Annotated in this window: 51 protein-coding genes and 2 pseudogenes (1 of these 53 running past the window's edge); 15 read left to right on the top strand and 38 right to left on the bottom strand. The window is 63.3% G+C overall.

Annotated elements, in window-relative coordinates; all coding sequences use genetic code 11:
- The 4 genes from AC3WJU_RS06395 to AC3WJU_RS06380 all read left to right on the top strand — a co-directional run.
- Positions 1 to 795 carry the 3' portion of a Gfo/Idh/MocA family protein gene (locus AC3WJU_RS06395; RefSeq protein ID WP_284991686.1) on the top strand. Its footprint begins 192 nt before the window's first position, so 795 of the gene's 987 nt are visible here — the last part of the coding sequence; its start codon lies off the left edge, out of view; it ends in the stop codon at positions 793 to 795.
- 134 nt (positions 796 to 929) lie between these two features.
- Positions 930 to 1,679, top strand: a complete 750-nt coding sequence (locus AC3WJU_RS06390) for an SDR family NAD(P)-dependent oxidoreductase (RefSeq protein WP_284991687.1) — start codon at positions 930 to 932, stop codon at positions 1,677 to 1,679.
- Between the two features lie 160 nt (positions 1,680 to 1,839).
- A complete protein-coding gene (locus AC3WJU_RS06385) occupies positions 1,840 to 2,292 on the top strand; it encodes a VOC family protein (protein WP_059389046.1) in 453 nt (150 codons plus the stop codon).
- 179 nt (positions 2,293 to 2,471) lie between these two features.
- Positions 2,472 to 3,332: a DeoR/GlpR family DNA-binding transcription regulator gene (locus tag AC3WJU_RS06380; protein WP_284991688.1), complete on the top strand. Its 861-nt coding sequence runs from the start codon at positions 2,472 to 2,474 to the stop codon at positions 3,330 to 3,332.
- A 39-nt stretch (positions 3,333 to 3,371) separates the two neighbouring features.
- On the opposite strand, the gene AC3WJU_RS06375 is transcribed toward AC3WJU_RS06380, so the two are convergent.
- Positions 3,372 to 3,896: a PaaI family thioesterase gene (locus AC3WJU_RS06375; protein WP_059389045.1), complete on the bottom strand. Its 525-nt coding sequence runs from the start codon at positions 3,894 to 3,896 to the stop codon at positions 3,372 to 3,374.
- Between the two features lie 187 nt (positions 3,897 to 4,083).
- Positions 4,084 to 5,124 carry a hypothetical protein gene (locus AC3WJU_RS06370; protein ID WP_492259464.1) on the bottom strand — a complete coding sequence of 347 codons (1,041 nt, stop codon included), beginning with the start codon at positions 5,122 to 5,124 and terminating at the stop codon, positions 4,084 to 4,086.
- A gap of 64 nt (positions 5,125 to 5,188) precedes the next feature.
- Here AC3WJU_RS06370 and AC3WJU_RS06365 point away from each other — a divergent pair, with 64 nt between their 5' ends.
- Positions 5,189 to 5,626: a winged helix-turn-helix transcriptional regulator gene (locus AC3WJU_RS06365; protein ID WP_059389043.1), complete on the top strand. Its 438-nt coding sequence runs from the start codon at positions 5,189 to 5,191 to the stop codon at positions 5,624 to 5,626.
- A 342-nt stretch (positions 5,627 to 5,968) separates the two neighbouring features.
- Here the strand turns inward: AC3WJU_RS06365 and AC3WJU_RS06360 are convergent, their stop codons facing one another.
- The 7 genes from AC3WJU_RS06360 to AC3WJU_RS06330 all read right to left on the bottom strand — a co-directional run bounded on the left by AC3WJU_RS06360 (position 5,969) and on the right by AC3WJU_RS06330 (position 14,388).
- Positions 5,969 to 7,507: a glycoside hydrolase family 32 protein gene (locus AC3WJU_RS06360; RefSeq protein WP_492259463.1), complete on the bottom strand. Its 1,539-nt coding sequence runs from the start codon at positions 7,505 to 7,507 to the stop codon at positions 5,969 to 5,971.
- On the bottom strand, positions 7,500 to 8,453 hold the full coding sequence (locus AC3WJU_RS06355; RefSeq protein WP_492259462.1) for a carbohydrate kinase family protein: 954 nt from the start codon (positions 8,451 to 8,453) through the stop codon (positions 7,500 to 7,502). The genes AC3WJU_RS06360 and AC3WJU_RS06355 overlap by 8 nt, the downstream gene beginning before the upstream one ends.
- Positions 8,454 to 8,503: 50 nt before the next feature.
- Entirely contained in the window at positions 8,504 to 9,595 is a 1,092-nt protein-coding gene (locus tag AC3WJU_RS06350) for a LacI family DNA-binding transcriptional regulator (protein ID WP_059389040.1), read from the bottom strand.
- 117 nt (positions 9,596 to 9,712) lie between these two features.
- Complete coding sequence (locus AC3WJU_RS06345) at positions 9,713 to 11,083, bottom strand: NosD domain-containing protein (protein WP_492259461.1); 1,371 nt, start codon at positions 11,081 to 11,083, stop codon at positions 9,713 to 9,715.
- A gap of 27 nt (positions 11,084 to 11,110) precedes the next feature.
- Positions 11,111 to 12,034 (bottom strand): carbohydrate ABC transporter permease, encoded by a 924-nt coding sequence (locus AC3WJU_RS06340; RefSeq protein WP_370872101.1) that lies wholly within the window; start codon positions 12,032 to 12,034, stop codon positions 11,111 to 11,113.
- Between the two features lie 119 nt (positions 12,035 to 12,153).
- Positions 12,154 to 13,041 (bottom strand): carbohydrate ABC transporter permease, encoded by an 888-nt coding sequence (locus AC3WJU_RS06335; protein ID WP_284991694.1) that lies wholly within the window; start codon positions 13,039 to 13,041, stop codon positions 12,154 to 12,156.
- A gap of 66 nt (positions 13,042 to 13,107) precedes the next feature.
- Entirely contained in the window at positions 13,108 to 14,388 is a 1,281-nt protein-coding gene (locus tag AC3WJU_RS06330) for an ABC transporter substrate-binding protein (RefSeq protein WP_492259460.1), read from the bottom strand.
- A gap of 392 nt (positions 14,389 to 14,780) precedes the next feature.
- Between AC3WJU_RS06330 and AC3WJU_RS06325 the strand changes: the two genes are divergently transcribed.
- Together AC3WJU_RS06325 and AC3WJU_RS06320 are read left to right on the top strand one after the other, a co-directional pair.
- Positions 14,781 to 16,133, top strand: a complete 1,353-nt coding sequence (locus tag AC3WJU_RS06325; protein ID WP_492259459.1) for a NosD domain-containing protein — start codon at positions 14,781 to 14,783, stop codon at positions 16,131 to 16,133.
- Positions 16,134 to 16,409: 276 nt separating this feature from the next.
- Positions 16,410 to 17,447, top strand: a complete 1,038-nt coding sequence (locus AC3WJU_RS06320; protein WP_492259458.1) for an NAD-dependent epimerase/dehydratase family protein — start codon at positions 16,410 to 16,412, stop codon at positions 17,445 to 17,447.
- A gap of 108 nt (positions 17,448 to 17,555) precedes the next feature.
- Here AC3WJU_RS06320 and AC3WJU_RS06315 read toward each other — a convergent pair whose 3' ends face one another.
- The 8 genes from AC3WJU_RS06315 to AC3WJU_RS06280 form a co-directional block, all read right to left on the bottom strand.
- Entirely contained in the window at positions 17,556 to 18,158 is a 603-nt protein-coding gene (locus AC3WJU_RS06315) for a TetR/AcrR family transcriptional regulator (protein ID WP_441438048.1), read from the bottom strand.
- Positions 18,159 to 18,428: 270 nt separating this feature from the next.
- The gene (locus tag AC3WJU_RS06310) at positions 18,429 to 19,295 is read right to left on the bottom strand and encodes an alpha/beta fold hydrolase (RefSeq protein WP_492259457.1); all 867 of its coding nucleotides are present in this window, start codon (positions 19,293 to 19,295) and stop codon (positions 18,429 to 18,431) included.
- A 48-nt stretch (positions 19,296 to 19,343) separates the two neighbouring features.
- Positions 19,344 to 20,342: an NADP-dependent oxidoreductase gene (locus tag AC3WJU_RS06305; RefSeq protein WP_492259456.1), complete on the bottom strand. Its 999-nt coding sequence runs from the start codon at positions 20,340 to 20,342 to the stop codon at positions 19,344 to 19,346.
- 187 nt (positions 20,343 to 20,529) lie between these two features.
- Complete coding sequence (locus tag AC3WJU_RS06300) at positions 20,530 to 21,243, bottom strand: SDR family oxidoreductase (protein WP_492259455.1); 714 nt, start codon at positions 21,241 to 21,243, stop codon at positions 20,530 to 20,532.
- A 245-nt stretch (positions 21,244 to 21,488) separates the two neighbouring features.
- A complete protein-coding gene (locus AC3WJU_RS06295; RefSeq protein ID WP_492259454.1) occupies positions 21,489 to 21,869 on the bottom strand; it encodes an oxidoreductase in 381 nt (126 codons plus the stop codon).
- A 600-nt stretch (positions 21,870 to 22,469) separates the two neighbouring features.
- Positions 22,470 to 22,664: a hypothetical protein gene (locus AC3WJU_RS06290; RefSeq protein WP_492259453.1), complete on the bottom strand. Its 195-nt coding sequence runs from the start codon at positions 22,662 to 22,664 to the stop codon at positions 22,470 to 22,472.
- Between the two features lie 205 nt (positions 22,665 to 22,869).
- A complete protein-coding gene (locus AC3WJU_RS06285) occupies positions 22,870 to 23,208 on the bottom strand; it encodes a LapA family protein (RefSeq protein WP_307053365.1) in 339 nt (112 codons plus the stop codon).
- Between the two features lie 31 nt (positions 23,209 to 23,239).
- Entirely contained in the window at positions 23,240 to 23,503 is a 264-nt protein-coding gene (locus AC3WJU_RS06280) for a hypothetical protein (protein ID WP_307053366.1), read from the bottom strand.
- 270 nt (positions 23,504 to 23,773) lie between these two features.
- On the opposite strand from AC3WJU_RS06280, the gene AC3WJU_RS06275 reads away from it, so the two are divergent.
- The gene (locus AC3WJU_RS06275) at positions 23,774 to 26,029 is read left to right on the top strand and encodes a beta-glucosidase family protein (RefSeq protein WP_492259452.1); all 2,256 of its coding nucleotides are present in this window, start codon (positions 23,774 to 23,776) and stop codon (positions 26,027 to 26,029) included.
- Positions 26,030 to 26,055: 26 nt separating this feature from the next.
- Here the strand turns inward: AC3WJU_RS06275 and AC3WJU_RS06270 are convergent, their stop codons facing one another.
- The 4 genes from AC3WJU_RS06270 to AC3WJU_RS06255 form a co-directional block, all read right to left on the bottom strand.
- Positions 26,056 to 27,519 carry an MGDG synthase family glycosyltransferase gene (locus AC3WJU_RS06270; protein WP_492259451.1) on the bottom strand — a complete coding sequence of 488 codons (1,464 nt, stop codon included), beginning with the start codon at positions 27,517 to 27,519 and terminating at the stop codon, positions 26,056 to 26,058.
- Positions 27,520 to 28,205: 686 nt separating this feature from the next.
- Entirely contained in the window at positions 28,206 to 29,264 is a 1,059-nt protein-coding gene (locus tag AC3WJU_RS06265; RefSeq protein WP_284991705.1) for an LLM class flavin-dependent oxidoreductase, read from the bottom strand.
- 516 nt (positions 29,265 to 29,780) lie between these two features.
- Positions 29,781 to 30,236 (bottom strand): hypothetical protein, encoded by a 456-nt coding sequence (locus AC3WJU_RS06260; protein ID WP_284991706.1) that lies wholly within the window; start codon positions 30,234 to 30,236, stop codon positions 29,781 to 29,783.
- A gap of 81 nt (positions 30,237 to 30,317) precedes the next feature.
- Positions 30,318 to 30,929, bottom strand: coding sequence for a helix-turn-helix transcriptional regulator (locus AC3WJU_RS06255; protein ID WP_492259450.1), 612 nt, complete (start codon positions 30,927 to 30,929; stop codon positions 30,318 to 30,320).
- Between the two features lie 367 nt (positions 30,930 to 31,296).
- Between AC3WJU_RS06255 and AC3WJU_RS06250 the strand changes: the two genes are divergently transcribed.
- Entirely contained in the window at positions 31,297 to 31,437 is a 141-nt protein-coding gene (locus tag AC3WJU_RS06250) for a hypothetical protein (protein ID WP_284991708.1), read from the top strand.
- A gap of 901 nt (positions 31,438 to 32,338) precedes the next feature.
- Positions 32,339 to 34,138 (top strand): hypothetical protein, encoded by a 1,800-nt coding sequence (locus AC3WJU_RS06245; protein ID WP_492259449.1) that lies wholly within the window; start codon positions 32,339 to 32,341, stop codon positions 34,136 to 34,138.
- Between the two features lie 18 nt (positions 34,139 to 34,156).
- Here AC3WJU_RS06245 and AC3WJU_RS06240 read toward each other — a convergent pair.
- The 9 genes and pseudogenes from AC3WJU_RS06240 to AC3WJU_RS06200 all read right to left on the bottom strand — a co-directional run.
- Positions 34,157 to 34,575 (bottom strand): annotated as a pseudogene (locus AC3WJU_RS06240) (alpha/beta fold hydrolase); the annotation flags it as partial.
- 143 nt (positions 34,576 to 34,718) lie between these two features.
- Positions 34,719 to 36,212, bottom strand: a complete 1,494-nt coding sequence (locus tag AC3WJU_RS06235; protein WP_492259448.1) for a glycoside hydrolase family 32 protein — start codon at positions 36,210 to 36,212, stop codon at positions 34,719 to 34,721.
- 232 nt (positions 36,213 to 36,444) lie between these two features.
- Complete coding sequence (locus AC3WJU_RS06230) at positions 36,445 to 38,004, bottom strand: glycoside hydrolase family 32 protein (RefSeq protein WP_492259447.1); 1,560 nt, start codon at positions 38,002 to 38,004, stop codon at positions 36,445 to 36,447.
- The gene (locus tag AC3WJU_RS06225) at positions 38,001 to 39,071 is read right to left on the bottom strand and encodes an ATP-binding cassette domain-containing protein (protein WP_492259446.1); all 1,071 of its coding nucleotides are present in this window, start codon (positions 39,069 to 39,071) and stop codon (positions 38,001 to 38,003) included. Before AC3WJU_RS06225 ends, AC3WJU_RS06230 begins: the two co-directional genes overlap by 4 nt.
- Positions 39,068 to 40,021 carry an ABC transporter ATP-binding protein gene (locus tag AC3WJU_RS06220; protein ID WP_059389030.1) on the bottom strand — a complete coding sequence of 318 codons (954 nt, stop codon included), beginning with the start codon at positions 40,019 to 40,021 and terminating at the stop codon, positions 39,068 to 39,070. Before AC3WJU_RS06220 ends, AC3WJU_RS06225 begins: the two co-directional genes overlap by 4 nt.
- Positions 40,018 to 40,944, bottom strand: coding sequence for an ABC transporter permease (locus tag AC3WJU_RS06215; RefSeq protein WP_492259445.1), 927 nt, complete (start codon positions 40,942 to 40,944; stop codon positions 40,018 to 40,020). The genes AC3WJU_RS06220 and AC3WJU_RS06215 overlap by 4 nt, the downstream gene beginning before the upstream one ends.
- 10 nt (positions 40,945 to 40,954) lie before the next feature.
- Positions 40,955 to 41,932, bottom strand: coding sequence for an ABC transporter permease (locus AC3WJU_RS06210; protein ID WP_284991714.1), 978 nt, complete (start codon positions 41,930 to 41,932; stop codon positions 40,955 to 40,957).
- A gap of 127 nt (positions 41,933 to 42,059) precedes the next feature.
- A complete protein-coding gene (locus tag AC3WJU_RS06205) occupies positions 42,060 to 43,736 on the bottom strand; it encodes an ABC transporter substrate-binding protein (RefSeq protein WP_492259444.1) in 1,677 nt (558 codons plus the stop codon).
- 79 nt (positions 43,737 to 43,815) lie between these two features.
- Complete coding sequence (locus tag AC3WJU_RS06200) at positions 43,816 to 44,886, bottom strand: LacI family DNA-binding transcriptional regulator (protein ID WP_059389026.1); 1,071 nt, start codon at positions 44,884 to 44,886, stop codon at positions 43,816 to 43,818.
- Between the two features lie 376 nt (positions 44,887 to 45,262).
- On the opposite strand from AC3WJU_RS06200, the gene AC3WJU_RS06195 reads away from it, so the two are divergent.
- Positions 45,263 to 47,869, top strand: a complete 2,607-nt coding sequence (locus AC3WJU_RS06195) for a GH32 C-terminal domain-containing protein (protein WP_492259443.1) — start codon at positions 45,263 to 45,265, stop codon at positions 47,867 to 47,869.
- A gap of 196 nt (positions 47,870 to 48,065) precedes the next feature.
- On the opposite strand, the gene AC3WJU_RS06190 is transcribed toward AC3WJU_RS06195, so the two are convergent.
- Together AC3WJU_RS06190 and AC3WJU_RS06185 are read right to left on the bottom strand one after the other, a co-directional pair.
- Entirely contained in the window at positions 48,066 to 48,359 is a 294-nt protein-coding gene (locus AC3WJU_RS06190) for a putative quinol monooxygenase (protein WP_284991718.1), read from the bottom strand.
- Positions 48,360 to 48,408: 49 nt separating this feature from the next.
- On the bottom strand, positions 48,409 to 49,407 hold the full coding sequence (locus AC3WJU_RS06185) for a LacI family DNA-binding transcriptional regulator (protein WP_307053379.1): 999 nt from the start codon (positions 49,405 to 49,407) through the stop codon (positions 48,409 to 48,411).
- Between the two features lie 166 nt (positions 49,408 to 49,573).
- Here AC3WJU_RS06185 and AC3WJU_RS06180 point away from each other — a divergent pair, with 166 nt between their 5' ends.
- The 4 genes from AC3WJU_RS06180 (at position 49,574) to AC3WJU_RS06165 (ending at position 53,708) form a co-directional block, all read left to right on the top strand.
- Positions 49,574 to 50,689, top strand: coding sequence for a substrate-binding domain-containing protein (locus tag AC3WJU_RS06180; RefSeq protein ID WP_284991720.1), 1,116 nt, complete (start codon positions 49,574 to 49,576; stop codon positions 50,687 to 50,689).
- A 96-nt stretch (positions 50,690 to 50,785) separates the two neighbouring features.
- Complete coding sequence (locus AC3WJU_RS06175; RefSeq protein WP_441438032.1) at positions 50,786 to 51,832, top strand: ABC transporter permease; 1,047 nt, start codon at positions 50,786 to 50,788, stop codon at positions 51,830 to 51,832.
- The gene (locus AC3WJU_RS06170) at positions 51,829 to 52,623 is read left to right on the top strand and encodes an ATP-binding cassette domain-containing protein (protein WP_284984946.1); all 795 of its coding nucleotides are present in this window, start codon (positions 51,829 to 51,831) and stop codon (positions 52,621 to 52,623) included. The genes AC3WJU_RS06175 and AC3WJU_RS06170 overlap by 4 nt, the downstream gene beginning before the upstream one ends.
- Before the next feature lie 122 nt (positions 52,624 to 52,745).
- Positions 52,746 to 53,708 (top strand): carbohydrate kinase family protein, encoded by a 963-nt coding sequence (locus tag AC3WJU_RS06165; protein WP_492259442.1) that lies wholly within the window; start codon positions 52,746 to 52,748, stop codon positions 53,706 to 53,708.
- A gap of 693 nt (positions 53,709 to 54,401) precedes the next feature.
- Here AC3WJU_RS06165 and AC3WJU_RS06160 read toward each other — a convergent pair.
- The 6 genes and pseudogenes from AC3WJU_RS06160 to AC3WJU_RS06135 form a co-directional block, all read right to left on the bottom strand.
- Complete coding sequence (locus AC3WJU_RS06160) at positions 54,402 to 54,755, bottom strand: TraR/DksA family transcriptional regulator (RefSeq protein ID WP_492259441.1); 354 nt, start codon at positions 54,753 to 54,755, stop codon at positions 54,402 to 54,404.
- A gap of 145 nt (positions 54,756 to 54,900) precedes the next feature.
- Positions 54,901 to 55,233: pseudogene (locus tag AC3WJU_RS06155) on the bottom strand (LLM class flavin-dependent oxidoreductase); the annotation flags it as partial.
- Positions 55,212 to 55,487, bottom strand: coding sequence for a hypothetical protein (locus AC3WJU_RS06150; RefSeq protein WP_492259440.1), 276 nt, complete (start codon positions 55,485 to 55,487; stop codon positions 55,212 to 55,214). The gene AC3WJU_RS06150 and the pseudogene AC3WJU_RS06155, both read right to left, overlap by 22 nt.
- A gap of 162 nt (positions 55,488 to 55,649) precedes the next feature.
- Positions 55,650 to 55,937, bottom strand: coding sequence for a hypothetical protein (locus AC3WJU_RS06145; RefSeq protein WP_492259439.1), 288 nt, complete (start codon positions 55,935 to 55,937; stop codon positions 55,650 to 55,652).
- Between the two features lie 17 nt (positions 55,938 to 55,954).
- Positions 55,955 to 56,329 carry a hypothetical protein gene (locus tag AC3WJU_RS06140; RefSeq protein ID WP_306961475.1) on the bottom strand — a complete coding sequence of 125 codons (375 nt, stop codon included), beginning with the start codon at positions 56,327 to 56,329 and terminating at the stop codon, positions 55,955 to 55,957.
- Positions 56,330 to 56,365: 36 nt separating this feature from the next.
- On the bottom strand, positions 56,366 to 56,765 hold a 400-nt coding region (locus tag AC3WJU_RS06135; protein WP_492259438.1), incomplete at its 5' end, for a DnaJ domain-containing protein.

Below are 56,765 nucleotides of genomic sequence, written 5' to 3'. Positions count from 1 at the left end.
GAGGACCTGGACCTAGTCGTCGTTGCCCTCCCAACCACCATGCAACCGGACGTTTGCGCAGACCTTCTCAGCAGGGGATTGCGTGTCCTGACCGAAAAACCGGTAGCCGCAGACGCAGAGGGCGCCGCCGTCCTGGCCGCTGCATCCGGCGTCAGCGAACGCCTCATGGTCGGGTACACGCTCCACCAGCACCCCGCCGCACCGGTTGTCTCTCAATGGGTCAGGGACCACGACGTGGTCGCCGTGTCCGTCCGCTCCGTGGCCCATAAACAGAAGGTCGACTCGTGGCGCGCCGACCCGAAGGAGGGCGGCGTCGCCGTCATCAACGGCATTCACGCCATCGAACTAGTCTCCTCCTGGTTCGATGGCGACCCGAGAGTACTGGCCACCAGCGCCAGCAGCAGCCTGTACGGCTCGCCGGTACCAGAACACGTCGTCGCCACCCTCGAATTTCCTGAGGGCACGGTGTTTAACCTTCAGAGCTACTGGTCTCCCTGGCAGGAGTCTCAAGGTCTCAACCAAGGGGACTGGAGCCTCACCATCGATGTCCTGGCAAGCACCGGCCGGATGCTGTGGTCCAACGATTCCCTCCACGCGTGGGAACGGGACGGCAGCCAGTACGAGAAGACCTTCGATCCCTCGGACCTCTTCCTTCGCCAGGCCGAGTCGGCTCTGAGGTTCTGCTCGGGTGAAACCCCTGCAGTCACATTCGCCCAGGCACTCCGCGCCACCGAAATCGCCGATGCCCTCCTGGCAGCTGTAGCCTCCCGAGCTAAGGACGAGCTCGCCCCGTAGCATCATCAAACCTGACCACATGGCGACCGGCCGAACCGAGCAATCTCAACTAAGGAAATGAACATGAAACGATCACCTCACACTCCAGCCGCGGGGGGACCGCGGTGCACCCACATTCATGGAAGCGATATCAAATGAGCCTCAAAGACCAGGTGGTTCTGGTAACCGGATCCAGCGGCGGAATCGGCGACGCCGCTGTCAGCGCACTCAAAGCTGCAGGCGCCATCGTCGTTGGCGCTGACCGTTCCCCCAAAGAGGACCAGCCCTTGGAGGCGTTCTACCCCCTCGACATCACCTCGGAACAGCAATGCGCAGCCGCAATCCAGGACATCGCATCCAAACACGGCCGCATTGATGTCCTGATCCACGCAGCGGGAGTGCTCGGCCCCACCCCCGGCATTATGGAGACAACAACCGAAGAGTTCGACTCCATTCTGAGGATCAACGCCTCCGCGACCTTCACGATGGTGCGGGAAACAGCCAAATCGATGCTCGAGTCCGGCACCGCCGGCGCCATCGTGGTCCTGTCCTCCGTTGCGGCCAAGGAAGCACGCCTCAACTACCTGCCGTACAACGCGAGCAAGCTAGCGGTACTTCACATCATGTGGTCATTCGCCGAGCTGCTCGGGCCCAACGGCATCTCCGTTAACGCCATCGCACCAGGCCCGGTGAACACACCCATGTGGGCACAATTCGCGAAAGACTCCGGACCGGACGCGGCTGCCAACCGGGCGAAGCGGGCCGCACAACTGCCGATGCGCCGGTTCGCCGAACCCGACGAAGTCGCCCGCGCCATCCTCTTCCTCGCCGATCCCGACAACCGCTACATCACAGGCGTTTCCCTCGATGTGGCAGGCGGAGCACACCTGGGAATCGGAACCTGAAACCAACCGGCACGGGGCTTCTCACATGCCGTCGCCCAGCGCTGCTATGCCTATGCCCCCAACCCATCCAATATCAACGCTTCAAGGCTGGTCTCATCTCCTGGAAAGTAATTCAACAATCGGAGACGAGTAGGAAGGCCTTGACCCAAGGAGACACTTAATGCGACATCATCACACTGCCCTGCACGTAACGGATATGGAGCGCAGCGCGCGATTCTACGTGGATGGCCTTGGACTGACCCGCTTGGATGCGTGGACGTCGGGACCATACATCGGCGAACTTTACGGCCGTCCCAACGTAAAGGTCAAAGCCATGCTTCTCGCTACCGGTGACGGAGCCTTCCGGCTGGAACTTGCCCATGCCGAGCCTCTACTGCCCGCAGTCGACCCATCAGAGGCGCAGCCGGGCACAGCACACCTTGCCTTCACAGATATCGACGTACGGCAGGTTTACGCCAAGATGACAGCTCTTGGTTACGAGGCGGTATCCGAACCCGTTGCCCCGGCCTCAGGCCCCATTGCAGGCGGGTGGCTGGTCTACCTCCTCGATCCAGACGGAAATCGGGTGGAGCTCATTCAGGCGCCCGACTGGCAGGGAAGCGACAAGTCTTGAGCCATCGGGACCCAGAAGAACATGCCCGGAATCCTCGGACGCCAGGTGAGGATATCGGGCCGTAGACGATACGCAAGAAAACAGGGGCTACTTGACGGTTCGGACGAAAAGCCGCCGTCACGCATCAAACCTCTAGGCGCCCGCTCATGGTGCCGGTCCAAACCTTTGAAGGGAACCTCGTGAGTCCAGCAGCCCGATCCATGATTCCCGAGCAGAGGCACCAGGAAATCCTCCGCCTCCTGCGGCAGGAGGGCATTCTGAGTGTCCGCGGCCTCACGGCCTATATGAATGTCTCTCACATGACGGTCCGTCGTGACATCACTGCCCTGGAGTCCACTGGCCAAGTGAGCTCAGTCCGTGGTGGTGTTCGGCTCACAAAGCAGCACGGCCAGAAACCTGCAGGGGAACCCAAACTTCGGGCCCGACCCGGAGCCCCGCGCGAAAAGGCGATTGCCAAGCTCGCAGCCCAATCAATAAAGGATGACATGGTTGTCTTCCTCGACGCCGGCACCGCGTGTCGATCACTCGTGCCCTTCCTCGCCGCGCGCCGGCACCTTACCGTAGTAACCAACGACTTCCACATCGTCACAAGCTTGTTCGCCTACCCGAACATAGAAACCATCCACACTGGCGGAGCAGTGGACCCGGCGAGCGCTTCCAGTCAGGGGCCCCTCGCCACCGAAGCGCTCAAATTCGTCAACATTGATTTGTCCTTCCTCAGCAGCCGGACGTGGAACATTTCCAGGGGCCTCATGGCACCTTCCATGGACGAAATCGAGGTAAAACGGGCAGCCCTCAAAGCGTCGTCCTCGAGGTTCCTACTCGCGGACAGCACCACGTTCGGCACCGTCTCCCTTTTCAACGTTGCACCTTTGCAGATGCTCGATGCTGTCGTAACCGACGATCGACTACCACTAGACGTGCAAAACAATATCCGACAACTCGGGGTTACCGTCCGCTTGGCTACTTTCGGCGAAGGAGGCCCAAGTCCACTCGCGTACGCAACCGAAAGGGGGCCCGGTGGTAACGCGCGATCCTGAGCGGCAGGCGTCACAGGGCAACGGCGGTGCCGGTATCAGTCATGTTGTCCGAGCGCCCGGTTGGCGGGGGAAGATAAGCAGCGTGCTCGTGGCGGTGGCGAGGAGTTCACCGCTGGCGGTGCTGAGGCGCCCTTCGGTGAATATCACCCGCGGGCCGGATTTTACGACTGACCCCTCCGCACGAAGTTCACCCTTGTTGAGCGTGATTGGTCGCAGGTACTTGACCGCCAGATCGATAGAGGTGTAGCCGATCCCGACTTCCAAGGTACTGTGTGCTGCGCAGCCGAGCACCGTGTCGAGGAGCGTGCAGGCCAGGCCGCCGTGCACCATTCCGAGGGGGTTGTAGTGCGCTTCTCCCGGCCAGCACTGGAACTCGACGTGTCCGTACCTCGCATCGACGAGATCGAAATTCATGAGGGAAGCGATCGGCGGCGGCGCAATGCTGCCGTCGCGGAGGCCGGAAAAGTAGTCCAGACCCGACAGCCGTGGCAGCTGTTCGAGCGCGATTGCCGGATCAATCCAGGTGAAGGTTTCCGACCGTTCCGCTGGGTTGTTGGTTGACATGAGGTTTCCTCCTAATTTTTGGTGAGCCCGTAATCGCCTCGCTCGAGCCCATGGAACAACCACCGCGCGACTTCCCAGGGGAGGCCTTGGGGCATCTCAGCCCTTAGCCCAGAACCCGACGGCGGCCGAACGGGTACGTGCGTGTACACCGGCGAGGCTCGTGAGGGCGCAAAGGCCCGCTCACCGCCTACGGATGCGTTAGATCCGCTTCTGGGATTTTCGGGTTCGGCTGTGACTCGGCAGACTTGGTGCGGTTTACGCGGGCCACCGAGCGGAGCAACACCAGGCCGAAGCCCGCTGCCGCCCAAAGCGCGAGGACGCCAAGCGATGACCATGCGGCCGTTCCGTTGAAGTAGCCGTAGTCATTGACGGCTCGGACCGCTGCGCCGGGGGGAAGAATCGCTGAGACCGCTTGCCCCCACGAGGGCAGGATGTCGTAGCCGATGGTCGCTCCGCTGACGGCGTTGCCTACGATGGTTAGCGTGATGACTGCTAGGGCGATCCCCGCAGCTCCCAGCCAGGCGCCGAGCGCCTTGGTCGTGAACGCGACCGACGCGGAGAGCAGCGCGAGAGTTGCCGCGAGCAGCGGCCACGGGGCCGTCAGGGCTCCGAGGATGGGGCCGGCGATTGTTGCCCCGACGACGCCGATCAGTACGGCGAATCCGCCCATGGCATACAGGCGGTGGCGCAGCCTGATCTTGTCAGCGGCCCCGGTGAGACCTTGCGCCAGAACAAATGACGAGAGTGTGACGCCGAATACGACGTAGAAGGCAGATAGCCCTCGGCTGTCGTACTGCGCCAGCGGCACGAGGTCTTTCTCCTGCAGGGTAAGCCCGGCATGGTCCGCTACGCCATGGACCAGAGCGCGGGCCGCTCCGCTCTCGCTGAGGCCCTTTGCGCCGGCGTAGTCGAACTGCAACGTGGTTGGCGCGGTCAGGGCCATCGCCGCAACCGCGTCGCCATTTTGAACCATCTGGGTGCCTGCGTTGAGCGAGGTGACCTCGGTCACCGTGACGGCGTCGCCCAGTCCCTTTTGAGTTGCCGTGGCGAGCGGTTCGCCCACTACAGCCAGCGGCAAGTGCAACGGTGCGGGGCTGCGCTGAATGCCGACGTAGATGGCGATGAAGGCCGTACCAATGATGAGCCCGGTAAGAACCAGGGCTATCCACGCGCTGTGCTGAGTTCCGGGAGCGGCATTCCCGGCCCGGGCTGGATGGGGAAATGACATCTTCAGGGCTTCCTCGACTAGAATGGTTTGAATATCAAACCGAGGCAATCGTACAGGAGGCGGTTTGAAAAACAAACCATCGAAAGACTCACTCGCCGTTGCTCTTGGCGCGATCGATGACCGGTGGTCGCTCCACATCGTTCGCGCGCTGGCGTTCGGCGCGTCGCGGTACACCGAAATATTGCGTGCCGTGGGAGCGCCAAGGGACATCCTTGCATCGCGTTTGAAAAAGCTCACGGAGTCCGGGATCGTCCAACAGCGGTTGTCGGAAAGCAGCGGGGGCTCCGGGTATGAACTCACCCAAAAAGGAAGGGATTTGGGCCAGGTCATCTTGGTTCTGAAGCGCTGGGGTGACGCATACCGGGACGCGGACGTTCCGGTAGTCGAGTTTGTGCATGATGCGTGCGGCGAAATGTTTGTGGCTGAGGTGCGCTGCGAAGCTTGCGGAAGGCCTGTCAAGTCAGGAGAGCTCTCTGTCCGCCACCCGGAGGAGGCCTGCTAGCCGGCCAGCGATCGGACGCGGGGTGCCCGCCCGATCGCCGCCGAACACACCACGCCACGCAGCCGGAATTCACGGCTTGTGAGCGCCGAAACAAGCGGCTGGTGAGGCGAGCTCGAAGGCCTTGATCTCACCCTCCAATTTCATCGAGAAAGACGGGACGTCGTGCAAAAATCCGTCCAGTGGGGACCTGCCGGTCTGGGGATCCCGACGATTCGCGCTCGCATGGAATGACAGCGTACGGCTGAATTGTTGACGGCTTCCTTCGCAGCGTTCGGCCTCTTATGGCCTTTGGGGCCCTCTTTCCGGCAGGACCTGGGTGGGCACTGCAGCACAGTGCCGCCATTAGGACAAGGACGTGACGCCCAGTTTCCGCACCGTTGCCGTTCCGCCTTCGACGCACACGTCGGTGCCCAGGTTCCCAGACCGGGGGAACACCAGATCGCTCAGGACAACCCTGCCGTCTTGGGCGAAAACTTCCACCGAGCACTGGTCGACGATTATGCGGAGCCTTAGCGCGCCGCCGTCGAGCTTCACTGGTGCGGACTCGGCCGACGCGAACTTTTCGTGGAAGGCGGTGTTTCCGGAGTTGCGGCGATCCAGGGTGAGCCGGCTCGTCAGGGCATCGAAGGTGAGGGCCGTTGCGGTGCTCCCGTCCGTTGCGCGGAGGAGCTTGAACGCGATGGTCCGTGCCGTGCCGGGCAGGATCTCGGCGTCGATCAGCTGGGCTGATCCGGGCATCGCGTGGGGCAGTTGCAAAAGGGAGTTGTGAAGTTCCATGTTCTGGATGGTGCGGGCCGGCTCCCCGGAGTCCAAGGTCAGCACGGGGCGCTGCACCAGGCGCGGCAAGCCGTCTACCGTCGCGAGCTCGATCTCGCGGGCAAGCGACATGCTGGAGCGCCACGGGGACGTGGGCAGGGAGTTGGCGTAGTCCCAGTTGTTCATCCAGCCGATCATGATGCGGCGGTTCTCCGGGGCGTTGCTGAAGGAGACGGCGGCGTAGTAGTCACGTCCCCAGTCGAGCCACAGACAATGTGTGAGATCTACGTTCCCGTCGGCATCCGTTGGAGCGAGCGAATCAGGGTCGGCGGTGAACTGTACCCCGTCGAAGTCGCCGACGAAGTATTGCCCTCCGGAGCCGCCGGCTACGGCTCCCGGGTTGATATTGACCACCAGGACCCATTTGACGTTGTCCGGGTCTCCGTCGACGGGGAGCGGGAAGAGGTCGGGGCATTCCCATTCGCCGTCGCTGGCGTTGGCGGGGCCGAAGGTGCTCAGGTATTCCCAGTCTTTGAGGTCGGCGGAGCGGTACAGCACGACCTGCTGGTGCTGGGCCTCCACCGCCACCATGATCCAGCAGGAACCGGCCGGTCCCTCGTAGCGGAACACCTTGGGGTCCCGGAAATGGGCCGAGCCGCGGGCAAGCACCGGGTTGCCTGCGTATTTGCTCCAGGTCATGCCGGCGTCCGTTGAGAACGCGAGAGACTGGGCTTGTGTCCCTTGGTGCGTCGAGCCTTCCTTGAAGGCGCTCGTGTAGATGGCCACCAAGGCCGGATCTTCTGCTGTGCCGAATCCCGACGTATTGCCGTGGTCCACCACGATGCTGCCGGAAAAGACGTCTTCTTCCTCGTCGCAGGCGATGGCCACCGGGTGTTCGGTCCAGTGCAGAAGGTCGGTTGAGGTGGCGTGTCCCCAGGACATGTTGCCCCAGACGTTGTCGAAGGGGTTGTTTTGGTAGAAGAGGTGGTAGACGCCTTGGTGCCACACGAGTCCGTTGGGGTCGTTCAGCCACGTGTTCTTGGCTGTGTAGTGAAGTATCGGGCGCATGGCGGGGGCGGTTTCTTCGGCGTGGCCCCCGGCAGGGTGTGTTGTTGTTTCAGTCATCGGAGTTCTTTCGGGAAGTCTGGGCCAGTTCCAGGGATCGGATTAGTTCCGCCCGCGTTGGCGGGTTCGCTCCGTGCCGTCCGACCGTTATGGCCGCGGCGAGGGAGGCGGCTGTTCCCAGGCGGGTGAGCTTGCCGTAGCCGAAATCGTCCTCGGGGTCCTCGATGAGGCCGGCGATAAGCGATGACATGTAGGAGTCGCCTGCGCCGACAGTGTCTTTGACGAGTACTGGTGGTGCCGGCACGTCGATCTCGGCGGCATTTGAGCGCAGATAGGATCCGGATGCGCCGTCGGTGATGATTGCAAGTTCTGTCCCGAGATCAAGCAGTCGCCGCGCGACGTCGTGAGGAGACGTGCGCGGGTAAAGCCACCGGGCGTCGTCCGAACTGAGCTTCACGACGGTAGCCAGGGCAACTGTGTGTTCGAAGGTCCTGAGCGCTTCAGTGTGGCTGGGGAGCAGTGTCGGGCGGATGTTGGGGTCGTACGTGACCAAGCAGCGGCGGGAGAACAGTTCCAGCAAGGACCGGACTTGGGTTGCTCCGGGCTCCGTGAAGGAGGCCAGTGACCCCGTATGCAGCACCTTCGGGAGGAAAGTGGGGCTGATGTGGGGGAGGTTCCATTCGAAGTCGAATTCGTACTCTGCGGAACCGCTGCTGTCCAGAAGCGCCCTGGCTGTGGAGGTGCGGCTGAGGTGTTCGGCTCCCGGGAACAGGTGTACTCCTGCGGTGTCCAGGTGTTGTTGGATGTTCCTGCTGCGTTCATCCCTGCCCAGTGCGGTGAGAAATGCGGTGCTGACGCCTAGCCGGCCGAGTCCGAACGCGACGTTCATCCCTGATCCGCCGGGAAACTCGACGGGCCCTGCGGCGGTGTTAATGATGTCGATTATGGCCTCGCCGACGACGACGACATCCGTTTCAGGGCATGGGGGAACTGGGGTGCTATGCATTCGGGGTCCTTGGAGGGTTGGGCGCGTCCTCTACTGGGCGCGCTCGAAGGTCAGGTGTTGGGGCGTGTAAGTGAGTCCGGTGCTGCTCTGCTCGAAGCGTCCTGATGTTTTGGGGAGGCGACGGAATCGCGGAGGACCAGGGGACAGGGGAGAAGGGTCGGGTGAGCGGCGAACAGCTGCAGGTCGGTTTTTCCCTCGATGGCGTCGATCAGGTTTTCGGTGGCCCAGGCGCCCATTTCGTAGTGCGGAAGGGCGACGGTTGTCAGGGCGGGGTAGATGTTTTCGGCAATAAGTTGTTGGTTGTCGAAACCGACGATGGAAATGTCGTCCGGAATCCTGAGGCCAAGTTCCCCGGCGGCCCGGTACGCGCCCATGGCCATGCGGTCGTTGTAGCAGAATATAGCGGTGGGCCGGTTTGGGGTTTTCAGCAGGCGCAGGGCCGCCTGGTGGCCGCCGGGCACCTCCGACGGCTCGGACTGGACGAGTTCTTCGTGATAGGGCAGCCCGGCACCTGCGAGTGTGTCCTTGAATGCCTTGAGCCGGGAGTGGGTGGCGGGGACGTCGTCGGTGTTGTTGAGCATGCCGATGCGGGTGTGTCCGGCGTCGATCAGGGTTTGTACGGCCGACCTCGCACCGGCGATTTCGTCGGGGATGACGGAGGAAACGGTGTGGCTGATGTCTTCGGAGTCCACCAGGACGGCGGGGAGTCCGATGAGGTTCTTGGGGACGGCCAGTTTGCGGTGATACATGGTGGCGTAGAGGATGCCGTCTACCTGCCGGTCCAGCAGATCCGCCACATCACTTTCCCTGGAATCCTGGGAGCTGGTGCTGGTGGAGTTGATGATCATGATGCGGTATCCGCGAGCACGTGCCGTCTCCTCGGCCCCCAAAATGATCCGGCCGGCGTGCGGGGTGGTGGCGATTTCCTCGCTGATGAACCCGATCATGCCCGAACGCTGGGTGCGCAGCGCCTGCGCCAGCCGGTTCGGGCCGTATCCGAGACGCCGGGCCGCTTCGTGGACCCGTTCCCTCGTCTCCGCCCCCACCCGGGCGTAGACAACATCATTGAGGACGTGGGAGACCGTTGTGACCGAGACGCCGGCTGCGGCTGCCACGTCCTTGATGCCAACTGACTTGTTCATTGGTCTCCCACGTCCTTATGTTGATGCTGATTCTATGTCCGGGTACTTGCTGGGTACGTTCTATTCGTCCCAGAGGCCCGATGGCGATCCCCGAGGGACTCGCCAGGCCTGAGCGGGCTACTGAACCACAAGTGGTTCGTGTGCCGCCTGGAAACCGACCGCGGGTGTGGCCCTGAAGGCGTTAACAGTCCTGTCCGCGATAACTTGGGCGTCACTTCCGGAATCAAGGATCGTATTCCGGGCTGATGCGGGATCGACCATGACGGCCGTCACGGCGAGGGCGTCCGAAGCCTGGGTCGTCAACAGCGCGTCCACCTGAGCTTCGAAAGCCGATCCGCTGGACGTGGCGTGAACGTCCATCGCCACCACGTGGTTGTTGGAAACGAAGTTGCCGACCCCCGCCATCAGCCGGATGATGACGGGCGTCGCACCTGCGGGCCGGATGCTCTGTGAGTCGATGATCTCGGAGAAGTGGTTCCCGATGACAGAGTTGTTGCTGCCGCTGACACAGAGAAGCCCGTTGAGGTCGTCCAATCCGTTGTCGACTCCCAGGAAGGGTGTCCAGGGCTCGTGGTCACGCAGGAAGTGATTCGTGGCCACGAGGTTTTCCGAACTGTTCGCTGCGAGAACCACCATGCCAGGGTAGAACGAATGCAAACGGTTGTTGGTGACGCTTGAGCGCGTGACGCCGTCCAGATGGACACTGCTCGCACCGCGGGGGAAGACGTTGTTCGCGGTTATCAGGAGCCCGCCATGGTTCTCGGCGTAGATCGAGTGACCTTTTGGCCCTGCTCCGACCAGGTTGTCGGTGATCTTCGATGCCTGTCCCCACCCGCGCAGGTCGATGCAGCTTCCGCATTCGGCGATGAAGTTGTCGTGAACGGAAAGCGCGTCCGCGTTGTAGATGGTGAGGGCGTTCTCAAGGTAGACGAACCCCATGCCGGTTACGCGGAATGAGTCATTGGCGTTCGCGACATAGATGCCGGTCTTGCCGTTGACGTAGGTGTTCTCGGGGTGCATTCCCGAGCCGTCCGGGGCGAAGTGCAACCCGTCGATGCAGAAGTTGGAGAACTCGACCGAGCTGATCCGTGGGCTTCCGCTTCGTTCAACGTAGAAGGCGGCTCCCTTGGATTCCTCTCCGTCTCCGCCGGAGGGAAGGTCGACGAGAATGCGGCTCCCCCCAGGCCATAGCTCATGCAGGTCGGGCCATTCGTCTTCGGGGACGTTGAACCGGATGCTCGATGACGTAAAGCCGTGTCCGGAGCCGTGGATCCTGAGGAAGCTGACGTCGATCAGCACCTGCGTACGCAGGCGGTAGTCTCCGGGCGGAATGTAGATCACCGCGCCTGGCTTTCCTCCATTGTTCGCATCGGTGGCGGTCTGCCGGTCCTTGATATCGGCGATGATGCTGTTGATTACTTCACCGACGTCCTCGGACGGATTGCCGACGGGCCACGTCGTCACGTCGTAATGGTTGTTGCTTGACATTGGTTCTTCCCTTTGTGCTGTGGCTTCTCAGCCCTTGACGGCGCCGAGGGTCATGCCTGCGACGATCTTGCGCTGCAAGAGAAGGGTGAGAAGGATGACGGGGATCGAGTAGACGGCGGCGAGGGCTGTCATGGATCCCCAGTCCAGTCCGAACTGGGTCTGGAAGTTTGCGATGACCACGGGTGTGGTCTGGGACCGGACGGCGGTCATGAGTAGCGCGAACAGGAATTCGTTCCAGGAGGCGAGGAAGGCGAAGATCGCTGTCACGGCGATGCCTCCGGAGACCACCGGGATGACCACCCGCCACAGGGCTCCGAGCCGGCTGCAGCCATCCACGGTAGCTGCTTCTTCCAGGTCCTGTGGGACGGCCTCGAAGAAGCTGGACATGAGCCAGATGGAGAGCGGCAGCGAGATGGTTGTGTGCGCGATGGACAGTGCGATCGGAGTGTCGGCCAGTCCGACCGAGGCCATCATGGACGCCAGCGGGATGCCGATGGCGACCGGGGGGACCATGCGGGTGACGAGCGCAGCCATGATGAACACCCTGCCACTGGCTGTTTTGTAGCGTGTGATGCCGTAGGCCGCCGGGACGGCCAGGATGAGCGAGAGCAGGGTGCTGATGACGGCGGTCTGGATGCTGTTGATGAACGACGCCGGCACTCCGTTGCGGCCCAGGGCGTTGATGTAGTTATCGAGCGTCCATTCCTTGGGGAGGATCGTCGGCGGCACGGCAATGGTGTCGATCGGCGTCTTGAAGGACGTGAACAGCAGGTACAGGAACGGGAAGCCGTAGAGGACGAGCGCCGCGGCGAGGAGGATCCACAGGATGGTCCTGGTGCTGCGTTTGCCGGCTTCGAGTCCTTCGCGATTGACGCCGCGGCGCCTGCGGACAGCGCCGGCCGACGCCGGTTCCGTGGTGGTCTGAGGCGCAGTCGCTGTTCGGCTTGGCATGGTGCTCTCCGTTTGGTGCGGTGCCGGCGCATTGCGGTATGCGATGCCGGCGTGGCGTGGCCGGTCGGGAACGGCGGCGGCCAGCATGGCGCCGTCGTCGGGGGTCTGGGCCGAGCTCATCAGGTGTCCTTTCCTGGCCGCCAGATGGTGGTTACGGCGACGAAGGCGATGGCGAGCATGGCCAGCAGGTAGATGGTGCCCATGGCGCTTGCGAGGCCTGGGTCGCCGAAGCGGATCATCGTGCGGTAGATGAGCAGGCTCATGGTTTCGGAGGCGGATTGTGGTCCGCCGTTGGTCTGGATGAGGATGGTGTCAAAGGCCCGGGCTGCGTCGATGCCGCGGACCACCAGCGCCACGGCGATGACCGGCCGGAGCAGCGGAAGAATGATCCGGAAAAGCAGCGACGGCGCGCGGGCACCGTCGAGCCTGGCCGCCTCGATGAGGTCTCCCGGGATGTTCTGCAGGCCTGCGAACAGCACGAGGCACATGAACGACGTCGTGAGCCAGATGTCCGGGACGGCGACGGAGAACAGGACAATGTCCGGGTTCGACAGCCAGCCGATCTGGTTGGGGTTCTGCAGGATACCGGCCTGGCTCAGCAGGGTGCCGAGAAGGCCGAAGTTGTCGATCATGAGGAACTTCCACAGCAGGCCGGCCACGATCGGGGCAATCATGAGCGGATACAGGAACATGGTCCGCCAGACCTGGGATTTCCGGCCCAGGGTCGTGAACAGCAGGGCCATGCCCAGGCCCAGGGTGAACTCGAGGGTCACCACCATCAGGGTGTAGGCGAGGGTCCGCCATCCTGCACCGATGAAGGCCTCTGAGGTGAAGGCCCGGACGTAGTTGTCCAGGCCCACGAAGTCACGGGGGCCCCCGACGATCGGGGAGATTTTGAAGAAGCTGTCCGTGACCAACCGGAACAACGGGTAGGCAACAAAGACTGCGAGGAACAACGCCGCCGGGGTCATCAGGTAGAGGGCGAAGCGGCGATCAGGGATGCGCACGGGATTCTCTTCCGCTGGTTGGGGCCGCGGCCGGCAACGCCATGGGCTGCTGCCGGCCGCGGAGTCTTATTTAAGGAGGGCTTGGATCTTGGACTTGGCATCCGCGAGCAAGGTCGTGCTGTCTCCGCCGGCGACGGCCTTCTGGAGCATCGGAACCAGTACGGTGTCGACGATCTGCTGCCACTTTGCTGTTGCCGGACGGGTTGCCGTCGCGGGAGCGTTGAGTGTTTCGATCAGCGGTTTGAAGCTCTCGTAGCCGGGCTGGTCCTGGTACTTCTGGAAGGCGGAGACCCGTGCTGCCAGGCCAAGGCTTGACTGGATGGCCAGGTCATTGTGGTCGAAGGCGCACTTGACGAACTTCTTCGCGGCGTCCGTGTTCTTGGTGGCCTTGGGTACCGAGAGGTACCAGGGGCCCGGAACACCGGCAACACCGGCGGACCCGCCGATCATCGGGGCTGTTCCAACCTTGCCGTAGACGGGAGAGTCCTTGGGGATCTGCCGGTACGCGTGGGCCCAGAACTGGGTCATGGCTGTCTTGCCCTGGTTGAAGAGGTTCTGGGCGGCGGCCCAGTCGACCTGGGCCGCGCCGGCCGGGGCGTCCTTGACGAGGCTGGTGTAGAAATCCAGCGCTTGTTTGTGGGCCGCGTTGTCAATCACGACGTTGTTGTTGCTGTCCAGGACCATGGGCGATCCGGCCTGCAGCACGTGGGTGAGGTACTCGGTTTCAACGCCGCCCTTGACGTCCGTGCCATACATGCCGTCCTTGGTGAAGAAGGCGGAGATGTCCTGGTACTGCTGCCAGGTCTTCGGCGCGGCGAGATCGTAGCCGTACTGGGCCTTGAAGTCGGCCTTGTTCTTGGCGTCCTCAAAGAGGTCCTTGCGGTAGAGGACTATCTCGGCGTTGGTCCACGCCGGCATTCCAATGAAATGGCCATCGACGTTGGCTTCCTTGACCAGTGAAGGGAAGATGTCCTTCTTTGCCTCGTCAGTGAAGAGCTCATCGATGGGCTGCAGGGCGTCCTTGAAACTGGGCAGCCACACGGAGTCAAGAGCCGCAACATCGAAGGAGACAGTGCCGGAGGAGAATTCGCTGGAGAGACGGTTGAAGAGGCCATCGTAGGGGAGTTCGACGAAGTTGACGTTGACCCCGGTGTCCTTCTTGCACTGGTCGGCGATGGGCTGCAGTTCTGCATGGCCGCCTGCCTCCACGAGGACGTTGATGGAACTGCCGGCGGCGCCCCCGGACGTCGCCGGGCCCCCTGCGCCGCATGCGGTCGCGGCCAGGATTACCGCGGCTGAAAGGCTGCCGAGGGCGGCAAGCCTGGAGATTGTTTTTCGAGAGGACATCGCTGTCGACTCCCTTTCTCGGGAACGGAATACGAAGACGGGATAAGATGAAAAACCGTTTTGCCAAAACGACTTGGCAACAGATTACGCGCAGGGCGCGGCGGGTGTCAAGGGTCACAAATCATTGGTAGACGCCGTCGGATGTGCCAAAAACTTCCGTCCGAATTTTGGCGTTGACAGCCGTCATGCCGGGCTCCTAGTGTCATCTCTGGTTAGCCCAAACGGTTTGGCACATGAGTTGTGACATTAGTCCACGTGGGACATTAGCCGTTTCCCGGGAACAAGAGCGTGATGCCGCCGAGGCGGATGACAAGGACAGTCAAGCCTTCGGCGGCCGGCCCGGCAACGCCCGATTCTGAGCAGCAGTCTTATCTCATACAGAGGAGAAACCCGTGGTAACTGGAAAGAATCTAGAAAATGCGAATCCAAGCCGCCGCCGGCTGATCGGTGCCGGAGCAGCCGGAACGCTTGCGGCTGCATTGACTTTCGGAACAACACAGAATGCTAATGCGGCCGACGGCCAGCAAGGCGCACCCCTCAATTCGCCCAACACGTACGACGTCACCACCTGGAGGATCAAGGCCCACCCGGAGGTCACCGCGCAATCCGACATCGGGGCGGTCATCAACGACATCATCGCCGACATCAAGCAGCGGCAGACGTCCCCGGACGCGCGTCCCGGAGCCGCGATCATCATCCCTCCGGGCGACTACGACCTGCACACCCAGGTCGTCGTCGATGTGAGCTACCTGACCATCGCCGGCTTCGGGCATGGCTTCTTCTCCCGAAGCATCCTCGACAACTCGAACCCGACCGGATGGCAGAACCTCCAGCCCGGAGCCAGCCACATCCGCGTCCTGACCTCTCCGAGCGCGCCCCAGGCATTCCTCGTCAAGCGGGCGGGGGATCCGCGTCTTTCAGGAATAGTGTTCCGGGACTTCTGCCTTGACGGAGTCGGATTCACCCCCGAGAAGAACAGCTACCACAACGGCAAGACCGGAATCGAAGTCGCCTCCGATAACGACTCCTTCCACATCACCGGCATGGGATTCGTCTACCTCGAACACGCCCTGATCGTGCGCGGCGCGGACGCACTCCGCGTCAACGACAACATGATCGCCGAATGCGGCAACTGCGTCGAGCTCACCGGGGCCGGGCAGGCGACAACTGTCAGCGGCAATCACATGGGCGCCGGTCCTGACGGGGTCACGCTCCTGGCCGAAAACCACGAAGGCCTCCTCGTCACGGGCAACAACCTCTTCCCCCGGGGCCGCAGCCTCATCGAATTCAGCGGCTGCAACCGGTGCTCGGTCACTTCGAACAGGCTCCAGGGCTTCTACCCGGGCATGCTCCGCCTGCTGAACGGCTGCAAGGAAAACCTCATCACGGCCAACCACATCCGCCGGACCAACGAGGGGTACCCGCCGTTCATCGGCCGCGGCAACGGCCTCGACGACCTCTACGGCGTAGTCCACGTCGCGGGAGACAACAACCTCATCTCGGACAACCTCTTCGCCTACAACGTCCCGCCCGCCAACATCGCCCCCGCCGGCGCCCAACCGACGCAGATCCTGATCGCCGGAGGGGACGCCAACGTCGTCGCGCTCAACCACGTGGTCAGCGACGTCGCTTCTCAGCACGTCGTTCTCGACGCCTCAACCACCCACTCGAAAGTGCTCGACAGCGGGACAGCCTCCCAGATCACCTCCTACAGTTCAGACACTGCTATCCGGCCGACCCCCTGACAGACCAACGCGCCAGGAGCGTGTCCCGAAGCCGGGTCTCCGTCCTCGCGGCGCGCTCCCACGCATTGATCTGCCCTGCCGGCCGCTGCCGTCAAGGCAGAAATGTCACCTCGTCGATCATCCGGCCGAGGTCTCGCCAGACACGCCGGTGCTGGCCCGATCTAACCGCCCGTGAGGCAAGCCAGGCGTGCTCGGGGCAACGAACCTACCGAAGACCCGGATCAGGGCATGCCGGAGAAACCCTCCAGCATGTCTCGACTTCCGGAAAGGAGCGTAATGAATTACGGAAACCATGCCGCCACCGCGCCAAGGGGTACGCGCGTCGTTATGACCGGTGCCGGCGGGAACATCGGCCGTGGCCTCGCCCCACGACTCCTAGCCGCTGGATACCAGTTGACCCTGTCCGACCTTAAACCCGTCGACGGCCTGGCTACGGAAGCACGCTTCGACGCGGCGGACGTCCGGACCGGAGGGGGCCTCCAGGCCGCGATGGTCGACGCCGACATTCTCGTGCACCTGCCGGCCCTGCACGGCATCCACGTCGCCGATCACACTGAAACGGAATTCTGGGACCTCAATGTAAATGGCACATTCCGCACCCTGCAGGCGGCCGTCGCCGCCGGCGTGGGGAAAGTGGTCTGGCTTTCCTCGCAGGCTTGGCATGACTCGAGCGACGTCTACGGATTCACGAAAGTCATCGGCGAGCAGCTTTTGGACTATCACCGGAGGCGTCACGGCATATCATATGTTGCGGTCCGCCCTGCTTCGCTGGTGCCCTGGACGGACTGGGCCCGTGACTATGGTCGCGGCCTGCTCTACGAGCGCGTAGATCGCAATGACGTGCTCGACGCAATCGTGTTGTCGACGGACTATGTGGCAGCAAACGACGGCGGGCTGGTGTTGGATGCCCTTCATCCGGACGCAGTCCCGGCCGCAGACCTGGCCGAGTGGAAACTTGACCCAATCGGCACCGCAGACCGCCTTTTCCCCGGGGCCCGGACCGTAGTCCAGCGCTTTGGCCTGGACATCTCGGCACCCCCCGTAAAGCCAAGCAAACTCGGCTGGACCGAGACAGGCTACGCGCCGAGCCGTGACTTCGGAGCGTGGATCAATCAGGTCACCGGACTCAGCGACGATCAGGTTGAAGCACGAACCAGCGACTACTCAACGTCATCCAGTCGAGGGTGGTACACGGACACACTGGCCTTGCAAGTCCAGGCGGCCATTGCCGCCGGAAACTTAACCACCGAGCAGGTGGACATCGCCCAAAGGTGCCGATATTCCTGCAGGGGCTTCGCCGACCAGTGCTGCTGATTTAGGGCGATTCGTGTGCCAAGGTGCTATGGCCAGAGGCCAGAGGTTTGCCTCGCCGACCGCAAACGTAACGAGTGGCTGCCGTCCTGATCGAGTTTGCCGGCCGCGTCAGCGGGGTATGAGCAGGCTGATTTGTGTCCTGATGTCCTGCACCAGTGCTTCGGTTTCCAATCCGGCGTTTACGCTTGCGGCCATGCTGACAAACATGATCGCGGAGACAATGCGCGCAGTCGTCGCGGCGTCACCCGTGCCGGCCGGTTTGTCCCTGTCGAGTATGGCGGCAATGGCTTCCTCGGTTTGCGCAACGATGGATAGAGCAGCGCTGTGCTGTGGCTCGGTGGGGTCGCCGAAGACCATTTCCCGCAGGTAGAAGCGTCCGTTGTCGATCTGGGTTCGGTTGCACTCCACGATCGGCCGCACGATGGCCATCACCGCACCCAGGGCATCCGGGGTGGTTTCAGCATCCGCCCGGCCCCGCTGGAGAGCTTCGGCGTAGTGGGCGTTCTGAACGAGGAGGAGGAGTTCTCCCTTGGTTTTGGCGTAGAGGAAGAGGGTTCCGGTGCCGATGTCGGCCTTGTCGGCGATCTGCTGGGTGGTGACGTCCTCGACCCCGTATTCGGCGAACAGCTCACTGGCTGCGGCGGTAATGCGGTCCAGCTTCTCCTGCTTGTTCCGCTCGCGCCGTCCGAGCGGCTGGGACGTGACAGGCATGGGTTCCTCCGGAGATAAACTGACTCGACTCAATAATGAGTATACGGGCGCTGCGTAAACCGGCCCTCCGGTCGGCGCCCCTGCTCTTCGTAGTGGGGGAGGATCCCGCCACGCTTGACATACGTCAGTGCTGCTTCAACGTCATAGGCATGGATGGCATAGGCCCCCGGCTTCAGCTGATGGCTGAAGAAGTGAAGTGCTTTTCCAGGTGTGGTCCGGTGGTTGGTGGTGAGGTGCCCATTGATGACTTCTGGTCGCGGGCGGTGGTGGTCACGGGGCGAGGAATTCGACGACGGCGGGTGCGAACCGGGTGTGGTGCTGGAAGATGCTGCCGTGGCCGGAGTCGGGGTAGATGATCAGTTCGGATCCCTTGATGCGCCGGTGCAGGTCTTCGGAGAGGACGGAGGGCACCATGCGGTCGTTGTCGCCATTGGCGATAAGAGTGGGGTGCGTGAGGGTGGACAGGTCCGACGGGGCGGAGCGGCCGAACGCCTGGATGGCCTTCAGCTGCGTCTGGAATGCACGGGTGCTGATTGGTTTGTCGCGGTCGATGGTTCGCTCCTGCAGGCGTTTGATGAAGGCTTTCGCAGCGGGTTTGCCGGTGGCGTTGCGGTTGAAGAACAGGAATTCCTTGGGGTCGGACCGGGTCAGGGTTGCCCGGAGGATGTCCCGGTAGGTGGTGCCGACGACCTTGTCGATGTCTTTGCCCCCGCGCGGACCGGTTCCGGTCAGGACGAGTTTGCGGACACGGTCGGGATGTTTGAGGGCAAGGTCCTGGGCGATCATGCCGCCCAGTGAGAAGGAGAAGACGTCTATCTTGTCGAACCCAAGGGCCTTGATGAAGGTGTAGGCGTCGTCGGCCATTGCCTCGATGTTGTCCGGAACCCGTCCGGTGGAGGCGCCGACGCCGGGCTGGTCGAAGGTAATGACGTGGCGGTTCTTGGCAATGGGGTCGATGATACGGGGGTCCCAGTTATCAAGGGTGGCTGCCAGGTGCACGAAGAACACGACGGGGATGCCGCCCTTGGGCCCCAGCTCGCGGTAGGCGTAGCTGACGCCTCCGGCGGTGACAGTGCGGGCAGGTGCCTTCGCGTACGAGGTGATGACTGGTTCGTTCGGGGCGTCGGTGTTGTCCATGACGGGTGTTCTCCTGGATTCTTTGCGTGAAGAGTCGCTGGCGGCGGGTCAGTTGGTGAGGGTGAGCACTGCTTTGCCCCGGAAGCCCCCTGCGGCCAGGGATTGCAGTGCCTCCGGAGCCTGGCCGAAGGTGAAGACCTTCCCTACGATGGGGCGCAGCACGCCGGCGTCAACGAGGGCGCTGATCTGGCGTAGTTGGTCGCCGCTGGCTCGCATGAAGAGGAACTCATAGCTGACGCCGAGCTTCCTGGCTTGCCTCCGGATCTTGCTGCTGAGCCCGGTGATCGCCAGGCGCAGTATGGGGTTCAGGCCTGCTTTGCGGGCGAAGGGCGGATCGGGCGGGCCGGCGATCCCTATCGCCTTCCCGCCGGGCTTGAGGATGCGCAGTGATTTCTGCAGGTTCTCGCCTCCGAGGCTGTCCAGCACCAGGTCGTATCCGCTCAGGAGCTGCTCGAAGTCCTGGGTGCGGTAGTCGATGACGATGTCAGCGCCGAGGTCCCGCAGGAACCCGGCGTTGGAGCTGCTGGCTGTGGTTGCGACGGTCGCGCCGAGATGCTTGGCCAGCTGGATGGCGATGGAACCGACTCCGCCGGCGCCGGCATGAATGAGTACTTTCTGACCTGGCTGCACCTGGCCCTGCTCGACGAGGGCCTGCCACGCGGTAAGAGCCACGAGAGGCAGCGAACCGGCCTCCTCCATGGTGGCCGAGACGGGCTTGAGTGCAAGGTCTTCCTCCGCGACGGCAATACGTTCGGCAAATGTGCCGATGCGGTCCTGGTTGGGGCGGGCGTAGACCTCATCGCCGGGCTTGAACCCCGTCACTCTTTCCCCGACGCGCAGCACGGTGCCGGCGAGGTCGTTGCCGAGGATCAGCTGGAGCTTGTAGGGAAGGATCTGTTTGAACTCACCCAGGCGGATCTTCTCGTCCAGCTGGTTCAGGCCGGCAGCCTGCACCTGCACGAGCACGTCCCGTTCGCCGACGGCGGGTTCAGCAACCTCGGCTTCGCGCAGCGGTTCCTTGTACTTGTTGATCACGAATGCCCGCATGCCGCGATGCTCCTTCTGGGTGGATGTTCTTGTAGTCGGCGCCGGTGGCGACAGTATCTTCGTCGCGGGGCGACGTCCGGTTAAAGTGACTACAATCAATTATGACGGTACTCAGTTAATTGTCAAGCGGTAATGGAAAGCGCCGTGGCGACGTGTTGGATTCATCACCACGGCGCTGCTGCTGTTTCTAGGACTTGCTGCGCGCAAGTTGGGGGTAGAGCGCCTCGATGGGGGCGCTGAGTCCGGCCTTGAGCTGGATGGACGTCTCGTCGGCGAGGACCTCGTACTCGCCGACTTCGAGGGCATCCAATACCGTGGTGACCAGATCGGCCGGGTCCATTTTCGGGTCGGTGGCATGCGCAGCCATTGCCGTGTCGACGTAGCCGACGTGGACGCCCACCACGTGTACCCCTTCGGGGGCGAGCTCCAGGCGCAGTGAGTTGGTGGCCGACCAGAGGGCGGCCTTGGTGGCACTGTAGATGCCGCCGACGGCGTACCAGCTCATGGCGGAGTGGATGTCGATGATTGCGGATTCGGCCTTGGCTGACAGGATCGGTGCGAAGGCGCGGGCGAGGAATAGCGGGCCAAGGAAGTTCGTCTCCACGTTGCTCCGGATTTCCGCGTCGGTGTGGGTAAGGATGCCCGGGGTTGCAACGCCGGCCCCGGCGTTGTTGATCAGCACTGTGACATCGCCCGCAGCCTCGACTGCGGCCCGTATTGAGTCCGGGTCTGTGACGTCGAGGGTAAGGGGGACGATGCGCTCGTCCTCCCAGGTGCGCGGGGTGCGGGCGGTGGCGTAAACCTTGCTGGCGCCGCGTGCGAGGGCGCCGTGGACGAAGTGGGTTCCAATGCCGCCGTTTGCGCCGGTGACGAGGACGACTGCTCCATTGAGTGAGTGCATTTCACGAACTTTCTTGTGTTGATTTTCCGTCCGCGCCGGGCGGCGTGGATGGTGCGGGATTAGGCGTGGGCAAGGGCCGGGTAGTCGGTGTATCCGTCTGCCCCGCCGCCGTAGAGAGTGCTGGGATCCATCTCGTTCAGGGGGCGTTTGAGCGCAGACGCTCAACGATGTCGGGATTGGCCAGTGCGAAACGGCCCAGTGGGGCAACGTCCGCAAGGCCGGCCGCGACGTCGTCGGCTATCTGCTCACGGTTGCGTCCGTAGCGGACCGCGAGCACCGCCGTCGGCCCCATACCCGTTAGCGCCGTGGATTTCAACTCCGTCGGCGCCGGCTGCGATGGCCGAAGCTGCCGCGAGGCGGAAGTCAGCCACGGTGGCCTGGATATCCTCCGCGCTCAGCTGTCGCGGTGACGGCGTCTTCTGGGGTCCGGTCGGCGTTAAAATATTCTGATCTGCGGAGATCGCCGAGGGCGCCATGGGCTGACGGTGGTGAGGAGTGTTGTCCGGGTGGGACATGCGGCCCGCATGCATGAGCTGGATGAACACCGCCCCGCCCCGGGCGTGAACTGCTTCGGTGACGCTTCGCCAGCCCTCGACATGCTCGGCGGTGTAGATCCCGGTTGCCACAGTGAAGAAAGGGTCATTGGTTAGTCCTTTTGCGTTCGATGTTTCAGAGCAATCACCGTCATCCAGCCGATGTTCGGCCGGCGTGGACGCTAAGACCTGCTGATGCGGCTACCCGGTAGTGATTACACTCATAACTGAGTAAGCTCAGATAATATTCCCCTGAGAATGCGACCGGGACAAGCCTTGTACAACCTCACAGCGTGCTCGGGAGGCCACCTTGTGTCGTTCGGGGAAGGGCGGACCGATTGAACTGCCCGGGGGCAATTTGTTGGGCTTGGGATATCGGGCGGCACGACCGAACAGGATGAAATCGTTCTCGCTCTTACCTTGAATCGATGGCGCGGATGTGCTCGTGCCATTCATGCACCGTCTCAGTAGGTCCGGCACGGTAAACAGGAAGTATGGGTTCCAGATGCGCGACGTCAACCTGCTCGCCTTGGCCTTAGTGCGTCCCGCCACGGCGGTCATGGGCGCCGAAGCTTATTCCCAGCTGGCCCTGAAGGCGGCGCTGCTCGAGTCCCTGACCGGGTTTCCCCTAATCATCGACGGCACCAAATGCATCGCGTGGATTCTGAGGGTCTTGCTGCTGCGGATCAACGGTTACCGGCACGGCTTCAGCACGACGATGTCTTCGACATTGTCGTGCGACTGGCCACCGGCGACACCGATTTGCAGTGCAGCGCCATCCTTATCGAGAAACATCTGCTTCGACGAGAGGTCCGATGGAAGATGTCCCAGGTTGATGTTCGGAATTCCCGATGGGCAGTCGGCGGGGTGCCTTGTTCCGTCCGTCACCCTGCCAATTCCCGGCCAAGCCCCGAATGTGAACGTTCCAAAGCTGCGCCCGAAGGTGGCGCCGCAGGCCGTTTGGGCCGTTTGGGCCGAGCATGGACGACGATGCCGGCGCCTTGAGCACGACCTTTGCCCCTGGAGCACACCTGCCAGTCTCCAAGGGGTTCCTGAATGTAGGCTCCCTGGATGGGGTAGGGCCTGTGTGGTGTCAGGGCACTGGCGTCGTCGGAGTGCGGCGGGTGCGGGCCCGGAGTTGGATGATGCGTACTGCACCGGCTACGGCAACCAGGGCCCCGCCTCCGACCGCGGCGATGAGCAGGGCAATGCCCAGGGAGATCGTCCCGTCCAGGCCGAAGAACCTGACCCTGGCGGCGTCCTGGTTCTGCACGATGAACGCGATGAGCAGGATCAGGAGCACGAGGGCGGCTATGGTGGCGGTCCAGGCCATTCCGGCGCGCGTGACCATCGGCCGGCGTCCTGCCGGCTGGCCCGTGCCCGGTGCGGGCGGATGGGAAGGCTCCGGTGCCGGCCGTGGTTCTGCATTCATGGGGGACTCCTTTGTCCTTTGACGCTCAGCTTCAGCCTTCTCCGGGCTGTATTGTGTCGAAGAACCGGTGCTCCGTCGGGGCGGGCGTTGCTTCGGCCCGGGCCCGGAGGAAGTCGAGGTCTTCGGGGGAGAGCGGCGCCTGGTCGTGCTGGTCCGAGTCCGCGGTGATTCCGGTTTCCTGATGGATCGTCTCCGTGATCGTGCGCGGTAGAACCACGCACCCGGGGTTCTCGGTGAGCCATTGCCGGGTTTCGGGGCTGAGGCTGTCCCAGTGGTCCCTGAGGTTTATCTCCATGGTGATCCCTTACTGGTTGAATCCGGAGGCAAAGGACCCGGGCCGGTCCGGTACCGGGGACGTGTTCAGCGTACGCCCGGCGAACGCTGAAAGACAGGTAACAGGGGGAGTGTCGTATAGGCTGACCGACTGGCCGCCGCTAATGGAGATGCGATGAGGAACCCCGCGCGAGTCGGAAGCGACTCCAGCGAGGGGATTCCCGGCGGCTTCGCAAACGCGGACTCACAGGGTGCAGACTTTAGGCATGAAGATTACTGCGGGCTTTAGTGTATGAAGATTGCTGCGGGACGACGGGCAGCGCGAACGCAAGGGCTGGCTTTGACGGACACGATGTCGGCGGAGAGCAGCGCCTACGGCGAGGCGGTCAGGGCAGTCCGGGCGGGCGAGCTGGACGCGGATGAGGCCGCGGAGCTACTGATCGATCTGATGACGGATGGGGAGATCCTCGGCCTGCTCGACGGCGACTCTCCCGGGCTGCTGCTCCCGCTCATCCCGATACTGCTCAATAGGGTGCCGTTCGTGGCCGGGGCGGTCTCGCGGTTGGGCATACCGGGCATCCGTTTCAGCGACGGTGGCCGCGGCGTCGTGATCGGCGCCTCCACCGCCTTCCCTGTGACAATTGCGCGGGCCGCGACCTGGGATCCGTCGCTGGAGGAACGGGTCGGGCTTGCGATCGGTCTAGAGACCAGGGCTCGGGGAGCAAACTACTCCGCGTCCGTGTGCGTAAACCTGCTTCGCCACCCCGCGTGGGGTCGGGCTCAGGAGTGCTACGGGGAGGATCCGGTGCTGACCGCCCGGATGGGAGCTGCCATCACCCGGGGCGTGCGCGTGAACGCGATGGCGTGCGTAAAGCACTTCGCGCTCAACTCGATGGAGAACGAGCGCTTCGAGGTCGACGTGTCGGTCGACGAACACGCCCTGCACGAGGTGTACTTGCCCCACTTCAGGGCGGTCGTGGAAGCCGGCGCGGACTCTGTAATGAGTTCCTACAACCGGGTGCGAGGCGAGTACATGGACGTCAATCGCGCCCTGCTCACGGACGTGTTGAGACAGGAGTGGGGCTTCTCCGGGTTCGTGACGAGCGATTGGGTGTTCGGCACCCATGACGCGTTCCTCAGCCTGCAGGCAGGAATGGACGTAGAGATGCCGCTGCGACTGCTGCGCGCCCGTGAACTGCCGGCCGCGCTGCGTAACGGTGACCTGGCCCGGGCGACAGTGCTGCAGTCTGCACGCCGGATCCTGCGCACGTGCGTGCAGCACGCCGCGGCCCGGGAGATGGAGGCCCCTACCCGCGCCGTCATCGCCTCCCCGGCGCACCGGGCTCTCGCCCATCGGGTCGCCGCGGAGTCGATCGTACTGCTGAAGAACGAAACCGTGGGCGCGGCGCCGCTACTGCCCTTGGCTCCCACCACCGGACATCTTGCGGTGATCGGACGACTCGCGGCACGAGCGAACCTCGGCGATCATGGCTCGTCACGCGTTCGGCCTCCCTCTACGGTCTCGCCGCTGCAGGGGCTGCGTGAGGCGCTTCCCGGGGTGCGGATCACGACCAGCTCCGGTCGGAACGAGCGCGCCGCGGCCGCGTTGGCAGCCGCCGCGGAGACGGCGATCGTCGTCGTCGGCCTGGACCAGCACGATGAAGGTGAGTCCGTCGTTACTGGCGGCGTGGACGTGGGCGTCCTCGGTCGGGCCTTTGCCTCAGGGCCCCTCCGTCGGGTGCTCATCGGCCTCGCGCACCTCGCGTCGCGCTTCGTCCGGGGCGGCGACCGCAGCTCCCTTGAGCTGCGCCCCGGCGATGAGCGCCTCATCCAGGCGGTCGTGGCCGCAAACCCCCGGACCGTCGTCGTGCTGATCAGCGGCAGTGCGATCCTCACGGAGTCGTGGCGAGGCCGGGTGCCGGCACTCCTCCTGGCCTGGTATGGCGGTATGGAAGGCGGCCGCGCCCTCGCGAGCGTGCTGACCGGCAGTGAGGAACCCGGCGGGCGGCTGCCGTTTGTGCTGCCAACGGACGCCGCGCATCTGCCATCGTTCGACCCCGCGGCGAAGTCCGTCGTCTATGACGACAAGTGGGGTCAACGTCGGCTCGACGGCGAGGGACGAGCGCCCGCTTTCCCGTTCGGATTCGGCCTGGGCTACACGAGGATCGAGCATCGGCTTCTAGACCACAGGTTCGACGACACCGGCGGCTATGCGGATGTGCTTGTAACCAATACGGGCGGCCGTGAGGGCTCGACCGTCGTTCAGGTCTACGCTGCCGATGTGTCCATCCGCAGACCGGTCGCTCAGCTCCTGGGCTTCCAAAAGGTGACGCTGCAGCCCGGCGCGGAGAGGACGGTGCGGGTTGTCCTGGATGCGGGGCCGATCCTGCAGCGCGATCCGTCCACGGGGCGCTGGTCGCCGCGGGCGGGGGACTGGGGCCTGGTCGCCGGCCAACACAGCCCGGTCGGCTGGGCGGACGCGGGACCGTTGTGGCGCCCGGAGCCACTGATTGACCAGGAAGGCGTCTCGGACCGCCAGCCGATCTGAGGTCGATATGGGGCGCGTCCCACCGGTCACCCGGGAGGGAGACGAAAGGGTGCCGATGGCCCCACAGCGCGGACGGGCAGCGCGGTGTCGCCCCGCAGCAGGGCGCGAAGCAACCGCCGTTCCTCCCAGCCGAGCAAAAGAGGCGCTTGGCCGCGCCGCAGCACCAGGCCACTGTCCGGAGTCGCGTACCGTTTCTGCAGGTCGGAAAGCTCCTCGGCTTGCAGCAGCGCTACGGTGCTGCCAGCGGCCCGGTCAACCAGACGGACCAGCGACGAGGGCCCTGTGAGATCGGTGGCAACGAAACGCTGCTCGCTCGCGGCAAGAACTGTCCTTTGCGCAGCGCGGGTCACGACCAGCGGACGTGACGGCCCGCCCAGCAGGCCGCTCAGGACGTCCGCCGCGGCGTCGGGGCGGCCGGTTCTCCGCGCGGCCTCCTGCATCCGCTGCAGCCGGCCGGGCTCGCGCAGCACCTCGTCGATCTTCCAGCCGATGGTTGCGGGGCTGTTGCAGCGGACGGCCGCCCCTTGCTCCATCAGGTAGTCGCCGTTGCGAACCTCCTGCCCCGGGATGGGGTTTACAAGCACCATGGGCAGCCCCGCAGCCATGCACTCCGACGCTGAGAGCCCGCCCGGCTTGCCGACAAACAGGTCCGCGCGGCCCAGCAGCTGCGGCATCTCCGTGGTGAAGCCGAGCACGCGGTAGCGGTCACCGGCGGTCGCCACCAGCTTCTCGATGCGCTGCCGCAGCACGTCGTTGTTTCCGCACACGACCGTGGCCGTGAATTCCGAGCGCATATGCATCGTCTGACGCACCACGGAGAACGCATAGTCCCCGCCGGTCGCACCCGCCGAGATCAGCAGCATCGGTGGCTTATTACGATCGCGCACGGGCGCGGGACCGACCGGCTTGCTGATCGGGATGCCCGTGGCCATCACTCGGTCGGGAGGAAGGCCGAGCGCCGTCAGCTCCACCCTGCCTTCCTCCCTGGCCACAAAGATCATGTGGAACGCGCCCGAGAGCCACAGGCCCTGGAAGTCATAGTCCGTCGTCACGACAGCGGTTTTTGCGTCAACCACGCCCCGGAGGAGTAACGACGCCAACAGCTGGGCGGGCAGGAAGTGCGTGCACACGATCGCGGTCGGTCGGAACCTCTTGATCGCACTGATGACCGGACTGGCGTTCACTCGTGTCCAGGGGTCGATTGGGCCGCGGCGCCGGAAGGGCGGGTTGCTGATGTCGTAACCCCACTCGACCAGCCAGGGTAAGCCCTCGACCAGGACGAAGTATCCCTTCCCCAGCAGCGCGCGGTAGAGCACGCTACTTACCTGCAGCACGTCCAGCACCTGCACCTCGGCGATGTCAGTGCGCGCGGCACATGCCTGGTGTACCGCCGCCGCCGCGCTGTTGTGCCCTGATCCAACCCCTGCGGACATGATCAGTACGCGCTCTCCTCTGGCAGTGCCTGAGCCTCGTGCCGATGTTCTGCGCATGGAGTGAGGCTAGCAGGCCGCATCACCACACGGACGAGGCCTGGCCGTGCTCGGTGATGCAAAGGGCCGGGCCGGTACCTCCTGAGCGAGCCCGGGCAGGCACCATGCGTTGATCCGGCCTGGCCTGCCCTGCTTCGTCTTCGCAATCAATGGATCAAAAGCTTGGTCTGGGCGGGACGAAGGTGCGGCAGTGCCGGCAGATGATGGCCGAGGAGATGTCATCTGTCGAGGCTGCGGAAGCGGTGAACTGGTCCAGGCCACGGCTGCCTGCTAACGGCCTTCAGCCCTCTTTGACCGGATGCGTGCTCTATGCAATACGGAGTCCAAGGCCTTGCCTCGGGTCCGTAGTGCATAAAATCCGGCGCGGGGTGCCGGTGTTTGGGATCAGGTGTCGGGCAGGGGTGGTTTCATATCCACCCTGCGGTGCGCCCCTGTGCGTCGTCTTCGTCCTTGGGCAGTGGGAGATGGCGATTTCTTGCGCGGAGGGACTGCAACGGCGGTCATTTTCGCTTGCATCCTTTCTGGAACTGTCGCTTGTCAGCCAAGGAATCCACAACCCCGAGAACAGTGTGAGCGGGAGTCAGGCCGCGCTCGTGGGACTGCTCTGACGACTGGGAGCACCGCGACTCGGCAGCGCACAGCCGCCCAGGATTGCCCAACGTGTGGTCGATCGAAGGCCGTGACGCCTACTGCGGGTCGCGCCGGACTTCAGCTGGAGTCCATCCCAGGGCTGGACCGAGCTTGCTGGCGATGTCGGTGAGGATCTGGATGTAATCCTCGTGGTCGAAGCTGAAGGGCAGCGCAAACGCCACCTCGTCGACTTCCTGGAATCCTGCGTGTGCGTATAGCTGCTCGGCGATCTCGTCGCTGGTACCGATCAGATCCGCGGCGAACAGCATGCCCCTTGCCCCCTGTGGCGCCCGTGTGCGGGGAGTTCGTTCGTCAACATACCGCTGGTATTTCTCCCGCTGACCCGGCGATGCCGAATCAGTTGGGATGACCACCAGGCCCTGCGACACACGGGCCTGTCCGTGCGCCTGGGCTGACGTTTCAGCGGCTTCACGGAAGGCGCGAATCTGCGACTGCTGGATTCGGGCAAAGTCCGGTTCCTGATCCGCTTCCGGAAAGATGACGCTGCTGGAGAGCAGATTGAAGCCGTTTGCCCCGGCCCAGACGGCCGATTTCCTGCTGGCCGCCCCATACCAAAGGCGATCCCGGAGCCCGGCAGAGTGCGGCTCGACGCGGTTGGAGAATTCCTCGACTACACCCTGCCTGCCGGAAAAGTCCCGAACCTTTTCCCCCGCGATCAGCCGGGCAAATCGGTTCAGACGCCCGTAGCTGAAATCCTCTAACTCGGAGGAATCCGGGTACAGCTCGTGCTTCAGTGTGTCGTAGTGCATCGGTTCACCCACGCTCAGCCCCGGATTGATGCGTCCCCCGGCGAGCAGATCCACGGTGGCCAGGTCTTCGGCAAGGCGCAAGGGGTTTTCCCAGCCCAGCGGGGTTACAGCGGTTCCAAGCTCGATCCGTGAGGTGCGCTGGCTGGCGGCGGCCATCATCGCGATGGGGGAGGAGATTCCGAACTGCAGATGACGGTGCCGCAGCCACGCGCTGTCGAATCCGAGGCCTTCGCCAAGTTCGATGATCTGCAAAGTGGATTCGTGGCCCGAGGCGGGATCCGCTGGATCGAACAGGCCGATAGTGAGGAATCCAAGTTTGCGTAAGGGACGTGAGGTGTCGGGCATGGCTTCCTTCAGGAGCGGATACGGCTGATCTCAGAATATGCGCCGGAACCTGCAGGTTCTTCTGACAATGGCGGGAGGTTACCCTTCGTGTCGGCTGAGGTGAGCAGTGCCACGTTGCCGGCATCGAACGCCTGCCGGAGATGGAGCTCCCTCCACAGGGGTGCCCGATAAGCGTCTCCGGACGAAACCAGCCGGTCATGATTCGTGAATGCAGGATGCAACAACTCGTGGAACTTGCGGATGGGCGACGGTTGTCCGGGAACGGAACTCGCCAGCCGGAATTCGCAGGCATGTTATGTGCTCGTCAACGAGCACATAGTCCGGGAGGCGGGAAGATCATGCCGGCCGAGAAGGTCTCAGCACAGCCCTCTGTACGGGTTGTGTCAGGGGTGTCTTCTTGGCAGAAAGGGTTTCCGCCCGCTAAGCGGGCTCAGGCGACTGCTCGCCTCGATGTCTGCGATGGTTATCCAAACGCGGGCCGGGTTGAGACGCTTTCTGGAGGGCTGGTCTGGGAGATTAATCGTTGGGCTCGAGGGTTGCGGCTGCGTCGAGGGCGTCGTCGACGACTATGAGGTAGTTGTCCCGGCCTGCGGCCAGGGGGATGGAGTGGTCGCCGAGGTCGATGGCGTCGTCGGGGTTGGTGATGTTGAGCCGGCGAAGGAGGCGGGCGATGTCGAGGGTGTCTTTGTCGCGTTCGGCGGCGATTTTCATGGCTAGGAGCGTTACGGTGTCCGCCGCCTGGATCGTGAGTCCGTCGGTTTGTTCCAGGGTCACCCAGGCGGCGTTGTCGGGGACGAAGGCAGCTGCGTTGGAATTGAGCCAATCCGGTGCAAGATCGTATTCAGCTGCCATTTCCGTGACGATCGCGTTGACGGTGGTGGGGTCGGCGTAGCTGGCGTCGATGTCGGCGGTGGGGCGGTTGCCGATTCCTTGGAGGATGAGTGCGGCGCCCGCCGACGAGTTTGATGTCACCGTGGACACCTTGGGCTTGCAGGCGCCGGCCGAGTTCGTGGAGGAGGGCACGGATTTGATCGGCGGTGAGTTCTCCGCCGCTCATGCGGTGGCCAGGCTGCGTTCGCGGATGAAGACGTTCAGGGCGGCGAGTTCGGCGGGTGTTTCGGACATGGTGAGTTGTTTCATGGGTTCCCGGACGTGTCGGTAGGACTCGGCCGGCATCCACGCCTCTTTGAGTGCTTTGACGCGTTTGGTCCAGGACGGGGCGGGTTGCCCGAGCCGGTGTGCGGTGTAGTTGGTGATCCCTGCCAGGGCGGCGGACCAGTGCGGGTCCTTGAGTCGGGGGCTGCGTTGGAGGAGCGGCCGTCCGGCTTTGAGGGAGGCGGTGGCGTAGTCGGCGAGCATTTTGATGGCGAATTCGAAGTCCCCCGAGCCGATCAGCTGTGTGAAAGTTTCGGCGTAGTCCCGCCGTGCCGGGTCGTAGTCGCTGCCGCGGGGCATAGGGTCGGAGGCGGTTAGCGAGAGCCCGAGTGTGTGGAGGACGGCCATGGTCTTGCCGAGTTCGGCGCGTTCGTGACCGGCTTCGAGGTCAACGATGAACTTCCGTGAAACACCACTTGCCTTTGCGAGCGACTGTTGTGAAAGCCCTCGTTCCTGGCGCCGGGCGCGGATGATCGAACCGGCCGCCGCCGGTGTGTCGATGCTGGTCATGTTCGTCAAACGTCCTCCTTCACCATTTCATTACGTCACCGAATGGTGTCAGCAATGGCCGGTTGAACTTGTCCGTCAACGAACTGTGTTCCTTGATGCGTTGGTACGATCGGGCGTGGGTATGAACCGGCCTCTTCCAGAAGACAGCGTCCGTCGGGCGGGTCAGTCGGCTGACGAGGCCCACGCCTCCAAACCGGACGTTGTCAGCCAAGGGGCCGATTTGGACTCTCGTCGCGGCTCTGGTCCTGATGTCAGTGCTGGCTTGGACTTTGTGCTGCGCCACGATGCGGGGTTGTTGAAGCGCCTTGAGGGCGCCTGAGCTCGCGGCTCGGCCCGATTCAGGAACGGGATGCGGAAAGGAGGCATCGTGGTGGCGAATTCATTGGAGGAATTCTTGGACAAGAGGCCTGTTGACCGCGAAATGGTGGAAGCCCATAAGAACCAGCTGCTTGATCAGGTCCGGGCGTATCGGCTTCAGAGGCTCCCTGAGGCATCGGACCTGACGTAGGTCGAGTTGGCTACGCGACTGTGCGTCAGCCAGAACAGGGTGTTGTCCTGTGTCCAACACTGTGACATCGAGCGCGCCATGTTCGGCACACTGCGGAAATATGCTGATGCGGTCGGTTGCCGGCTTCGTGCGGAGGTTGAACTCGGCGACGAACGGATCCAGATCGCCTGAGGCGGCAACCCGTACCCGTATGTTTGAGTAACTCGATCGTGGCCGGGAAGCGGGCCCAAAGCCGGAAAATCGCGTGTGCACTATGTGCGCACTCTTGCCGTCGGACTCGGCTATGTCGGTGCCGGTTCGGACCGTACTCAGAATATTTTCCGGACTTCCCAGTCTTTTTTGCGGGTTGGAAGCCGGTTCGAGTCCCAGCTTGGGCACAGTGTTTTCGCAGATCAGGGGCTTTTGGCCCCTGCCTGTTGACAGAGTTTCACCTATTGCGGGTTCGAGTGTTGAAAGCGCTCGAATTCGTTCCAGTCAACTCATACGAATTTAGCCGGACATCTACTTTTATCTACCGTTCAGGACGACGTGCCCCAACTGTTGTCGCTATCTGTTTCCCTGGCCAAACCCTGTATTACGACGGGGTTTAGACTGCCATAGTCGTTCTGGCGGCCGAACCACTCGCCGATAATGGATCATCAGCTCGCCGGCTCCGGGCGGATCTCGGGGCAGCAGGGTGTGCTCCGAAACCGAGACACGACGGACGAGATGTTGCGCGAACAACGGGATTCGTACCGTGACCGACGGCGTCCCGATACGATTCTCAATGAATCGGTCTGTTGCCCGTTTTGAATTCGTACATGGACAGTTTTTGGGCTTCGTGGATATTGGGGGAAAATTGAGAATAATTGTTGCCAGCCCTGTCAGTTCTTTGGTGAATCAGACGAGGAGCTTTCGACGCGTGACCTTGGGTGTCGTGGCTGGGGCTGCACTCGTCGTGCCCGGCATGATCGCCGCGCCAGCGGCGGTGGCTGCCGGGGTGCCTGCTCCAACCCCGGCTCAGGGGACCACAATCGCGGCCCCGACTCCCGTTCCGACCACTTCGGCGGCGGTCAAGTCTGGTGCCGCTGTTACGCCCCAGACTGCTCCCACGCCGACGCCGGCGAAGCTTGCACCTGTTGCTGCTCCTGTGGCTTCCATCAAGGCTGCCGCCTCGAACCCGCTTCCATCCTCGCTGAGTTCATCGGTCACGGACCCTCTTACCGATCGGAGCACCACCAAGACGGTCACCTCCACGGTCGACGCATATATGCCGTCGCTCAGTCCGACGGTATCGGCAGTCGCCAACAACGACAAGATCATCGTCAATGGAACCGGCTTCGTGCCGAACTCCCAGGTGGTAGTGACAGCATCACCATCCTTCCCCGGGACGGTGGTGACCTCCGATGCCAGCGGCGCCTTAACGGCCTCCATTCCGGTCGATGGTGGAACGTGGCTCCAGGTCGGAGTCACGGTGACTATCACCGCAACCGGTGTCTACAACACCTTCGCGAGCACCACGGTCACCATCATCGACAACGTCCACCCGAATGCCAAGCTGGACCCCATCGCTCCGGCGGAGCAGATCGCACCGATTGTGGTCACCGGCAGCGGCTTCCGGCCGAATGCCCAGGTATCGCTCTTCATGGATGATGTACGGAAGGAGACCATCTACACCGATGCCGACGGCAAGCTCGCTGTAGATATCGGGACCTCACGCGATACTCCCGTCGGTGATCACAGCATCAAGGCGTACGCAGGCTCCAGCGTTCTCTCCGCCACCGCTACCGTGACGGGGTATGTCTTCCACCCCGTCACCTTTGCTCAGGCCGAGGTGCAACAAGGGGAACCGTTCACTATCACGGTCTCCGATTACAGACCAGGTGAGATGGTCACCGTCGACATGAACAGAGCCGTCATCGCCACTCAATTCGTGGGACCGGATGGTATGTTCGCGTTCACGCCATGGATGCCTTTCAATGCGCCGACCGGTCCTCGTACTATCACGGCTACCTCGGAAGACGGCAAGCGGGTCTCCAGCACCGTCATCACGGTGGTGCCTAGGGTCACGCCAGTGATTACAGTGACCCCGGTGGTGACCGCAGGAGGCTATGTACGGCTCACCGGCAGCGGCTTCGATCCCGACGCGCTCCTAGTGATCACAATCCCCAACGTCGGTGTCTTCCGAACCATGGCAGAGCGAGATGGCACGTTCGGTACGCACAATAGTGAGAATGCTTATCGGGTGAATAGCCCTGGAACGTATACGCTGACGCTGAGGACCACAAACGGTGATGTCATCCAGGCCGCGTTCATCGTGGAATCGGCAGTTCCGATCATCCCGGTTTATCCTCCTGTCACCTCGGAACCCGTGTCTCCGGCACCGGTCCAGCCGGTAGCGGTAGTGACTCCGAAGCCGTTGGCGTTCACCAGCCTGACCCCCGCGACACGGACGGAAGCGGATTCCGCCGTCGTGGCACCGTTCGAAGTCCCAAAGGTTCCCGATCAGACCTTGACCGGTCCGACTCCTGCGGGGGCGACCCCTATGCCTACTGTCACGCCGAAGCCCGACCACGCTGCGGTAGTAGCGGCGGACGTGTCCAAAGTTTCCGATGACATCAACTGGGTTCCGTACGTGTTCGGCGGGATCTTGATCCTGGTTGCTGCTGGAGTTGGCGTTCTGGGGACGGCAAGGGGCCGCCGTGCGGGGAATTCCAGGTAGTTCCTTGTCGTAGTTCAGTGCGTCTTGGATCTCCACATACTCGGCGGACGGGAGGCGCTTGGTGAACTCGCGTCCGGTCGAGTCGATGGGCAGGATGCGGTCGTCCGTGCCGTGAACGATCAGGGCCGGACGTTGACCTGTTCGACGTCGGTGCGGAAGTCCGTCAGCCATGAGTCGAGGGCGGCGAAGGAGGCGTACCAGGACGAGCCGCCGGCCACGTTCCATGCGTTACGCAGCGCCTCTTCGCTGAGGCGGGTGGCGAGGAAATTGTCCGTGTTGAAGAAGTCTCAGTAGAAGTTGGTGAACCAGGCGTAGCGGTCCTCGATAGCAGCGCTTCGGATGCCGTCGAATACCGATGAGGGACAGCCGGTGGGGTTGTCTTCGGTCTGCAGGACGAATGGTTCAAGGGATGCCAGGAACGCTGCCTTGGTGACACGGCAGCGGCAAGGCGCTCAAACCCACGCGCGCCAGGGGACTCTCGATTTCAGGCGCGTCCCCTGGCCCGCAAGCTGCGTCGCCGTCGTCCACCCGTTGCGTTGATTGGTGGGTTTGAAACCATCCGGCGGTTGGGTAGCCATGGTCAGGCGAGGGTGGTGAGCCTGAGCGAACCGACCTTTGCGGTTCCTCCGGTGGTGTACAGCGACACGCCGGTGCCGGAGGGGTCTGGGAAGATCAGCTCGGTGAGGGTGACTTCTCCGTCTTGGGCGAAGATCTCCACAGAGCAGTGATCAACGAAAATGCGCAGGCTATACGCTCCATCCATGGCACGCAGGGGCGCGGTGTCGATCGATGAAAAGGCGCCGTGGAACGCGGTGTTGCCCGAGACCGTTCGATCCACGAGCAGTCTGCCGTCACCCGGACGGATGCCGATCCTTGTACCTTCGTTGCCGTTGCCGCGGATCACGAGGCCAAATTCATCTGCGGAACCGGGCACAAACGTTACCTCGATGAGTTGCACGGCGCCCCCGCCTGCCACGGAACGGATGCCATCGACGTCGAGCTCTGTGTAGGCAACTGTGCGGGTAAGCGCTGCGGGGTCAATCACTGCCTGCTGGGTGAGGTGCGGTGTCCCTTCAGAGGTGACCAGCGAGACCTCGCGTACAAGCGACATGGGGCTTCGCCACGGGGAGGTTGGAATGTCGTTGCCGTACTGCCAGTTGTTCATCCAGGCCATCATGAGCCGGCGACCGTCCGGAACGTTGCTGAAGGAAACGGCAGCGTAGTAGTCCCGGCCCCAGTCGAGCCAGTGATACTCGGTCAGGCGCGCCGGATCCTGGTCGCCTTCGGTGACCGTGGTTTCGGACCTGAACGTCACGCCGTCGAATTCGCCAACGAAGTACTGTCCCGCAGATCCTCCGTTTGGGCCGCCCGGATTGAGGTTAACGGTCAGGACCCATCGGATCAGGTCCTCGTTCCCGTCAAGTGGCAGAGGAAACAGGTCAGGACATTCCCAGACTCCGCCAGTGGCGTTGGCGCGCCCGAAACTGCTGAGGTAGTCCCAGCTCTTGAGGTCATCGGAGCGGTACATCACGACCGTGAAATCCAGTGCCTCGACAGCGACCATTACCCAATAGGCGCCGGCCGGGCCGTTGTAGCGGAACACCTTCGGGTCGCGGAAGTTCGCGGAACTGCGGTTCAGGACCGGGTTTCCGTGGTACTTGGACCAGGTGTAGCCACCGTCCGTGCTCCACGCGAGTGACTGGGCCTGGATCCCGGCGTGCTGTGAGTTCTCCTTGTAGGCACTTGTGTAGATGGCGACCAGGGGTGCAACAGTTCCGTCGCCGAGTCCGCTGGTGTTGTGCTGGTCGTAAACGACGCTGCCGGAGAAGATGTCCTCGTAATCGTCGCAGGCAATAGCGACGGGTTGCTCTGTCCACGTGATGAGGTTGGTGGAGGTGGCGTGCCCCCAGGACATGTTTCCCCAGACATTCCCAAAGGGGTTGTTCTGGTAGTAGAGGTGGTAATTACCCTCGTAGTAGATGAGGCCGTTGGGGTCATTGAGCCAGGTGTCCTTGCTGGCGTAATGCATCGCCGGCCGGAAAGCCTCACGTGTGGGCGCGGTTACCGCGGTCATGAATCAAAGTCTCATTTCATTTCGTCTTCCTGAGGAAGGGTGGGTGCGGCCATCCAGCCGGCGAACGGCGCGGGGCGCTGTTCGGCGGCTGGACGGATGCCGGTGTTAGCGGTTGCTCTTGTATAGGTCGTACGTCCGCTTCGCGGCGGGATGCCCCGGCCATGAGCTGGATATCTTAGGTGAGAGAGCGATGGGGACATGACTCCAAAGGCGGGAGACGTCGGATCCTGAGTTAGGGGAAGAGGGCCCGGGCTCCTCCAAAGATCTCAGCCATGGTCCAGGCATCGAAGGAGAGCAGCCTCACGGTACCCTCGGCGGTCAGGCTCACGTGCTCGCCGGCCAGGGTCGGGTAAACGCGGGCGGTGAGCGGCTTGCCGTTGGCGAAAATTTCGACGGCGGATCGGTCCACCAGGACGCGCAGGTGCACCCGGCCGTCGGGCATCGGAAGCGGTCCGGACTTGTCGTCGACATCAACGGTTGGATCGAGGCTGCTCTGAGTCCGGTCGAGGCGGAGTGTGCCTTGGCCGTCGCCTTCAGTGGTCCGGCACAGCTCGATCACTGTTTCCTCCTTGGATTTACCGGTGACGCCACCGTCAGCCGATCCCAGCAAGCCCAGTCGCAGCACAGCACCAGGCTCGAGCTGCACATCCAGCTCGAGGTCCAATTGGCTGCCGGAGACACCGGTAGCCACAGGTGCCCCGGTACCCACCAGCTCCTGTCCAGGCAGGCCCACATGGTCCCGGCGCAGCTTCTCGATTTCAGGCACGGGCGCGAACCCCAGGGTTCCGTCGTCGGCCACGGTTGTGACGCGCGGCAAACTCATGACGCCCGACCACCCGGCCTCGATCATCGCGGCGTCGCTGCGGCCCTCCTGAAGCCAACCAAACATGATGCGTCGGCCGGACTCATCCTGGAATGACTGCGGCGCATAGAAGAACCGTCCACCGTAGTCGAGCCGATGCAGCCCGGTGGGCTCGAAGGAGTTTTCCGAATAGCGGCCGGTCCAGTACAGCGGGTGGCGCGTGTCGCCGTTGTCCCATGCGGAAAAGACCAGCACGTCGGGCGCGTCGCCAGAAGTCGGAACCGTACCCAACGATCCCTCGCGTGCCCGGAACAAGTCCACGCATTCCCACATGGTCCCGGTCCAATCGGAATCGGCAGGATCGCCCTGTGAGGCGTCGCCGATGAACAGGGGCCCGACGTATTCCCAGGCGCGCAGATCCTCCGACTCGTACAGGAACGCCGTGCCGCCGCGCCCACGGATGCCCGATCCCACCAGTTGCCGCCAGATGTAACCCTCGCGCCATACGCAGTGATCGCGATACGCCGTGATGTCCACTCCGGCCGGCGGGGCTGCGATGACCGGGTTCTGAGGAATCTTGCTCCAGCTCAGGAGGTCTGCGGATCCGACGGCAACGCAGGGCAACTCCTGCTCGCCCAGCCGTCCCGAGTACACCAAGGTGGGTGTTCCTCCGTCGTTCACCAACACCCCCGACCAGCAGCCGTCGGCGTCCGGACCTGCGGAAGGTTCCAGCGCCACAGGCTGGTCCGTCCAGTGGACGAGGTCGGTGCTGGTGGCGTGGCCCCACTGGATGCGGTGGTGGAAGGCGCCTTCGGGGTTGTACTGGTAGAAGAGGTGATAGGTGCCCTTCCACTGGCTCACGCCGTTGGGGTCGTTCAGCCAACCGGCCGGGGACACGAAATGGAAGCGCGGCCGAAGGGGGTCCGCATCGGCGCGTGCAATCAGTTCGTCCTGGGGGACGGTGCCGAGCGGGTGCGTCGATTCAGTCATGCGGAGGCCTTGCTGTCCGTAGGTTCAGTTGCCAGGGCGTGGCCGCCGGCTCCAGCCTGCGGGCGGTAGAGGTGGCAGCGCACCCAGTGGCGGTTTTCGGGGTTGCCCACACCGTGGCGAACCGGTTCCTCGGCCGAGCAGGCCTGGTTTGGGTCGCCGTCGAAAGCGCAGCTGGTCGAAGCGATCACAGCCTGTCGCAGCTCGGCCCGGCGGACGGGATCGTAGGAGCCCGCCCGGGCCGGATCCGGGACGGCTGAGACCAGCAGTTGCGTATACGGGTGGGCCGGGTTGGCCAGGAGGTCCAAGGACTCGCCCTCTTCAACGAGCTCACCGGCGAACATGACCGCCGTCCGGTCCGCGAGGTATCGGGCCGAAGCGAGGTCGTGTGTGATGTAGAGCATGGAGATTCCCTGCTCATCGCGGAGTTTGCGCATCAGGTTCAGCACGCCGATCCGGACCGAAACATCCAGCATGGAGGTGGGCTCGTCAGCGAGGATGACCTGTGGTTCCACGGCAAGGGCCCGGGCGATCGCGACTCGCTGGCGCTGGCCGCCGGAGAGCTCGTGCGGGTAGGAGTTCAACATGTCGGCCTGCAGGCCCACGGTGGTCATAAGCTCCTCGAGTCGCTGCTGTGTCTCTGTCTCGGAGCTGCCGCCCTTCCGGTGGATCACTAGCGACCTCCGCAGGAAATGCTCCACTCTGTGGGCAGGATTCAGCGAGCCGAAGGGATCCTGAAAGACCATCTGAAGTTGGGAGCGGAACGCTCTCGATGCCTGGAAGCGGTCACGCTTGAGGACGTCGACGCCGTCAAGCAGGATCTCGCCGGAGCTCGGACGTTCCAGCCGGGCAACGCAGCGGGCCAGGGTGCTCTTACCCGACCCAGACTCTCCCACGAGGGCCACGATTTCTCCGCGGCCAATGGTCAGGTCTACGCCGTGCAGGGCCCGGACGGACTCCCGGGAGAACAAACCACCTATTGCAAAAGACTTTCCTAGTCCGCGGACCTCGAGGGCCGTAGCTTCTGTGTCGGCGGAGGGGCGCTGGGATGACAGCACAGCGTGGCTCATCGTGCGGCTCCTTCCAGGACGGCTGCTTCAGCGTCGGCACCAAACGGAGCCACGAAATGGCCGGGTGCTGCTTCGGTGAGGTCGGGGATGTTCCGGAACTTCACGCCGTCGGGCAGTCCGGTCAGCGGAACCCGCGGACCGGTCAGCGGCGGGAACGCCCCCATCAACGCCTGCGTGTAGGGGTGGCGAGGGTTGGCGTAGACGTCCTGGGCTTTCGCGGTCTCCACGATCCGGCCTCCGTACATCACGGCCATGCGGTGCGACAGCTCCACCATGAGGGACATGTCGTGGGTGATGAAGAGGACGGAGAATCCCAGTTCGCGTTGGAGTTCCTTGATTTGGGCCATGATTTCCTGCTGCACCACCACGTCCAGGGCGGTGGTGGGTTCGTCGAGGATCAGGAGGGACGGCTTGAGCGCCACGGCCATCGCGATCACCGCACGCTGGCGCATGCCTCCCGAAAGCTGGTGCGGGTAGGACTTGAGTCGAGCGGAGTCGATCCTGACAAGTTCCAGCAGCTGGCCCGCGCGTCGGAGGGATTCCTTGCGGGAGTAGCCGGCGTGTGTGGTGAAGATGTCCACGATCTGCTCGCCGATGGTGAGCACCGGATTCAGCGAGTTCATGGCCGACTGGAACACCATAGCGACGTCCTGCCAGCGGAAACGCCGCAGTTCCTCCGGGCTCATGGCCAGGACGTCCTTGCCGCCGAAGGAGATGCTGCCGGCGGCGATTTTTGCGGGGTCCTTGAGCAGCCGCATGATCGAGTTGGCGATGGTCGACTTGCCGCAGCCGGACTCGCCCGCCAGCCCGAACACCTCACCGGTGCCGATGCTGAAGGAAACACGGTCGACGGCGGTGGTGGAGCGGGTGTCGCCGATGTACTTGACGGTGAGGTTCTTGACGTCCAGGACGGGCTCGTGGGAGCCGAAGGAAACTTGGGAGACTGTCACTTGGCGGCGCTCCTTTCGGTATTCTTTGGGGTTTTGATCTTCCGCAGCCGCGGATTAGTGACCTCGTCCACGGCGTAGTTGATGAGGGCCAGTGCGAACGCGACCAGCGCGATGCAGACACCCGAGGGAACAAAGACCCACCAGCTGCCGGTCAGTAGGGCTCCCTCGTTGCCGGCCCAGAAGAGGTTGTTGCCCCAGGAAACGGTGCTCACGTCACCCAGGCCAAGGAACTCCAGGCCTGCCTGGGCGCCGATGCCGTAAATCACGCAGCCGAGGAGGGTTCCCATGACGATCGATGCCATGTTCGGCAGGATTTCCCGGAACATGATGCGGCCAGCCCGTTCGCCGGACACCACGGCCGCGGCCACAAAGTCCTTTGAGCGGATGGATAACGCCTGGGAGCGCAATACACGTGCCGACCCAGCCCAGCCGGTGACCACGAGCACCAGGATCACGGTTCCCAAACCCGGCGGCAGGAAAGCTGCCAGGATGACAAGGAGCGGGAGTCCGGGCAGGAGCAGGAAGACGTTGGTCACCAGGGACAGTGCTTCGTCAATGAACTTGCCGAAGTACGCCGACGCCAGGCCCACCAAAATGCCGATGAAGGTGGATGCGAAGCCCACAGTCAACCCGACGAACAGGGAACTGCGGGAGCCATGGACAGTCAGGGCAAGCACGTCCTGGCCTTTGGCCGTGGTGCCGAGCCAGTGCTCGGGAGACGGTTCCAGCGAGGCCATCGCGGTGATCCGCGATGGGTCTCCGGGGAACAGCACGGGGGCCAGCAACGCAAACGCGATGAACACGAGCATCACGATCATGCCCACCAGGGCCTTCTTGTTGGTGATAAGTCCGTGGACGAAACTGCGGTTGGGCTTGCGGGCAGACGTGGGCTCAGTGGGCTGCTTGAGAATTGCGGTTGTCATGATGGATCCCTCAGTTGCTGCGCACACGCGGGTCGAGGCGGACGTAGAGGATGTCCACGAGGAAGTTCGCCAGCAGCACGGCGGCGGTGATGGTCAGGAACAGGCCCTGCATAAGCGGGTAGTCGAGGCCTTGGACGGCGTTGAGGAGTTGGTAGCCGACGCCGGGATACGCGAACACCACCTCGGTGAGCATTGCACCACCCACCACGAAGCCCAGGCTCATGCCGAAGCTCGTGACCGACGGGAGCATGGCGTTCCTTGCCGCGTAGCGGAGCATGATGCGGCCCGGCCGGAGACCCTTGGCCTCGGCCATGGTGATGTAGTCCTCGGCGTTCGTGGCGATCATGGTGTTCCGCATGCCGAGCATCCAGCCGCCGATGGACACCAGGACGATCGTCAGCGCCGGGAGCACAAGGTGAGCACCGACGTCGCCGATGAACTCCCAGGTAAACGCGGGCTCCAGACCATCCGTGAAAGCGTGGCGGATCGGGAACCAGCCCAGGACTACACCGAACAGGTACAGGGCTCCCATGGCCAGCCAGAAGTACGGGAAGGATCCGATGAAGATCAGGAGCGGCGGTAGGGCGGAGTCGATCGCGCCGCCGCGTCGCCAGGCGGCCAGCATGCCGAGGAGATTGCCGATGATGGCGGCGAACACCAGTGCGGTTCCGCCCAGCAAAAGGGTCCAGCCGATCTGGCTGGCGATGACCTCGGTGACCGGGGTGGGGAAACGCGAGATGGAGACACCCATCTGGCCGGTCAGGATGTTGTGCATGTAGTCGACGTACTGTTCCCAGAGCGGCCGCGTATCCACGCCGAGCATCTTGCGCAGGGCTTCGATCTGTTCGGGCTGCATCTTGCCCTGGGTACGGGCGAACATGCGTGAGACGGGGTCTCCCGGCATGAAACGCGGGAGCAGGAAGTTCAGGGTGATGGAGGCCCAGAAGGCGATCAGGTAAAAACCCAGGCGGCGCAGGATGAAGCGCACGGTTGCTCCGTTCGGGAAAGGCGGGGTCCGGGACGACAGTGGTCCCGGGCGGGAAAGATGAAAAGGTTCTCGGCCGGTGGGAACCGGAATATGGCAACTGCAGCCACCGGCCGAGAAGTGGCACCGGCTACTTGCGCGGTTCCAGGGTGGTCAGGACCAGGACCGTGGTGGGGGAGCGGTCAGAGAGCGTTGCGTAGGGGTTGTCCTGAGTGGGCCATCCCGTGAAGTGAACGTCCGTGTAGTCGCCCCATTCGGGGCCGGAGAACAGCGGAACCGTCGGGGCCACCGCTTTGTATTCCGCCTGAAGCTGGTTCGCGATCTGCTTCTGTGCGGTTTCGTCGCCAGCAGAAGCGAACTGCTGCAGGAGATCATCGGCCTTTGGATCGCCGAAACGGTGGTAGTTCTCGGTGGCCTTGGCGCCCACCGGCTTGACGGTGGATGTGCCCATGGTGGAGCTGAAGTACTTGAACGGGCTGGGGTCGTTCGCGCTCCAGACGATGCCGGTGTCGAACGTTCCCTGCTCGTAGCCGGAGACGACGGAGGCCCAGTCAGGGGAGTCCACCTTGGCGGTCACGCCGATGGCCTGGAGGTTCTGGGAGATCACGTTGGCCACGGAGAGCCAGTCGGAGGAGCTGGCGCCCACGGAGATCTTGAACTCGAAAGGCTTGCCGTCCTTGAGGGTGCGCTTGCCGTCCGCGCCCTTGGGGTAGCCGGCGCCGTCGAGCATCTTGTTCGCTTCGTCGACATTCAGCTTGGTCCAAGTGCAGTTGTTCGCCACATCGGCGTTCTTCCAGCTCGCGTAGTTGCCGGAGAGGCCTGTGCAGTCGGCCGGAGTGGCGTACCCGCTCATGCCGATCTTGGTGACCTGGTCACGGTCAACCGCCATGCTCAGGGCCTTGCGCACCGTCGCGTCATTGAACGGCGCCTTGCTGGTGTTCAACTGCCAGTTGATCATGGCGCCCGTCGGCGGGAACCAGAAGTGGCGGTGGTCCTTGTCTTTTGAGATGAAGGTCTTCTCGATGTTCGGGATGAACTGGGTGGACCAGTCCACATCGCCGTTGACGCTGGCCAGGTTGGCGGCATCGTTTCCGGACATCGCCAGCATCTTGATGCCGGCGATCTTCTGCTTGTCAGGCTGCCAGTAGTTCGGGTTCTTCTTCAGCACGAAGGACTGGGACTGGAAGCTGTCCACCTGGGTGTAGGGGCCGGTTCCCACGGGGTTGGCGTTGGTGTCCTTCGCCGGATCGGCGATGGATGACCAGATGTGCTTGGGGAGGATGGGGAGCTGCCCGATCTCATAGAGCGCGGGGGACCAGGGCTTGTTGAAGGTGAATGTCACCTTGTCGGTGCCCGCCGGAGTGACGGAATCCAGGTACTCGAAGCCGCCCTTGAGCTTCTTCTGCAGCTGGAAGGTGTAGGCCACGTCATCGGCGACGAAAGGCTGCCCGTCGGACCACTTCACGCCGTCACGCAGGGTGAAGGTGACGGACTTGCCGTCCTTGGCAGCGTCCCAGGAGGCGCCCAGCCAGGGGACGGTGTTGCCTTTGGCCGGGTTGAAGACCAGTAGGGGTTCGTAGATGGCCTGCTGGACCATGGGGTTCACAGTGGGGGCGAAGGGGTTGAAGTTACGGTCGAAGGTGCTCATGTCCTCACGCGGGATGGTCAGGAAGGCGTTCGCGTTGGCTCCGGCGTCGGTGCCGGCGGACTTGTTGACAGTGGCAGCGCAGCCGGTCAGCAGCATTGCACCCACAGCCAGTCCGGCCGCTGCAATGCGGGCAGACCTCAAGAGTCGGGGTTGTGTCATGATGGGTATCTCTTTCCTATCTTCATCAGCAAGGTGAAGGGGTGGGTAAGGGTTTGCTCTTCGAAACTTGATTTCGCGGTCAGACCGAAGAGCGTTCTAGCAGCGGACAGTCGACCAATTGCTGGTCGGCAGTGATCGGCTGTCCTGCTGTGAGAGCTGCGAGCGTCTGGACTCCCAGTGCGCCCATTTTTTCGAAGGGCAACGCAACCGTGGTCAGTTTTGGCCTGAGGTAGGCCGCGATCAGTTCCTGGTTGTCGAAGCCGATCACGGCGATGTCCCCGGGGATGGTCAATCCCCGTTCCTTGATGGCGTCATAAGCGCCCATCGCCATGCGGTCATTGAGGCAGAACAGTGCGGTCGGCCTGTCCTGCTGGGGGTAACGATCCAGGATTTGGCACGCCGCCTCGTAGCCTCCATCCGCCGTCGCATGCCCGGACACCACCAGCTCCGGATCCAGTTCGAGCCCGGCGCCGGCGAGTGCTTCGCGGGCACCCTCCAAACGCCCGACGGCCGCGGGAATGTGCGGGTCCAGGTTGATGACTCCGATCCTGCTGTGGCCGGCCCGGAGCAAACGATCGACGGCAACCCTGCCGCCCCCGCGCTCGTCCGGGACGATCGAGGGCAGTTTCCCGTCCGCGTCGAAACAATTGATCAGGACAGTGGGAACCTCGTGGGCGCTTTCCGGAACATGTACCCCGCGGTGGTATGTTGCCGCGTACAAAAGTCCTTCCACTCGTTGTTCCAGCAGCTTTTCCGTTGCTGCATCTTCCAGGCCTTGGTTGGGTCCTACGGCATCGGCCTGGTCGGAAGGCGCGATGAGCAGGAACCGGTGGTCAAGCCAGGCTTGATCCTGGGCGCCCTTGATGATGTCCACCGCAAACGGGGCCGTCACGATCTCGGTGACGAGTCCGTACCAATCACTGCGTTGGGAAGCCAGTGCGCGCGCTCCGGCATTCGGGCGGTAACCCAATGCCTGGACGGCGTCGTTGATGCGGATGCGCGTTTCCTCAGAAATGCTGGCGTTTTCGCGGTTGTTCAGCACGAACGAGACCGCCGTCCGGGAGACACCGGCGTGCTGGGCGACATCACTCATGGTGACACCCCGCTGCCGCACAGCCGCGGCTTTCTGGGGGGTGGTGGTTTTCGCCATTGAATGCTCCGTGTCTTCGTTGATCCTGCGCGCAGTACCAAGGGTTCGGTCTGAGGTCGTATCGCAATCGTTGGCAAGTAACGCGAGTTACCTTCAGCGGTGTGATTGAGGTTACACGCGTTACCTCGTAGCTGTCAACGGCTTCCACCGGCATGCGGGCAGTTGGTTCACGATCGCTTGAGCCAGGCCGGGCGTCGGAGGATTTGACTGTTGACTTGTCCGGTGGACAAGCCGTAGGTTCCCTTTTTGACAACGTTGTCTTCGTTCGGTGGATCTGACGCAAGTGCAGCATTTGAGTCGATCAATGCCCCCACACAACTAGCCGAGCGACAACCGGCATTACCTGCCTGTCACTGTCGACACGAAAGGTGAATACGTGCGCCGCACACATTCCGGTCCCGGTCTGACACCCGGACCAAAATCAAAAAAACGCCTCAACGCCCTGATCCTCGCCGCCGCTATGACCGCTGGCAGCGCCCTTCCGCTGTCCGCCCCGGCCCTGGCCGCGGACACCTCCGGGGCGGCCGCTACGGCTTCCGGCGCGGTCGGAACTTCCGCGCCCTACTCCGAGACATACCGACCCCAGTTCCACTTCAGCCCGGCGACGAACTGGATGAACGACCCGAACGGCCTGGTCTACTACCAAGGCGAATACCACATGTTCTTCCAGTACAACCCCTCGGGGGACACCTGGGGCAACATGTCCTGGGGCCACGCCGTCAGCACGGACTTGGTGCACTGGACGCAGCTCCCGCTCGCCATTCCGCAGGACGACAAAAACATGATCTTCTCGGGCAGTGCTGTCATCGATAAAGACAACACGACGGGCTTTGGCCAGCCGGGCAACCCCGCCATGGTGGCAATCTATACTGCCGCCGACAAGGCTACCGGGAAGCAGTCCCAAGCACTCGCCTACAGCACGGACAAAGGCCGGACGTTCACCAAATACAATTCCGGGAACCCGGTGCTGGACATCGGGTCAAACAATTTCAGGGACCCGAAAGTTTTCTGGTACGAGGCCGGACACGAGTGGCTAATGTCAGCCGTGTTGTCCGACCAGCACAAGGTGACTTTTTACAGTTCTCCAGACCTGAAAACCTGGAAGCATCTGAGCGATTTCGGGCCTGCAGGCGCCACAGGCGGCGCCTGGGAATGTCCTGACCTGTTCCCCCTGCCGGATCCCGCCAACCCAGGCAAACAGAAGTGGGTACTGACGGTCAACCTCAACCCGGGAGGGATCGCAGGAGGTTCGGGCGTCCAATATTTCACGGGAAGTTTCGACGGCACCAAGTTCACCTCGGATGACAAACCCTATGTCCCCCCGGCCGGGACATCTTTGGGAAACTTCGATAACGGTACTTACGATGGCTGGCAAACCACCGGGACAGCCTTCGGCACCGCCCCGGCCACAGGAAGCCTGCCGGGCCAGTCCGGCGTTACAGGCTTTGAAGGAACCGGCTTCGTCAACAGCTTCAACGGCGGTGACGGCCCCACCGGAACGCTCAGTTCCCAGACCTTCACCATCAACAAATCCCACCTGAATTTCCTCGTCGGCGGCGGCAACCACCCTTACGCCGCCGACACCGTCCCGCTCGGCACCCTGCCGGCCGGGACCGTGTTCAACGACTTCTCCGGGGCCACCTACGGGGCCGGCTGGACCGCCACCGGTTCCTTCGCCAGCTCGGGGCCCTCGACCGAGAGCTTGCCCAACCAGCTCGGCCCGAAGGTGCTGGACACCTACGCGCCCCAAGGCGAGACCGGCACCGGCACCATCACCTCCCCGACGTTCACGGTCAACAGCCCGTATATCGACCTGCAGGTCGCTGGCGGCAACCACCCCTGGGGCCAATCGAACCCGACCGCGGTCAACCTGATCGTCGGCGGCAAGGTCGTCGCCACCACCACGGGCCCCAACAGCCCTGACCTGACGTGGACGAACTGGGACATGAGCAAGTACCAAGGCCAGCAGGCCCAGATCCAGGTCGTGGACCAGAACGACGGATCCACCGGCTGGGGCCATCTCATGGTGGGCGACATAGTCTTCGCCAACGCCCCGGCCAAGCCCTGGGACACTCAGACCTCCGTCAATCTCGTCGTCGACGGCAAGGTGGTGCGCTCCGCCACGGGCGCAAACAGCGAGAACCTGGACTGGGCGTCGTGGGACCTGAGCGACCTGATGGGCAAGCAGGCGCAGATCCAGGTCGTAGACCACAACACCGGCGGCTGGGGACACATCCTGGCCGACGACTTCACGCTCTCAGACACGGCGGCACAATCCGCAGTCCAACGCGCTCACTGGGTCGACTACGGCAGGGACAACTACGCCGGTGTCACCTTCAATGACGCCCCTGGCGGCAAGCGGATCATGATCGGCTGGATGAACAACTGGGACTATGGAGGATCCATTCCCACCTCACCGTGGCGCAGCGCCATGACCGTCCCGCGGGAGCTGTCCCTCCAAACCGTCGACGGCGCACCCCGCCTGGTGCAGACACCGGTCAACCAACTCAACCAGCTCACTACGGGGCCGTCAGTCCACAAGGAGAACATGTCCGTCCCTGCCGGAAGCACCGTCCTGCCGGCCACAGGGAAGGCGCTCGACATTACGGCGTCCTTCACTGCCGGTACTGCAAGCTCCTACGGACTGAAAGTCCGCACCGGGTCCGGCCAGGAAACACTCATCGGCTATGACAACAAGTCCGGACAGGCCTACATTGACCGGACCAAGTCCGGCGCCGTGGGATTCAACCCCAGCTTCCCCGGAGTCCAGACCGCGCCGCTCACGACAAGCGGAGGAACGGTCAAACTCCGGATCCTGGTTGACTGGTCCTCGGTCGAAGTCTTCGCCGACGACGGGAAAATCGTCCTGACAGACCAGATCTTCCCGGACCCGTCCAGCCAAGGCATCGAAGCTTTCGCCAACGGAGGAAACGCTGTTCTCACTTCTCTGGACGTCAAGCAGATGAAGTCGGCCTGGCAATAACCGGACGCCCCATCGCATTGATCAGACCGCGGCGCCCGCAACTTCACCGTTGTGGGCGCCGTAGCTGTCCGCCCCTGAATCATGCACGTACCGGGGCAATTATGCTGGGCCAGGAGAGCAGCCAGCTGACCGTCATCCTGAGGAGCCAGGCTCTGTTCGTTCCTGCCTCTGCGCGCTTTTCGGCCTTGGCCAGGCCCTAAACCATTGGATGAAGCCAGGTCAGGACGGAGCCGTCTTCTTCGATGTGCTCGGCGAGTTCGGCGTTGAATTTCCGGCCGTATTCCGCTCTGATGTGTTCCTCGAAGGCTGCCTGGTCACGGTAGACCTCGAACACGAAGTATTCCCGCGGGTTGGTTTCGCGGGTGTAGGGAAGGAACATGACGTTCCCGGGCTCCCGGCGGACGTGGACGGTGAGCTCGGCCATCATTTCGGCCACCCTGGCTTCGCTGCCTGGCCTGACGGTGAATTCCGCATACAGTGTTTTGGTCATGTCGGGTCCTTTGCTTGGTTGGTGTCGGGTTGTTCCGAAGTCTTGGCTGCTAGGTCAGCGGCAGGATCTCGCCGGATCCCCTGGGGATCAGTTCCGACGGGACGATGTAGGTTTTCGGGGCGCCGTCGTCACCATCGATTCTGGCAAGGATCCGCTCCGCGGCGGTCTTGCCGATGCGCTCAGGGTGCTGGGCAATGACGGTGATCCCGGGTTCCATCATGTCGGCCAGGGTGAAGTCGTCAAATCCGATCAGGGCAACGCTGTGGTGCAACCCGAGGGACTTCAGCGCGCGCATGGCACCGAAGGTGACCAGGTTCTGGCTCGAGAAGATCGCCGTGGGAGGGTTCTCCGAGGTGAGCAGCTCGAGCGCTGCCCGGAGGGCGGTCTCCTCGTCGTGAAGTCCGTTGCGCACCGGGATGGTCGAGGTTGCAATGCCGGCCCTGCCGATTTCCTCCAGGAACCCCGTGCGGCGTTTCGTTGCGGTCTGGATGTCGGTGCGGTCTCCGAGGTAGGCCAGTCTGGTGTGGCCGTGTCGGATGAGGTGTGCGGCCGCCTTCGCGGCGCCCACCTCGTTGTCCGTGACGACCGCGTCAGCTTCTATGCCTACCGGCTCGCGGTCGATGAACACCATGGGCAGGTTCCGTGAGTGTTCCGGGATGACGTAGGCCTGGCTTCTGGCGATCGGGGTCAGCACTAGTCCGTCCACCCGACGGCCCAGGAAAGCGGAAATCAGCTTTTTCTCCCGGTCGGGATCGTCGTCCAGGCTTGAGGCGAAAACGGCGATTCCCCGTTCAGCCAGTGCGTCTTCCAGTGCCCTGTGGATCTCCCCGCTGAAGGGGTTGGACACACTGGGAAGCAACAACCCGATGGACTGCGTTTTGCGTCCGGACCGTTTCAGGCTGCCCGCGGTGATATCCAGGTGATACTGCAGCTGTTCCGAAGCCCTGAGCACCCGCTGGCGTGTTTCCTCCGAAACCCCGGGTTCGTTGTTCACGACTCTCGAGACCGTCTTGATGCCAACTCCAGCGAGATCCGCGACGTTTTTCATCGTCGGAGGCCTTCGCCCGGAATCGGATTGGTAACGATTAGACACCGTTGTCAACGAACTGCTCCTCATCATCGATTAACACTTGACTCCACAGTGTGAGCTTGGTTACATGATACATGACATCGTTGTCTAGCGCCGGAAGGGCGCCACAAACACAGGAGTTTCAATGTTGAGTTCCAAAGCCCCGAGGTCGGCCGCGACCCGCCTTCTTGCCGCCGGCGCAGTCCTGACCCTCGGCGCACTTAGCTTGACCGCCTGCGGAGGCAGTTCCTCCAGCTCGTCGTCCAGCGGAGGCGCCGCAGGAAAGATCGGCGTCTCGCTGATCGTGAAGACCACCTCCAACCCGTACTTCGTCGCCATGGAAGACGGTGCGAAGAAAGCGGCCGAGGGCGGAAACATCGACCTGAAGCTTGCCGCCGGCAAGTCCGACGGCGACGAGGACACCCAGATCCAGGCCATCGAAAACGCTATCTCCAAGGGCGACAAGGGCATCCTGATCACCCCGAACGGTCCCGCCGTCGTCGATGCGATCAAGAAGGCCCGTGACGCGGGGTTGTATGTGATCGCCCTGGACACCCCGCCGGACCCGGCGAGTGCCGTGGACATCACCTTCGCGACGGACAACTTCGCCGCGGGCAAGCAGATCGGTCAGTGGACTGCAGCGCAGCTCGACGGCAAGAAGGCCACCATCGCCTTGGTCGACTTGTTCAGCGACAAGGTCGTCTCCGTTGACTACAACCGCGACCAGGGGTTCCTGACCGGCCTGGGTATCGACACCGCCGACAAGACCAAGAACGGCGATGAGGCGAAGACTGGCAAGTACACCGGCGGTAAGGGCGGAGACTACGAGATCGTAGGCAACCAGGCATCCCAGGGCGCCGAGGACGGCGGCCGGACCGCGATGGAAACCCTGCTGTCGAAGAACCCGAACGTCAACGTCGTCTACACGATCAATGAGCCGGCCGCGGCAGGCGCCTACGAGGCGTTGAAGGCCGCGGGCAAGGAAAAGGGCGTGCTGGTCGTCTCCATCGACGGTGGCTGCACCGGCGTGAACAACGTCAAGGCCGGCATCATCGGCGCCACCGCGCAGCAGTACCCGGTGAAGATGGCCCAGCTCGGTGTCCAGGCGATCCAGGACCTGGCCACCTCAGGCAAGAAGCCCACGGTCTCCGCGGGCCTGGACTTCTTCAACACCGGCTCCGCACTCGTCACGGACAAGGCAGTTTCGGGACTGCAGAGCATCGACACCACGGCTGCTTCCCAGATCTGCTGGGGCAAGTAAAGCCTCCCCTCTGCGGGGAGCCGTGCCAAGGCGTCTCCCCGCAGCACACCCAGCACGACAACAGTCATAGAACATTGAAGTTCAGGAGCTATTCAAGTGACCCAGCAACAGACCGCCGGCCCGCCGAGCGCCGGGCATGCTGACCTGGCCGAGGAATTCCTCGACCGCCAGACCCCTCTCAGCAGAATCCGTAACATTCTCCACCGCTACCCGGCCCTCAGCCCCGCCATTGTCCTGCTGATCGCGGTGGTAGTCTTCGGGATCCTCAATGAGCGCTTCCTGCGGGTGGAGAACCTGTCGCTCATCACGCAGCAGGTCGCGGTGGTGGGCACCCTCGCGATCGCCCAGACCCTGATCATCCTGACAGCCGGCATTGACCTCTCGGTCGGGGCGGTCATGATCCTGTCCTCGATGGTGATCGCCCAGCTTGCAGTCGGCAACGGCATCCCCGGGCCGCTCGCCCTCATTGCAGGTCTCGCCGTCGGTCTGGCTGCCGGGGCTCTCAACGGCTTCCTGGTGACCAGATTCCGGCTCCCGCCGTTCATCGTCACCCTCGGAACGCTGAACATTTTCGTCGCCCTGACGCTCCTTTACTCCGGCGGCAGCACCGTGCGCGGATCCGCGATGCCGCCGGTGCTCACCTGGCTGGGAAGCACGTTCCCGATCGGACCCGTCCGCATCTCCACCGGAGTCGTGATGATGATCCTGCTCTACGTCGTCGTCGCCTTCATTCTGGGCAAGACCGCCTGGGGACGGCACGTCTACGCGGTCGGCGATGACAAGGAAGCGGCCCGTCTTGCCGGTATTCCCGTCAGCCGGGTCCTCATGAGCGTCTACCTTGCCGCGGGCGCAGTTCTTGCCGTAGGCGCCTGGATCCAGATCGGCCGCACTAATGCCGCCAGCCCGAACGCCGGGGTCGATCTGAACCTGGACTCCATCACCGCCGTCGTGATCGGTGGAACCAGCCTCTTCGGCGGACGTGGCTCCATCTGGGGTTCACTGCTTGGCGCATTGATCGTCGGCATCTTCCGCAACGGCCTCTCACTCGCAGGCCTGGACGTCCTCTACCAGACTCTCGCCGTCGGCATCCTGATCATCGTTGCCGTGTCTATCGACCAGTGGATCCGAAAGGTCAAGTCATGACCATGACAGAATTTTCAGCCTCCCACACCGCCACCCGCGAACCCATCCTCAAAGCCAGGAACCTCGTCAAGACCTTCGGCCGCGTCGTTGGACTCGACGGTGTCAGCCTGGACCTGTACCCGGGCGAAGTCCTGGCCGTCATCGGCGACAACGGCGCCGGCAAGTCCACGCTCATCAAATGCCTGACTGGCGCCGAAATCCCCGACACCGGGGAACTCTATGTCTCCGGACAGCAGGTGCACTTCAAACGCCCGCAGGACGCCCGGGTCCACGGCATCGAAACCGTCTACCAGAACCTGGCTGTCTCCCCGGCACTTGATGTCGCCTCGAACCTGTTCCTCGGCCGTGAAGAGCGCCTCCCCGGCCTACTGGGAAGCGTGTTCCGGATGCTCGATACCAAAGGCATGCGCAGGAAAGCCAAGGAAGAACTGACACGCCTGGGCATCTCCACCCTGCAAGACGTCACAGTGCCGGTCGAGAACCTCTCCGGCGGCCAGCGCCAGGCCGTCGCCGTTGCCCGCGCGGCTGCCTTCGGCTCCAAGGTCGTCGTCCTTGACGAACCGACCGCCGCCCTGGGCGTCCGCGAATCAAACCAGGTCCTCCAGCTCGTCCGCGACCTGCGCGACCGCGGCCTTCCGGTCATCCTGATCAGCCACAACATGCCACACGTGTTCGATGTGGCAGACCGGATCCACATCCAGCGCCTGGGCAAGTGCGCGGCCACCATCACCCCGCAGTCCCACAGCATGACCGACGCCGTCGCGATCATGACCGGCGCAGCCAAGGCCTGACAGGGCCGATCGGCGCTTCCCGCTCCCTCGGGGCCCCTTCTCCGTCCGCGGACCTGCCAACAGGTCCGTGGACGGATCCATCCCGGGGCTCCCACCAACGGCAATCCGAAGAAAGAACCACGATGCACAAGCTCCAACCGGCCGCCCCCGCCCACGACCAGATGGACGTCATCGTTATCGGCGAAGCCCTGATCGACGTCGTCAACGGCCCCGAAGGATCCATCAGCTATCCAGGCGGGTCCCCGGCAAATGTCGCCTACGGCCTTGGCCGGCTCGGCATCCCGACCGGGCTGCTCACAGCGATCGGCGACGACGAACACGGCACCGCCATCACCAACCACCTCCACAGCGCAGGCGTCCGGCTTCTTCCCGGATCCATTTCCCTTGAACGGACAGCAACCGCCACCGCCACCTTGGCCGCCGATGGCTCCGCCAGCTACGAGTTCGACATCGCCTGGCAGCTGGCACCTGTGGCGCCGGCCATGATCCCGAAAGTTCTCCACACGGGCTCGATCGCCACGTTTCTCGCGCCAGGAGCCGCCACAGTCCGCACCCTCCTCGAGCAATGCCACCAATCATGCCTAGTCACATACGACCCCAACATCCGCCCGGCTCTCCTCGGCAGTCACTCCGAGGCGCAGTCAGTCTTCGAGGACCTGCTCCCGCTCACGGACGTCGTGAAACTCAGCGACGAAGATGCACGCTGGCTGTACCCCGCATCCTCCCTGGACGAGGTCCTCTCCCATCTGCTGGAACAGGGCGCGCGCCTGGCCGTCATCACCATGGGCGCAGAGGGCGCCCTGCTGGCCACACCCGATGCCCGGTTCAGCATCCCATCCGTGAAGACCAAGGTTGCCGACACCATCGGGGCAGGCGACGCCTACATGGCCGCACTCATCTTTGAACTGCTGACCCGGGGCGACGAGGCGTTTACGCCGCCCGGGCTCGAAGCCATTGGGCAGACCGCGTCGATGGCCGCCGCAATCACAGTGAGCCGTCCAGGCGCCAACCCGCCTACCGCCGAAGAGTTGCAGACGCGTCTGGCAGGCCCTCGGCGACGTCGGCACACCGTCGCCTATTCCTGAGCGGCCGTCGCCCGATCTCGGGCTGTCAGTTCCACGCACCGCCGTCCATTTGTGTGCGCTCATTCAGTCCAAGAAGCGGGACCTTCAACGACGCTAATGCTCTTCATGTTCCTGCGCTGCGACGGAAGCCACAGCTGAGAGTCCGGGGCATTGGCCACGATTCAGCTCGTAAAGGTCACGCTCTCAAAGTCGGCGCTCCAGGAGCGCGCCGCCAGATCCTTTTGCGGCAATCCCAGCGAGAGCTCCAGTGAAACGCAAGAGCCCGGCATGGGTCGTCGCTGATGAAGCTGATATCCAGTAGGCCCCGAGCCGGGTCCATCTTTCCCGTCGAGCGAGGCGGCAGCTCGGAAGGTGGACCCGTCGAATTTCGATTTGGAAGTGCACGGGTCCGTCCTGTCCGGGGTCCAGGATCAGGCCGGACCAATACTCGCCGTGTTTGTCTCGGCGTTCTCATCCCGTCACGCCGATGTGGTTGGTGTCCAGGGTGATGCAGCCACCCCCGGTACCCGTGGCTCGTATCCACGGACCCGCAGCCTCGCTACCTCTCCTTTGAGCCGCGGGGAAATTGGTCCCCGGCTGTGGACAGGGAACAGGCCATCCGAGGAGGCAGAAGCGATAGTCCGCTGGCGGCGCTAGTGCTTCCACAGTCCGTTGCGCACGCGCGCTACCAACAGCGTTGCTCCGGGTGTTGGCTTAGCTCTGACCGGATGCGTGCTCTATGCAATACGGTGTCCAAGGCCTTGCCTCCAGGCGACCCTCCGCGATGGGCTTGACGCACACTGCGCACAGTCCGTAACTCCCGTTGGCAATCCGTAGCAAAGCGGCCTCGATCTGTTCCAGGCCCACCCGGCTCTGCTCCATGAGTGCGGAAGCCTGGGAAAGTTCGAAAGCGATCGTGCTCCCTTCCGGATCGTGTTCGTCGTCGACGTTCGCGTCCTGCCTGGCGACGTTTACCGAAGTGATGTCCCCAAGGAGGGCTTTCAAGAGCGCAACCTTGCGGTCACGTTCCTCCTCAAGGAGTACTCGGAACCGCTTCGCATCGACCATGGGACGAAAGGCTACCGCACAGTTGAGCTTGAGTGGGCCAGTCCGCGAGCTCGTGGGACCGCTCTGGCAACTGGGAGCACCGCGAATCGGCAGCGCACAGCCGCCCAGGAATGCCCAACGTGTGGTCGATTGTAGGCCGTGACGCCTACTGCGGGTCGCGCCGGACTTCCGCTAGAGTCCATCCGAGGGCTGGACCGGGTTTGCTGGCGATGTCGGTGAGGATCTGGACGTAATCCTCGTGGTCGAAGCTGAAGGGCAGCGCAAACGCCACCTCGTCGACTTCCTGGAATCCTGCGTGTGCGTATAGCTGCTCGGCGATCTCGTCGCTGGTACCGATCAGATCCGCGGCGAACAGCATGCCCCTTGCCCCCTGCGGCGCCCGTGTGCGGGGAGTTCGTTCGTCAACATACCACTGGTATTTCTCCCGCTGACCCGGCGAAGCCAAATCAGTTGGGATCACCACCAGGCCCTGCGACACACCGGGGACACCCGATCGGTGACGCCGGCACGTACCCCGATGGTACATTTCCCGCCGGCGTCCTGATGACCGCCCCGCCGGGCGAGGTCAAGAGCGCGCTGCCGCTGGAGTCCGAGTTCGGCGTGTTCGAGGCGCCCTTGGAGGATTACGACGTCGTGGAGCTGACCCGCTTCGCCCGGCCCCCTGATGCGGGGCCGGGTGGCGTTCGGCGATTGTTTCGCTGCGCCAGTGCCCGGCGCAGGGTGACCAGGCATTGGCGCGTTACCTTGACCCCGGTCCATCATCCTTGGGCCGTTTGCCGGGAAGCAGCAGGGCACAGATCTTTTTGACGACGTGGAGCGGTGTGGGCGCCGGACGCCAGCTGGAAACAGCGCCCGGCCGCGTCATGGCGTCCGGCCGGACGGTGACCGCCCGCTCTACGTTGGGTCCGCCGGGGTTTGGGCGCTGCTGTTGAGGATGTAGTCGGTTGCTGCTGGTCCGGTCATGCGCAGGCTCGGGAACGTCCAGCCCTTTCCGGTCTTTTCCGGGCGAAGGCCCGCGAGGCGGAGCGCGGTGCGGAAAGCCTGGTCGGGCACGGCGACTCTCCGGTTCAAGGAACACCAGCTGACGTAAAGCCCATAGAACGCGTCGGCGTTGATCCCTGAATCGCTCGCGTCGTTAACAATGCAGTCCCGAAGGAACTGGCTGATCTGTGAAGGGGTCATTCTGTGCTCCTGGGAATTTAGGGTTGGATTCCGTAGATGAATTCCTTGGCGTGGGCGACGGCTTTTCTGAAGGCGTCGTTGCGGAGGGTGACTTGCCCGGGGTTTTTGGGGTCGGTTTCGAGGTAGTTCGTGTAGCCGGGCCGCAGGACCCAGATGTCACCGGACGGGGGGAGGTAGAAGACCCCGAAGGAACGGTGCTGGGGATCCTCGGTCCAGATGGGGACGACCGCGACCGCGGCACCGGTGTCCGGGTTGATCCATTGGGCTCGTGGCATGGGTTGTTCGTGGGTTTCCGGGTCCAGGAACGGCGCTGTTCCTTTGCCCCACCGCTTTTCGAAGCGTTCGTAGAAGGCGGGCATCAACTGGTTGTCGTAGGGTCGCCAGGCACTCATGGAAGCTCCTTGGGATTGCGTGGATTTCCGGCTCTCTCAACGTCGGATCCATCGGATCAGCGTGTAGCCGGTTGGCGGATATGACGGTTCCCGGGCCGGCATTCCCGGGTACCGTCCGGAGGGCGGCTCCCAGATGACCGGTCCGATCAGCAGCGACGCGGCGGGAAGCAACTGCCCTGGGATACGCACGGAGGCGGCGTCGGGCCGCTGCGGCTTGGCGTTCGCGGCTGGACGCGGGTGCTCCCGGTCGTAGGCGGCCCGCTTTTCCGGGTTGCCGAGGATGGCGTAGGCGGCCATGATGTCCCGGAGCTCTTCCTGTAATTGCTGTTCCGCCAGGCTGGGGTGTTCACGGGGTGCATGGGCCGGCCGGGTGTCGGGGTGCAGGCCGCGCATGAGGGTGCGGTAGGCGCGGGTTACCTCGCGGGCCGTGGCGGTG

The organism is Arthrobacter sp. FW306-1B-F12A, assembly GCF_058781865.1.
This window is presented reverse-complemented; position numbering and strand designations above follow the sequence as displayed.

What these genes read in the sequence shown, in the direction of transcription:
- AC3WJU_RS06140 (WP_306961475.1), bottom strand. Translation starts at nt 56,329, where the DNA reads ATGAGTGCCTGGCGACCCTACGACAACCAGTTGATGCCCGCCTTCTAC.
- AC3WJU_RS06320 (WP_492259458.1), top strand. Translation starts at nt 16,410, where the DNA reads ATGAATTACGGAAACCATGCCGCCACCGCGCCAAGGGGTACGCGCGTC.
- AC3WJU_RS06215 (WP_492259445.1), bottom strand. Translation starts at nt 40,944, where the DNA reads ATGACAACCGCAATTCTCAAGCAGCCCACTGAGCCCACGTCTGCCCGC.
- AC3WJU_RS06315 (WP_441438048.1), bottom strand. Translation starts at nt 18,158, where the DNA reads ATGCCTGTCACGTCCCAGCCGCTCGGACGGCGCGAGCGGAACAAGCAG.
- AC3WJU_RS06165 (WP_492259442.1), top strand. Translation starts at nt 52,746, where the DNA reads ATGCACAAGCTCCAACCGGCCGCCCCCGCCCACGACCAGATGGACGTC.
- AC3WJU_RS06265 (WP_284991705.1), bottom strand. Translation starts at nt 29,264, where the DNA reads ATGCCCGACACCTCACGTCCCTTACGCAAACTTGGATTCCTCACTATC.
- AC3WJU_RS06235 (WP_492259448.1), bottom strand. Translation starts at nt 36,212, where the DNA reads ATGACCGCGGTAACCGCGCCCACACGTGAGGCTTTCCGGCCGGCGATG.
- AC3WJU_RS06270 (WP_492259451.1), bottom strand. Translation starts at nt 27,519, where the DNA reads ATGCGCAGAACATCGGCACGAGGCTCAGGCACTGCCAGAGGAGAGCGC.
- AC3WJU_RS06170 (WP_284984946.1), top strand. Translation starts at nt 51,829, where the DNA reads ATGACCATGACAGAATTTTCAGCCTCCCACACCGCCACCCGCGAACCC.
- AC3WJU_RS06200 (WP_059389026.1), bottom strand. Translation starts at nt 44,886, where the DNA reads ATGGCGAAAACCACCACCCCCCAGAAAGCCGCGGCTGTGCGGCAGCGG.
- AC3WJU_RS06350 (WP_059389040.1), bottom strand. Translation starts at nt 9,595, where the DNA reads ATGAACAAGTCAGTTGGCATCAAGGACGTGGCAGCCGCAGCCGGCGTC.
- AC3WJU_RS06310 (WP_492259457.1), bottom strand. Translation starts at nt 19,295, where the DNA reads ATGGACAACACCGACGCCCCGAACGAACCAGTCATCACCTCGTACGCG.
- AC3WJU_RS06305 (WP_492259456.1), bottom strand. Translation starts at nt 20,342, where the DNA reads ATGCGGGCATTCGTGATCAACAAGTACAAGGAACCGCTGCGCGAAGCC.
- AC3WJU_RS06330 (WP_492259460.1), bottom strand. Translation starts at nt 14,388, where the DNA reads ATGTCCTCTCGAAAAACAATCTCCAGGCTTGCCGCCCTCGGCAGCCTT.
- AC3WJU_RS06375 (WP_059389045.1), bottom strand. Translation starts at nt 3,896, where the DNA reads ATGTCAACCAACAACCCAGCGGAACGGTCGGAAACCTTCACCTGGATT.
- AC3WJU_RS06145 (WP_492259439.1), bottom strand. Translation starts at nt 55,937, where the DNA reads ATGACCCCTTCACAGATCAGCCAGTTCCTTCGGGACTGCATTGTTAAC.
- AC3WJU_RS06280 (WP_307053366.1), bottom strand. Translation starts at nt 23,503, where the DNA reads ATGGAGATAAACCTCAGGGACCACTGGGACAGCCTCAGCCCCGAAACC.
- AC3WJU_RS06185 (WP_307053379.1), bottom strand. Translation starts at nt 49,407, where the DNA reads ATGAAAAACGTCGCGGATCTCGCTGGAGTTGGCATCAAGACGGTCTCG.
- AC3WJU_RS06160 (WP_492259441.1), bottom strand. Translation starts at nt 54,755, where the DNA reads ATGGTCGATGCGAAGCGGTTCCGAGTACTCCTTGAGGAGGAACGTGAC.
- AC3WJU_RS06225 (WP_492259446.1), bottom strand. Translation starts at nt 39,071, where the DNA reads ATGAGCCACGCTGTGCTGTCATCCCAGCGCCCCTCCGCCGACACAGAA.
- AC3WJU_RS06180 (WP_284991720.1), top strand. Translation starts at nt 49,574, where the DNA reads ATGTTGAGTTCCAAAGCCCCGAGGTCGGCCGCGACCCGCCTTCTTGCC.
- AC3WJU_RS06345 (WP_492259461.1), bottom strand. Translation starts at nt 11,083, where the DNA reads ATGTCAAGCAACAACCATTACGACGTGACGACGTGGCCCGTCGGCAAT.
- AC3WJU_RS06190 (WP_284991718.1), bottom strand. Translation starts at nt 48,359, where the DNA reads ATGACCAAAACACTGTATGCGGAATTCACCGTCAGGCCAGGCAGCGAA.
- AC3WJU_RS06255 (WP_492259450.1), bottom strand. Translation starts at nt 30,929, where the DNA reads ATGACCAGCATCGACACACCGGCGGCGGCCGGTTCGATCATCCGCGCC.
- AC3WJU_RS06355 (WP_492259462.1), bottom strand. Translation starts at nt 8,453, where the DNA reads ATGCATAGCACCCCAGTTCCCCCATGCCCTGAAACGGATGTCGTCGTC.
- AC3WJU_RS06275 (WP_492259452.1), top strand. Translation starts at nt 23,774, where the DNA reads ATGAAGATTGCTGCGGGACGACGGGCAGCGCGAACGCAAGGGCTGGCT.
- AC3WJU_RS06300 (WP_492259455.1), bottom strand. Translation starts at nt 21,243, where the DNA reads ATGCACTCACTCAATGGAGCAGTCGTCCTCGTCACCGGCGCAAACGGC.
- AC3WJU_RS06285 (WP_307053365.1), bottom strand. Translation starts at nt 23,208, where the DNA reads ATGAATGCAGAACCACGGCCGGCACCGGAGCCTTCCCATCCGCCCGCA.
- AC3WJU_RS06360 (WP_492259463.1), bottom strand. Translation starts at nt 7,507, where the DNA reads ATGACTGAAACAACAACACACCCTGCCGGGGGCCACGCCGAAGAAACC.
- AC3WJU_RS06150 (WP_492259440.1), bottom strand. Translation starts at nt 55,487, where the DNA reads ATGCCTGGTCACCCTGCGCCGGGCACTGGCGCAGCGAAACAATCGCCG.
- AC3WJU_RS06370 (WP_492259464.1), bottom strand. Translation starts at nt 5,124, where the DNA reads ATGTCATTTCCCCATCCAGCCCGGGCCGGGAATGCCGCTCCCGGAACT.
- AC3WJU_RS06340 (WP_370872101.1), bottom strand. Translation starts at nt 12,034, where the DNA reads ATGCCAAGCCGAACAGCGACTGCGCCTCAGACCACCACGGAACCGGCG.
- AC3WJU_RS06390 (WP_284991687.1), top strand. Translation starts at nt 930, where the DNA reads ATGAGCCTCAAAGACCAGGTGGTTCTGGTAACCGGATCCAGCGGCGGA.
- AC3WJU_RS06230 (WP_492259447.1), bottom strand. Translation starts at nt 38,004, where the DNA reads ATGACTGAATCGACGCACCCGCTCGGCACCGTCCCCCAGGACGAACTG.
- AC3WJU_RS06205 (WP_492259444.1), bottom strand. Translation starts at nt 43,736, where the DNA reads ATGACACAACCCCGACTCTTGAGGTCTGCCCGCATTGCAGCGGCCGGA.
- AC3WJU_RS06385 (WP_059389046.1), top strand. Translation starts at nt 1,840, where the DNA reads ATGCGACATCATCACACTGCCCTGCACGTAACGGATATGGAGCGCAGC.